This is a genomic window from Streptomyces sp. NPDC016845, from assembly GCF_044332585.1.
Taxonomy (GTDB): Bacteria; Actinomycetota; Actinomycetes; order Streptomycetales; family Streptomycetaceae; genus Streptomyces.
The window spans coordinates 1-56,302 of record NZ_JBIRPI010000034.1; the positions used below are offsets into that span (position 1 = coordinate 1).

Annotated in this window: 47 protein-coding genes and 8 pseudogenes; 29 read left to right on the forward strand and 26 right to left on the reverse strand. The window is 69.2% G+C overall.

Features of this window, described 5'->3' with window-relative positions:
- Positions 1 to 577 precede the first annotated feature (577 nt).
- On the reverse strand, positions 578 to 766 hold the full coding sequence (locus ACH4RC_RS39265; protein WP_398209362.1) for a hypothetical protein: 189 nt from the start codon (positions 764 to 766) through the stop codon (positions 578 to 580).
- Here ACH4RC_RS39265 and ACH4RC_RS39270 point away from each other — a divergent pair.
- On the forward strand, positions 750 to 1,382 hold the full coding sequence (locus ACH4RC_RS39270; RefSeq protein WP_398209363.1) for a hypothetical protein: 633 nt from the start codon (positions 750 to 752) through the stop codon (positions 1,380 to 1,382). The genes ACH4RC_RS39265 and ACH4RC_RS39270 overlap by 17 nt on opposite strands.
- Before the next feature lie 23 nt (positions 1,383 to 1,405).
- Here the strand turns inward: ACH4RC_RS39270 and ACH4RC_RS39275 are convergent, their stop codons facing one another.
- Entirely contained in the window at positions 1,406 to 1,957 is a 552-nt protein-coding gene (locus ACH4RC_RS39275; protein WP_398209364.1) for a hypothetical protein, read from the reverse strand.
- 670 nt (positions 1,958 to 2,627) lie between these two features.
- Here ACH4RC_RS39275 and ACH4RC_RS39280 point away from each other — a divergent pair.
- Complete coding sequence (locus ACH4RC_RS39280) at positions 2,628 to 3,317, forward strand: SMI1/KNR4 family protein (protein WP_398209366.1); 690 nt, start codon at positions 2,628 to 2,630, stop codon at positions 3,315 to 3,317.
- Positions 3,318 to 3,485: 168 nt separating this feature from the next.
- Positions 3,486 to 3,914 (forward strand): hypothetical protein, encoded by a 429-nt coding sequence (locus ACH4RC_RS39285; RefSeq protein WP_398209367.1) that lies wholly within the window; start codon positions 3,486 to 3,488, stop codon positions 3,912 to 3,914.
- Positions 3,915 to 3,939: 25 nt separating this feature from the next.
- On the opposite strand, the pseudogene ACH4RC_RS39290 reads toward ACH4RC_RS39285, so the two are convergent.
- Positions 3,940 to 4,244, reverse strand: a pseudogene (locus ACH4RC_RS39290) (EamA family transporter); the annotation flags it as partial.
- Between ACH4RC_RS39290 and ACH4RC_RS39295 the strand changes: the two are divergent.
- Positions 4,241 to 4,540, forward strand: a pseudogene (locus ACH4RC_RS39295) (integrase core domain-containing protein); the annotation flags it as partial. The pseudogenes ACH4RC_RS39290 and ACH4RC_RS39295 sit on opposite strands and share 4 nt — an antisense overlap.
- A gap of 40 nt (positions 4,541 to 4,580) precedes the next feature.
- On the opposite strand, the gene ACH4RC_RS39300 reads toward ACH4RC_RS39295, so the two are convergent.
- Positions 4,581 to 5,846, reverse strand: a complete 1,266-nt coding sequence (locus ACH4RC_RS39300) for an MFS transporter (RefSeq protein WP_398209369.1) — start codon at positions 5,844 to 5,846, stop codon at positions 4,581 to 4,583.
- Between the two features lie 548 nt (positions 5,847 to 6,394).
- Positions 6,395 to 6,709, reverse strand: a pseudogene (locus ACH4RC_RS39305) (GNAT family N-acetyltransferase); the annotation flags it as partial.
- On the opposite strand from ACH4RC_RS39305, the pseudogene ACH4RC_RS39310 reads away from it, so the two are divergent.
- Together ACH4RC_RS39310 and ACH4RC_RS39315 are read left to right on the forward strand one after the other, a co-directional pair.
- Positions 6,701 to 7,264, forward strand: a pseudogene (locus ACH4RC_RS39310) (IS1380 family transposase); the annotation flags it as partial. The pseudogenes ACH4RC_RS39305 and ACH4RC_RS39310 sit on opposite strands and share 9 nt — an antisense overlap.
- Before the next feature lie 447 nt (positions 7,265 to 7,711).
- A complete protein-coding gene (locus ACH4RC_RS39315) occupies positions 7,712 to 8,509 on the forward strand; it encodes a DUF1963 domain-containing protein (RefSeq protein ID WP_398209371.1) in 798 nt (265 codons plus the stop codon).
- A gap of 79 nt (positions 8,510 to 8,588) precedes the next feature.
- Here the strand turns inward: ACH4RC_RS39315 and ACH4RC_RS39320 are convergent.
- A pseudogene (locus tag ACH4RC_RS39320) lies at positions 8,589 to 8,990 on the reverse strand (transposase); the annotation flags it as partial.
- A gap of 67 nt (positions 8,991 to 9,057) precedes the next feature.
- Here ACH4RC_RS39320 and ACH4RC_RS39325 point away from each other — a divergent pair.
- Positions 9,058 to 9,258, forward strand: a pseudogene (locus tag ACH4RC_RS39325) (IS1380 family transposase); the annotation flags it as partial.
- A 150-nt stretch (positions 9,259 to 9,408) separates the two neighbouring features.
- Here the strand turns inward: ACH4RC_RS39325 and ACH4RC_RS39330 are convergent.
- Positions 9,409 to 9,999: a TetR/AcrR family transcriptional regulator gene (locus tag ACH4RC_RS39330; RefSeq protein WP_398209372.1), complete on the reverse strand. Its 591-nt coding sequence runs from the start codon at positions 9,997 to 9,999 to the stop codon at positions 9,409 to 9,411.
- Between the two features lie 134 nt (positions 10,000 to 10,133).
- Here ACH4RC_RS39330 and ACH4RC_RS39335 point away from each other — a divergent pair, with 134 nt between their 5' ends.
- The gene (locus tag ACH4RC_RS39335; protein WP_398209374.1) at positions 10,134 to 11,087 is read left to right on the forward strand and encodes an alpha/beta fold hydrolase; all 954 of its coding nucleotides are present in this window, start codon (positions 10,134 to 10,136) and stop codon (positions 11,085 to 11,087) included.
- On the opposite strand, the gene ACH4RC_RS39340 is transcribed toward ACH4RC_RS39335, so the two are convergent.
- The gene (locus ACH4RC_RS39340) at positions 11,052 to 11,303 is read right to left on the reverse strand and encodes a hypothetical protein (protein WP_398209376.1); all 252 of its coding nucleotides are present in this window, start codon (positions 11,301 to 11,303) and stop codon (positions 11,052 to 11,054) included. The two genes, ACH4RC_RS39335 and ACH4RC_RS39340, sit on opposite strands and share 36 nt — an antisense overlap.
- A 763-nt stretch (positions 11,304 to 12,066) precedes the next feature.
- On the opposite strand from ACH4RC_RS39340, the gene ACH4RC_RS39345 reads away from it, so the two are divergent.
- The 5 genes and pseudogenes from ACH4RC_RS39345 to ACH4RC_RS39365 all read left to right on the forward strand — a co-directional run bounded on the left by ACH4RC_RS39345 (position 12,067) and on the right by ACH4RC_RS39365 (position 20,341).
- A complete protein-coding gene (locus ACH4RC_RS39345) occupies positions 12,067 to 13,257 on the forward strand; it encodes a cytochrome P450 (protein WP_398209378.1) in 1,191 nt (396 codons plus the stop codon).
- A 968-nt stretch (positions 13,258 to 14,225) separates the two neighbouring features.
- A pseudogene (locus tag ACH4RC_RS39350) lies at positions 14,226 to 17,582 on the forward strand (RHS repeat-associated core domain-containing protein).
- A 570-nt stretch (positions 17,583 to 18,152) separates the two neighbouring features.
- Complete coding sequence (locus ACH4RC_RS39355; protein ID WP_398209379.1) at positions 18,153 to 18,356, forward strand: hypothetical protein; 204 nt, start codon at positions 18,153 to 18,155, stop codon at positions 18,354 to 18,356.
- A gap of 589 nt (positions 18,357 to 18,945) precedes the next feature.
- Positions 18,946 to 19,524 carry a hypothetical protein gene (locus ACH4RC_RS39360; RefSeq protein ID WP_398209381.1) on the forward strand — a complete coding sequence of 193 codons (579 nt, stop codon included), beginning with the start codon at positions 18,946 to 18,948 and terminating at the stop codon, positions 19,522 to 19,524.
- Between the two features lie 232 nt (positions 19,525 to 19,756).
- On the forward strand, positions 19,757 to 20,341 hold the full coding sequence (locus tag ACH4RC_RS39365) for a GNAT family N-acetyltransferase (RefSeq protein ID WP_398209382.1): 585 nt from the start codon (positions 19,757 to 19,759) through the stop codon (positions 20,339 to 20,341).
- A 399-nt stretch (positions 20,342 to 20,740) separates the two neighbouring features.
- On the opposite strand, the gene ACH4RC_RS39370 is transcribed toward ACH4RC_RS39365, so the two are convergent.
- From ACH4RC_RS39370 to ACH4RC_RS39385, 4 genes are all read right to left on the reverse strand, one after another.
- A complete protein-coding gene (locus ACH4RC_RS39370) occupies positions 20,741 to 21,250 on the reverse strand; it encodes a transposase (protein ID WP_398209383.1) in 510 nt (169 codons plus the stop codon).
- A gap of 486 nt (positions 21,251 to 21,736) precedes the next feature.
- The gene (locus ACH4RC_RS39375) at positions 21,737 to 22,363 is read right to left on the reverse strand and encodes a DUF305 domain-containing protein (protein ID WP_398209384.1); all 627 of its coding nucleotides are present in this window, start codon (positions 22,361 to 22,363) and stop codon (positions 21,737 to 21,739) included.
- Positions 22,339 to 23,679, reverse strand: coding sequence for a DUF1996 domain-containing protein (locus ACH4RC_RS39380; RefSeq protein ID WP_398209385.1), 1,341 nt, complete (start codon positions 23,677 to 23,679; stop codon positions 22,339 to 22,341). The genes ACH4RC_RS39375 and ACH4RC_RS39380 overlap by 25 nt, the downstream gene beginning before the upstream one ends.
- Before the next feature lie 147 nt (positions 23,680 to 23,826).
- On the reverse strand, positions 23,827 to 25,536 hold the full coding sequence (locus ACH4RC_RS39385; RefSeq protein WP_398209387.1) for a discoidin domain-containing protein: 1,710 nt from the start codon (positions 25,534 to 25,536) through the stop codon (positions 23,827 to 23,829).
- A 321-nt stretch (positions 25,537 to 25,857) separates the two neighbouring features.
- On the opposite strand from ACH4RC_RS39385, the gene ACH4RC_RS39390 reads away from it, so the two are divergent.
- Entirely contained in the window at positions 25,858 to 26,850 is a 993-nt protein-coding gene (locus ACH4RC_RS39390) for a LacI family DNA-binding transcriptional regulator (RefSeq protein WP_398209388.1), read from the forward strand.
- Between the two features lie 365 nt (positions 26,851 to 27,215).
- Here ACH4RC_RS39390 and ACH4RC_RS39395 read toward each other — a convergent pair whose 3' ends face one another.
- From ACH4RC_RS39395 to ACH4RC_RS39405, 3 genes are all read right to left on the reverse strand, one after another.
- Positions 27,216 to 27,800, reverse strand: a complete 585-nt coding sequence (locus ACH4RC_RS39395) for a hypothetical protein (protein ID WP_398209390.1) — start codon at positions 27,798 to 27,800, stop codon at positions 27,216 to 27,218.
- Between the two features lie 11 nt (positions 27,801 to 27,811).
- Positions 27,812 to 29,317, reverse strand: a complete 1,506-nt coding sequence (locus tag ACH4RC_RS39400) for an ATP-binding protein (RefSeq protein WP_398209391.1) — start codon at positions 29,315 to 29,317, stop codon at positions 27,812 to 27,814.
- A gap of 215 nt (positions 29,318 to 29,532) precedes the next feature.
- Positions 29,533 to 30,219 carry a response regulator gene (locus ACH4RC_RS39405; RefSeq protein WP_398209393.1) on the reverse strand — a complete coding sequence of 229 codons (687 nt, stop codon included), beginning with the start codon at positions 30,217 to 30,219 and terminating at the stop codon, positions 29,533 to 29,535.
- Between the two features lie 207 nt (positions 30,220 to 30,426).
- Here ACH4RC_RS39405 and ACH4RC_RS39410 point away from each other — a divergent pair, with 207 nt between their 5' ends.
- From ACH4RC_RS39410 to ACH4RC_RS39430, 5 genes are all read left to right on the forward strand, one after another.
- Entirely contained in the window at positions 30,427 to 31,323 is an 897-nt protein-coding gene (locus tag ACH4RC_RS39410; RefSeq protein ID WP_398209394.1) for a DUF3152 domain-containing protein, read from the forward strand.
- A 215-nt stretch (positions 31,324 to 31,538) separates the two neighbouring features.
- Entirely contained in the window at positions 31,539 to 32,426 is an 888-nt protein-coding gene (locus ACH4RC_RS39415) for a hypothetical protein (RefSeq protein ID WP_398209395.1), read from the forward strand.
- On the forward strand, positions 32,423 to 33,916 hold the full coding sequence (locus ACH4RC_RS39420) for a peptidoglycan-binding protein (RefSeq protein ID WP_398209396.1): 1,494 nt from the start codon (positions 32,423 to 32,425) through the stop codon (positions 33,914 to 33,916). The genes ACH4RC_RS39415 and ACH4RC_RS39420 overlap by 4 nt, the downstream gene beginning before the upstream one ends.
- The gene (locus ACH4RC_RS39425; RefSeq protein WP_398209397.1) at positions 33,913 to 34,740 is read left to right on the forward strand and encodes an ATP-binding cassette domain-containing protein; all 828 of its coding nucleotides are present in this window, start codon (positions 33,913 to 33,915) and stop codon (positions 34,738 to 34,740) included. The genes ACH4RC_RS39420 and ACH4RC_RS39425 overlap by 4 nt, the downstream gene beginning before the upstream one ends.
- A gap of 107 nt (positions 34,741 to 34,847) precedes the next feature.
- Positions 34,848 to 36,041, forward strand: coding sequence for an ABC transporter permease (locus ACH4RC_RS39430; RefSeq protein ID WP_398209399.1), 1,194 nt, complete (start codon positions 34,848 to 34,850; stop codon positions 36,039 to 36,041).
- A 301-nt stretch (positions 36,042 to 36,342) separates the two neighbouring features.
- On the opposite strand, the gene ACH4RC_RS39435 is transcribed toward ACH4RC_RS39430, so the two are convergent.
- Positions 36,343 to 37,431 carry an alcohol dehydrogenase catalytic domain-containing protein gene (locus tag ACH4RC_RS39435; protein ID WP_398209400.1) on the reverse strand — a complete coding sequence of 363 codons (1,089 nt, stop codon included), beginning with the start codon at positions 37,429 to 37,431 and terminating at the stop codon, positions 36,343 to 36,345.
- A 111-nt stretch (positions 37,432 to 37,542) separates the two neighbouring features.
- Between ACH4RC_RS39435 and ACH4RC_RS39440 the strand changes: the two genes are divergently transcribed.
- On the forward strand, positions 37,543 to 38,436 hold the full coding sequence (locus tag ACH4RC_RS39440) for a LysR family transcriptional regulator (protein ID WP_398209402.1): 894 nt from the start codon (positions 37,543 to 37,545) through the stop codon (positions 38,434 to 38,436).
- Positions 38,437 to 38,897: 461 nt separating this feature from the next.
- Here ACH4RC_RS39440 and ACH4RC_RS39445 read toward each other — a convergent pair whose 3' ends face one another.
- The 5 genes from ACH4RC_RS39445 to ACH4RC_RS39465 form a co-directional block, all read right to left on the reverse strand.
- Positions 38,898 to 39,557: a response regulator gene (locus ACH4RC_RS39445; protein WP_398209403.1), complete on the reverse strand. Its 660-nt coding sequence runs from the start codon at positions 39,555 to 39,557 to the stop codon at positions 38,898 to 38,900.
- Positions 39,554 to 40,723, reverse strand: coding sequence for a sensor histidine kinase (locus tag ACH4RC_RS39450; protein ID WP_398209405.1), 1,170 nt, complete (start codon positions 40,721 to 40,723; stop codon positions 39,554 to 39,556). Before ACH4RC_RS39450 ends, ACH4RC_RS39445 begins: the two co-directional genes overlap by 4 nt.
- On the reverse strand, positions 40,720 to 41,556 hold the full coding sequence (locus tag ACH4RC_RS39455; protein ID WP_398209407.1) for a lysostaphin resistance A-like protein: 837 nt from the start codon (positions 41,554 to 41,556) through the stop codon (positions 40,720 to 40,722). Before ACH4RC_RS39455 ends, ACH4RC_RS39450 begins: the two co-directional genes overlap by 4 nt.
- A 266-nt stretch (positions 41,557 to 41,822) precedes the next feature.
- On the reverse strand, positions 41,823 to 41,993 hold the full coding sequence (locus ACH4RC_RS39460; protein WP_398209409.1) for a hypothetical protein: 171 nt from the start codon (positions 41,991 to 41,993) through the stop codon (positions 41,823 to 41,825).
- Positions 41,994 to 42,160: 167 nt separating this feature from the next.
- Entirely contained in the window at positions 42,161 to 42,373 is a 213-nt protein-coding gene (locus ACH4RC_RS39465; RefSeq protein WP_398209410.1) for a hypothetical protein, read from the reverse strand.
- 157 nt (positions 42,374 to 42,530) lie between these two features.
- On the opposite strand from ACH4RC_RS39465, the gene ACH4RC_RS39470 reads away from it, so the two are divergent.
- Complete coding sequence (locus ACH4RC_RS39470) at positions 42,531 to 44,441, forward strand: SMI1/KNR4 family protein (protein ID WP_398209412.1); 1,911 nt, start codon at positions 42,531 to 42,533, stop codon at positions 44,439 to 44,441.
- Positions 44,442 to 45,028: 587 nt separating this feature from the next.
- Here the strand turns inward: ACH4RC_RS39470 and ACH4RC_RS39475 are convergent.
- Positions 45,029 to 45,754 carry an SDR family NAD(P)-dependent oxidoreductase gene (locus ACH4RC_RS39475; RefSeq protein ID WP_398209414.1) on the reverse strand — a complete coding sequence of 242 codons (726 nt, stop codon included), beginning with the start codon at positions 45,752 to 45,754 and terminating at the stop codon, positions 45,029 to 45,031.
- A 141-nt stretch (positions 45,755 to 45,895) separates the two neighbouring features.
- On the opposite strand from ACH4RC_RS39475, the gene ACH4RC_RS39480 reads away from it, so the two are divergent.
- From ACH4RC_RS39480 to ACH4RC_RS39490, 3 genes are all read left to right on the forward strand, one after another.
- Positions 45,896 to 46,837 carry a helix-turn-helix domain-containing protein gene (locus ACH4RC_RS39480; RefSeq protein ID WP_398209416.1) on the forward strand — a complete coding sequence of 314 codons (942 nt, stop codon included), beginning with the start codon at positions 45,896 to 45,898 and terminating at the stop codon, positions 46,835 to 46,837.
- Positions 46,838 to 47,417: 580 nt separating this feature from the next.
- Complete coding sequence (locus ACH4RC_RS39485; RefSeq protein WP_398209417.1) at positions 47,418 to 47,858, forward strand: MarR family winged helix-turn-helix transcriptional regulator; 441 nt, start codon at positions 47,418 to 47,420, stop codon at positions 47,856 to 47,858.
- An 84-nt stretch (positions 47,859 to 47,942) separates the two neighbouring features.
- Entirely contained in the window at positions 47,943 to 48,833 is an 891-nt protein-coding gene (locus ACH4RC_RS39490; protein ID WP_398209419.1) for an NmrA/HSCARG family protein, read from the forward strand.
- Between the two features lie 387 nt (positions 48,834 to 49,220).
- Here the strand turns inward: ACH4RC_RS39490 and ACH4RC_RS39495 are convergent, their stop codons facing one another.
- Positions 49,221 to 50,054, reverse strand: coding sequence for an enoyl-CoA hydratase/isomerase family protein (locus ACH4RC_RS39495; protein ID WP_398209421.1), 834 nt, complete (start codon positions 50,052 to 50,054; stop codon positions 49,221 to 49,223).
- Positions 50,055 to 50,160: 106 nt separating this feature from the next.
- Between ACH4RC_RS39495 and ACH4RC_RS39500 the strand changes: the two genes are divergently transcribed.
- Positions 50,161 to 50,562, forward strand: a complete 402-nt coding sequence (locus tag ACH4RC_RS39500) for a winged helix-turn-helix transcriptional regulator (protein ID WP_398209422.1) — start codon at positions 50,161 to 50,163, stop codon at positions 50,560 to 50,562.
- A gap of 433 nt (positions 50,563 to 50,995) precedes the next feature.
- Here ACH4RC_RS39500 and ACH4RC_RS39505 read toward each other — a convergent pair whose 3' ends face one another.
- Positions 50,996 to 51,421, reverse strand: a complete 426-nt coding sequence (locus ACH4RC_RS39505) for a MarR family winged helix-turn-helix transcriptional regulator (RefSeq protein ID WP_398209424.1) — start codon at positions 51,419 to 51,421, stop codon at positions 50,996 to 50,998.
- A gap of 75 nt (positions 51,422 to 51,496) precedes the next feature.
- Here ACH4RC_RS39505 and ACH4RC_RS39510 point away from each other — a divergent pair, with 75 nt between their 5' ends.
- Positions 51,497 to 52,171 (forward strand): MBL fold metallo-hydrolase, encoded by a 675-nt coding sequence (locus ACH4RC_RS39510; RefSeq protein WP_398209436.1) that lies wholly within the window; start codon positions 51,497 to 51,499, stop codon positions 52,169 to 52,171.
- A 135-nt stretch (positions 52,172 to 52,306) separates the two neighbouring features.
- Here ACH4RC_RS39510 and ACH4RC_RS39515 read toward each other — a convergent pair whose 3' ends face one another.
- Positions 52,307 to 52,876 carry a TetR/AcrR family transcriptional regulator gene (locus ACH4RC_RS39515; protein WP_398209425.1) on the reverse strand — a complete coding sequence of 190 codons (570 nt, stop codon included), beginning with the start codon at positions 52,874 to 52,876 and terminating at the stop codon, positions 52,307 to 52,309.
- A gap of 99 nt (positions 52,877 to 52,975) precedes the next feature.
- Here ACH4RC_RS39515 and ACH4RC_RS39520 point away from each other — a divergent pair, with 99 nt between their 5' ends.
- From ACH4RC_RS39520 to ACH4RC_RS39530, 3 genes and pseudogenes are all read left to right on the forward strand, one after another.
- Positions 52,976 to 53,842, forward strand: a complete 867-nt coding sequence (locus ACH4RC_RS39520) for a hypothetical protein (protein ID WP_398209427.1) — start codon at positions 52,976 to 52,978, stop codon at positions 53,840 to 53,842.
- Positions 53,843 to 54,272: 430 nt separating this feature from the next.
- A pseudogene (locus tag ACH4RC_RS39525) lies at positions 54,273 to 54,545 on the forward strand (PHP domain-containing protein); the annotation flags it as partial.
- A gap of 277 nt (positions 54,546 to 54,822) precedes the next feature.
- Positions 54,823 to 55,593, forward strand: a complete 771-nt coding sequence (locus ACH4RC_RS39530; protein WP_398209429.1) for a glycosyltransferase — start codon at positions 54,823 to 54,825, stop codon at positions 55,591 to 55,593.
- Positions 55,594 to 55,603: 10 nt separating this feature from the next.
- On the opposite strand, the gene ACH4RC_RS39535 is transcribed toward ACH4RC_RS39530, so the two are convergent.
- Positions 55,604 to 55,792: a hypothetical protein gene (locus tag ACH4RC_RS39535; protein ID WP_398209430.1), complete on the reverse strand. Its 189-nt coding sequence runs from the start codon at positions 55,790 to 55,792 to the stop codon at positions 55,604 to 55,606.
- Positions 55,793 to 56,302: the final 510 nt, after the last annotated feature.

A 56,302-nucleotide genomic window follows, 5' to 3' on the forward strand; every position in this document is an offset into this window, starting at 1 on the left:
CACGCCTGCGCGCCCACGGCGTCCCCGTCGAGCTGCACCTCTACCCCGGCGCCTACCATGCCTTCGACCTGTTCGCCCCACAGTCCCAACTCGCGACGAGCTTCCACCACGCCCTGAACGACTACCTCGTCCGACACTTCACGAAGTCCCAGACAACAGCGACTGCCAGGTAACACGCGTGACGGCAAAGCCATCAAGACGGGCAGCCGTGACGCGGCGATCTGGCTGACGTCGGTCGAGTACGTCCGCCAGCACGAGGACGAGACCGAGCGACGAGTTCGTCCGTCACGACCGAGGGGACGGCGACGGCGACGACGTCGGCGCTGGCGCCGACGTGCGGATGGTCTTGAGCAGATCGCTGCTCGTGCTGTGCAGGGCGAACTTCTCGACGATGCACGTGTCCAAGATGATCAACGCGAATGCTCCCCGTGCCTCACGCTTCTGGTGATCGAGGATGGCAGCCCATCGTGGAGGCGCGCACCGCGATTGCAGGAGAACGAGCTGTCCGTCCCCGCGCTCCTTGGCGTGTAGCGGGCCGCGGCCTCGATCCCGCGCCGCCAGTACGCGCCTTCCGGCTTCACACCCGCGGCCCCGGGAAGCGGGCGAGCTGAGCGGGATCCCGGGGACTGGAGAACTGCAGCAGCTCCCGCGCCCGCGCGCTCAACGCCTCGGCCGCTTCCGAGGCGTCGACGTCGTCCGGGAACCTCCCCTTCAGGCCCGTCAGCCAAATCGGCTTCCTGACTGCTTCGATGTCTGCGAAGATCATGAGTGTGACCGAAGCAGACCCGCATGCCTTCTCCGCGGTGGAAGAACCTGCCGTGGCTGTGCGAGACGAGCGGCGTGGGCTGCTGGCCGTGGCGGGTAGCCGCGGATATGGCGTCCCGGCCCCGGTAGCGGTCTATGAGACGTCCGATCTGAGCTGCCGCCTTCTCGTTCACTCGCGTTTCCCTGTGCACGCGATGGCCTTCCATCCTGCGCTCCCGCTGCTCGCATTAGGCACTGGCCGTTACGACGGCGGCTACTTCTTCGAGGGGGAACTACTGCTCCTGAACCTGCAGTCCAGCGAAAACCGATCACTCATCGAGCACGAGATCGGCCGGCAGGTCCTGGAGCTGGAGTGGGTCGACGAACACGCCCTGCGGATCCTGATGGCCCCGCCCGACGACTGGCAGGACAAACGGGCCCGTCTGGAGGGGCACGTCGTGGTGGTGCACCGGGACGACTGGGCTAGCGTCCCGGCCCGGTCGCTCACCGGCCGCGATCTGGCTGGCCCGAGGTTGCCGGCACCACGTCCCAACGGTCACGAGGCAGCCCGGCAGATGCTCGCTGAAGTCAGCGCCGCCTGGAGAGTGCAGAGCGCGGGTCACTCAACGGATCTGTGATCGCATCACACAGCGTCAACGATCTAGTTCAGGCGTTCCACACCGGAACCGGAACCGGAATCCGTCGCGGTTTCCGAACACGCGGGGCAGTTCGGCATGGGTGGTGGCTGAGGAAATGCCTCATCCTGTCCGTCGAGCCAGCCCGTCAGGCGCTCGGCAAGAGTCAGGTCTTCCGGGAAGAGCGCATGCTGGAGACACCGCTGGTTGGGGTCCCAGGCCCACATCCGCCCTTCGGAGGTGCTGAAGTCGACGAAGGACCATATGGCACCGCCCCACTCCAGAAGCGGCACCACCGCAGCCGGGTGGCCGGGCCGGGGCAACCACTCCGTGAGGTAGGCCTCTACCAGCCGCGGGGCGTCACTGAACTGGTATTCCGTGTCGGTCAGCGACAGCGCCTGGCTCCACCGGCCGAACCCCCCGTCGGCTACCTCGAGATAGGTCCGCTTCAGAAGGGCCGGCATGGGATAACCCACGGCTGCCTCCACTTCGGCGACTGCTTCGGCAGGGGCCGGTTCGGGCAGCTCGCCAGGCTCCGCCTCGCCACGTATCCGCTGCAGGATCTCCTCATCGTTCATGGCGGAATTCGTATCAGAAGGCTCTGACAAGCCATGGTGTCGGTTACACGGCTGCGGGCAGCTGCTCGACGGCCTGAGCCGTCGGACCCGACGTTTCGTCGGGGTGGACGGCATCCGTCTGCCTCGACGAACATCCGGCACCACCGTGACGCGTGGATCGGGCACCAGATCCCCGCCGCGGAGATCGAACGGGCCGCCGACTTCCAGGACCGTTGGGGCGGCCTCGCCCCCACCGGCCCCGGTCTACGAGGGCGGCCGCGCATCATGGGCGCCGACTGCCCCGAAGGGCCGGCCGCCAAGAGCTGGTCCTTCCCAGCGGGAGACTATCGGGTTCCATGGCCTACGCATTCATGATCGGCCCCGATGGGGCGTTCGGGATTCACGCCTGCCACTGGATGCCCCTGCATGCGAGCACCGACGGACGGGTGGAGTCCCTGGCACTTGCCGGGCAGCCCGCTGCTGGGCCAAGACGGTCACGCGGCTCAGGGGCAAGGCCGCCGCGGCATTGGACCTCGGTGAGTGACTACGAGCTGGTGCCCGAAGTGCAGGGCGTGACCGACAGCTGGTGGCGTGGCAAGGACTCGCTCGTCGCCCTGTACCGAGGCGAGGCCGTAGCGCGTGCGTGGCCCTGGCTGGTTTCGCTGTCAGTGGCTCCGCGTACGGTCTGCGCATGGTTGATCAGCAGTGGGGCGGGGTCCGTCAGCGTGTGGTCGCGTTGGGCTCTCAGCCGTCGAGCAGCATGGTGTTCGGCTCGATCAGGCACGGGTGGGTTCTGGAAGAACCCCTGACGGATGACGGGCTTGCCGAACTCGAAGCGCAGGTAGGCGTGCGGTTGCCTGATGATTACCGCAACTTCCTCACCGTCGTGGGCGCCGGTGGCGCGGGTCCTGCGTACGGCCTCTTCCCCGTTCACCGCGTGCAAGGTCGCTGGCGTTGGGAGGGAGACGGTGCAGACCTGGCCGATCTGTCCATGCTCGTTCGGCCCTTTCCTGACCACGGCCCGGATCCCGAAGACCTCGACGCACTTCTCGCTGTTCGTCCCGAAGAAGAGAACTTCGACGAGATAGAGGACTTCGACGACGCCATCGAAGCGTGGGACGAACGCTGGGAAGCCTTGATGTTCGCCCCTGAGCGCACCGCCGGCGCCATCGTGATCTCCCACCTCGGATGCGCACAGAGGGAGTGGCTGATCATCAGCGGCACCTACCGCGGCAGCGTCTGGTCCGACTGTCGGGCAGACGACGCCGACCTCGTCCCGCTCCTCGACCAGGCTGGGAAGCCGGTCACATTCACGCACTGGTACATCGACTGGCTGCAGAAGGCGGAGCTCACCGCACACCAACCGTCGACAAACGCCTGACGCCGGGCATCGGTGTGCACGGATAAGCGCCGCCGAGACGATGAGCGTTGTAGTCGGCCACAGTGGCCCACTACAACGCTCAGTCCTCCGGTTCACAACGGGGAGCCGCCGCCCGCTTCGGCGAGCGGCGGCTCCCTGCCTTTCATGGCGGCCTGTAGAAAGATTCTGATGACAGGTTTCGCGCAGTACGACGGTTACAAGAGGGACTTCGACTTCTGTGTCGGGCCCGCGCGGCCGGACGGATTCCGGAGCAGAGCGTTCGGCGACCGCCTGTGGGCGGACGTCTCACGCCTGCTGGGAATACCGTTCGACGGCGCGACGATCACACCCGTCGCCAACGACGGATACAACTACTGGTTCGAGAACGAGGACCTGAGCGCCTCTGTCTACTCGGGTCCACTGGAAGGCTCCGGAGTGCTGGACCAGGTGCCCGCGATGCTCACCGTGATCTCGCGGTCCGTGGACGTCGCGAATTCGGAGCTGGCGGAACGGCTCTACGCCGGGCTGACCACGTCCGACGACGCCTACCTCGTGGTGGTGTTCGAGGCCAATGGGATGCCGATCGCCGCCAACTTCGACATCGGCGACGGCTGGTGAACCCGGCCGCCCGCCACGCCGCCCGTCACCGTGGCCGGACCCGGGTCAGCGCCACGCCCGCCAGGACGATCGCCGCGCCGACCGGGGTCGACCAGGCCAGGGCCTCGTCGAGGAGGGCGACGCCGGCGGCGGTGGCGATGACCGGGATGAAATAGGTGACCAGGTGAACATCTGGGAGGCCGTCGGGCCGACCTCGGCGACCAGGCCGTACTGGATGAGGACGGCGACACCCGTGCCGAGCGCGCCCAGGGCCGCGACCGCCAGCAGCGGCACGACCGGGAAGGCGCTCGGAAGGCCGGTGAACAGCGTGATGACGGCGGCCAGTTGTGCTGACCGACAACGGCCCCTGCTACCGCTCACGCGGCTGGCGCGACCTGCTCACCGCGGCCGGGATCACCCACAAACGGACCCGGCCCTACCGGACGCAGACCAACGGCAAGGTCGAACGCTTCAACCGCACCCTGCTGGCCGAATGGGCCTACGCCCGCCCCTACCGGTCGGAGACTGAACGACGCGAGGCCTTCTTCGGATGGCTGCATACCTACAATCACCACGGCGGACACACCGCGGTGAAAGGCCAGCCACCCGCCAGCCGCGTCCCCAACCTCGCAGGGCAATACATCTAGGGCTCCTGGAGACTCGGTTCAAAATTTGTACCCAGCTGATTTAGCGAGCCTCTGTCCCTTCCGCACCCTGGTCCTCGGTACGCGCTGCTTCTGCTGGCGCGGGGACTGTCGTACGGATGCGGGCGCGTTTGCCAGGAAGGCTGGTGACCGCCGCGATGGCAGCGGCGATTGCGGCGATGATGAGCAGAACGCGGTGGTCCACGAGTGCGAGCAGGCCCGCTCCCGCAGCGAGTGCGATCGCGTTCGGGGCGTAGAGGAGGGTGTTGGCGGTGGCGGCCACTCGGCCCAGCAGATGGTCGGGGGACTCGCGCTGGACGGCGGTCAAGGCCGCGATCAGCACACAGGGCAAGCCAGCGCCGATCATCGCGCTGGCCAGCAGAACGACTGGCATTGAAGGGGTCACGCGCAGGGCGACGCCCAGCGCGAACAGCATGATTCCGGCTGCGGCGAAGACGCTTTCGGGCATCCGCCGCAGCAGAGCACCGGCGAACAGCCCGATGAGTACGGAGCCGGCGCCCTGCACGGCGTAGAGCACCCCGGCGAACGCCGGCGGACGCTGCAGGCCGGAGTCGACGACGGCGTACACCGACGCCGCGTTCAACCCGGCCACGCCCATGGTTGCGGCCCCGGCCAGCACCAGGCGCCGCAGGGCCGGGTGACGGCGCAGATAGCGCGTGCCCTCGGCGACCTGGACGCTGAACCTCTGGTCTTTGGTCGGGTGGGGCGCGGGCTCGGACACGCGGATGAAGGCGAACGCTGCGGCGGCCAGGACGAAGGTGGCCGCGTCCAGCAGCGCCACTGCTCTGCCGCCCAAGTGCACGAACAGCAGTGCCCCCAAAAGCGGGGCGACCAGTTTCATGCTCTCGTTCACCGTCATCCGCAGGCCGTTGAAGTCACCGCGTAACGACGTCGGTACCGCGGCGGCTACCAGTGCGGACTCCGCCGCGTCCATCAGCACGGAGCTGATGCCGTACACCGTCAGCACCGCGAACAGAATCCAGATTTGCTCGCTGGAGTGGACGGTGAGGAGAGGCAGCAGCACTACGGCCATGCCGACATTGCTCCAGATCAGCAATGGCCGCCGGTGCACACGATCGGCCAGAGTGCCGATCAGCGGGCCGAACAGAATGGGCGCCCAGACACAGAAGGTCGTCAGGGCGGCCAGACTGTCCGATTCGGTCAGCGACTTGGTCCAGACACCGGCTGCCAGGCTCATGGCAGAAGTGCCGAAGACCGAGATGATCACCCCGCTGAGGTAGATCACCACATTGCGGTCACGTAAGACCCGCCCTCCGCCCCAGCCCATCCGTCCGTCCCTTCGCCACCATGCGGATCCAGGCGTCCCCGCCCGGCGTACGCACGGCATTCTGCACGCAGCGCTGGCGGCGGGGGCAGACCCCGCCTGTAACAAGGGAATCTTTCGCAACAGCCCCGATGTCTGCTCCCAGGGTCGGGCTCACCGTGTGCCGACCATCAAGCGCTGCTGCCCTCTGGGCGGACAGCGGCCGGGCGGATCCATGGACAGCTCAACAGCGCATAACCGAAGCTGACGGCTACAGGGGCGTGATCTGGCGGCGCGAGCCCGTGCGTATCCAGCCCCGCTCAGGCCGGGACGCCACTCAGCAGTGGCTCGACATCGCCACGGCCGCCATGGAGCCCCGCCCGATACCGTCCCTGGTGGAGAGCTGGTCATCTGGCGCGACGGAAAACCGACTTCGGCGCGTCCGCTCCCGCGTTGCGGCTCGCGGTCGGCGCTTGGCCGGCCTGGTGCGCCGTTACGCCGCCTCGTACGCCTCGTACGCCTCGTACGCCGCGTACGGCTGCCTGGCAGATGCGTGTGCGCCGATCATGCCCTCAATTGGCTTGCGGTGCGCCCTGGGAGAATCTGTATCCGGCGAAGTCGGCGAGGTGGACGTACCCGATGCGCTGGTATAGGGCATTGCTGGTGGGGTTGTCCGGGTCGGTGAACAGGACGACGTCCGTCGCACCCGCGGCCAGCGCCGCCCGGCTCGCCTCGACCGTCACGGCGCCCGCGTAGCCGCGGCCCCGCACATGGGCCGGGGTGTAGACGGGGTCGATCCGGACCATGCCACCGATGACCGAGGTCGAAGCTGCCATCGATACGGGGGCGCCGTCCGGAGTCTCCCAGAAGGAGAAGTGCCGGTGGCCGCGCTGCTACCTCCCAGGAACGCGGGCAGCAGCACCGCTGCCGACCACATCACCGCCACCCAGTTCGCCCTGGCCCAACTTCCGAAACGTCACCGACGGGGCCGGTCCACACTGATTCGTACGGACTCCGCGGGCGGCACCCACGAGCTCGTCGCCTGGCTCTTCAAGCGGGGCCGGTGGCTGTCGTACTCGGTCGGGATAACCATCACCGACGCCATTCACCAGGCCGTCCTGCGGGTCCCCGCCTTCGCCTGGACGCCCGCCATCGAGCCTGGCGGCGAGATCCGCGACGGCGCCTGGACCGCCGAGCTCGATGGCGACGTCCTGGAGAGCTGGCCAAGAGACGGCGCCGTGCGAGTTCGAAACCGAAGACTGGGCTTCCTACCGCATCCTCGCCGCCGCCGCGCCACCGATCCAGAGCTACGAGGACAAACTCGAACTCGTTGCGAGCGGCCGGGCGATCGCGGTGCTGCCGGTCGGCGATCGGCGCAGCACACTGCGACCGACCTCGTCACAATGCCACTCGAGGGCGCTCCGCCCAGCCGCGTCGTCCTGGTCAGCCGCGCGAGCGACCCGAACCCGAATGATCGGGAGTCTACGGCTGGCCGCCCAAGCCATCCTGACCGGCCACGCGGCAGCCGGAGTCATTCGAACTGCAGAGATTCCGGGCTCGAACGAATGCGGACCGGCCGGGGATCATCGTGATATGGCCCAGCCTGACCCGAGAGCGGCCTGCCCGGCCTCTCAAGCAGAAGGTTCGACGCGCGCCCCTCGTGATGCCCACCGGGCTTCTCGCGTCTGCCTCCTCCTTGTCCGTGCGCTGCCAGTTCCGGGGGCGTCCGGGAACTGCCGGACCCTGACTCGGGCTGTCGGACACGATCCCCCCCGTCTTCAGCACCGGTTGTCCGGGGCGGTGCAAGAAGTGGACGCCGTGCGCGACGTAATCGCACCTTCGTCGCCCGCTACTGATTACGTGTCAGTGCCCGCCTTTAGGCTGTGCGCATGACTGATCAACTCGTGGCGGAAACGCTGAGCCGGTTTCGGGCCAAGGCGGCGGAAGCGGGCGTGTCATCGCGCAATGTGGAGCTGTTGATCAGCTCCTTCCTGCCGGCGGTCTATCCGCAGATAGGGGGCGACGGACCGGTCGTCGTCCACCTCGGTGGCGACAACCCCATGCTGCCGGTCGGCGCGGGCAAGCCGAGCGAGCCATTCCTCTGCAGCATCGACTGCGCGCAGATACCGCCGAACTCGACCGGCCTCCCCCTTCCGGCCGACGGGCACCTGCTGCTCTTCGGCGACGCCGAGAAGCTCGGTCAGGGCCCGGGGCCCGGCTACGTGGTGTACGTACCCGCCGGGACGCCCACGACGGAGGTCCCCGCCCCGGAGCCCGTTCGCGGCTCGTACGAGGAGCGGGACTACCGCTCGGTCCGCGTGGGGCCGTCATGGCCCTCGTCCGGTCCCGACGGGTTCGCAGACCCTTCCGACGACGAGTCCGAGATGACCGTCGAAGACTACGAACTCATGGACCAGCTAAGCGACATCTGGGGGGAGGCCGGCGGCAACTATTTCGGATCCGACCTGTACCTCGGCGGCCATGCAGACTTCTGGAACGACGATCCAGTCGAACTGGCGAACGAGTACGAGTACGGGGGCGGTAACGACTGGTGTCTGCTCGCCAACTGGTACTGCGACGACGTCGTCGCGCTTCCCCTTCCCCGCATGCACTGGTTGATCCGCCGCCAGGACCTCGCCGACCTGCGCTTCGACCGGGTGATGATCTCCGTCGACATGCATGGTTAGCTCTCTCCCGGTCCGCGCTCGCAACGGAACGACGACGGCCCGCCACCCCGACTGCGGACAACGCCGGTCAGTTCGCGGTCTCGGGTCTGCCCGCCCCAGCCTTCCGTGCCTTCCGCAGCGCGGCGTGCGGCAAGTGCATACCGGCAGCGTCATGGTGGGCCCGGGCAGTAGTCGAGTCCACACTGACCAGGGACAGGTCCGCCTCACCCCGCTTCGCGGTCTCTGCGAGCAGGCCCTCCAGCAGGCCCTCCAGCAGGGCCTCGAACACGCCTGCGTCACGCCACTGCCGGAACCGGTTGGAGACGGTCGACCAGGCGCCGAACTCCGCCGGCATCTCCCACCACTGCCCACCCGTCTTGAACCGCCAGATCACGCCCTCGAACTGCTGCCGCAGCCGCTCAGGGTACGGGCCGTACTCGCCGATCGGCAGATACGGCCCAATGAACTCCCACCCCACGTCGGTCAGTTGCACTCGCGTCACGCAAGACGATCTACCGGACCACGCCTCGACGCGAGGGCAACACCCGAAGATTGATCGCGACTCGATACGCCCCCTAGTCCGCAAGGAACGTCCGCACTCCGGCGCCTAGTTGCGGTTCACCGACGCCGACGGACTGCGGCTCACCGCGTTTGCCACCAACGCCACCAACGCCACCAACGTCACCGACGTCCCGATCGCCGCCCTGGAACTGCGGCACCGCCAGCGCGCGCGGGCCGAGGACCGTATCCGCAATGCGCGCGCCACCGGTTCAGATCCCATTTTCAGGGCCGCCGGTTCGGACTTCATCAACTCCGTATACGCACCCCGACCGCCCTCAGCAGCAGTTGGAAGAAGAGAAGGAAGCAGCCGTCCGGGCAGCGACTCGCGACCGTGTGCAGTCCTCGCTGCCGGTCAGGCCTCAGTCGCTCGCTCCGAGAGTCCGCGCGAGCGCGTCCAGCGTCACCTCGACGATGGCGCGCAGCTGATCCTCGCCGATTCCGGCTCTGCTCATGACGGCGAGGGACTGATTCACGGCCGCGAGGTGGGTCGCGAAGGAGTCGGCCGTCTCGTCGTGCAGCCGGCCGGCTTCCAGTGCGGCGCGCAGCCGGGTGTGCTGGAAGCCGATCGCCTCCCGGGCACGCGCCGCGACGCTCGCGCTCAGCACCGGGGTCGCCATGACGGTCTGGGCCACCAGACATCCGTCCGGCAGGGCCGGGTCCGCGATACGTTCCAGGGTGACGTCGAAGAACGCGCGCGCTGCCGCGAGAGGCCCGTCGGCGGCGTCTGACAATGCTGCGTCGTACTTGGCTCCGTACCGCGTGGTGTAGCGCTCCAGGCAGCGCGAGAAGAGCGCGTCCTTGTCGCCGAAGGAGGAGTAGAGGGAGCTGCGGTTGAGTCCGGTCGCCCGCGACAGGTCGTCCACCGATGTGTCCCCGTAGCCGGCCCTCCAGAACTGGATCATCGCGGCATCGAGCGCCGTGGCGACATCGAACTGCTTCTTGCCCGCCATGCCGCGCCCTTCTCCTGCTTCGCCTTCTTGCCGGAACCATTCTCCCATGACACCTCCCATCTTGAAACGTTCGGTTCGTGATGGGTTAGGGTCCGACAGACCGCGAACACATCGCGCGCCTCTGGAGGAGAACCATGAACGACCCCACGGACGCCCCGCGCGTCTCCGGCAACCCGGTCCCCGGCGTGCCGCTCGCTGACCTGGCCGGATTCACCCACCGTTGGGTCGACGGGGGCGGTGTCCGGCTGCACGCCGTCGAGGGCGGCCGGCCGGACGGTCCGGCCGTCGTGCTGCTCGCCGGGTTCCCGCAGACCTGGTGGGCCTGGCGCAAGGTGATGCCGAACCTGGCCGACCGTTTTCACGTCATCGCGCTCGACCTGCCGGGCCAGGGCCACTCCGAACGCCCGCACATCAGTTACGACACCCATACGGTCGCCGCGCACGTCCATGCCGCGGTGGAGGCGCTCGGCGTCCCGGCCTACTGGCTCGCCGCGCACGACGTCGGTGCGTGGGTCGCCTTCTCCCTCGCGCTGAAGTACCAGAACCAGCTGCACGGCCTGGCGCTCCTCGACGCCGGTATCCCCGGCATCACCCTCCCCGACGCCGTCCCCACCGACCCCGAACAGGCGTGGAAGACCTGGCACTTCGCCTTCCACCTCGTACCCGACCTGCCCGAGACGCTCCTCACCGGCCGCGAACGCGAGTACGTCGGCTGGTTCCTGAAGGCCAAGACGCACTCCCCGGGCACCTTCGACGACGCCGAGACCGAGCGGTACGCCGCGTCCGTGGCCGCCGACGGCGGTCTGCGCGCCTCCCTGGCCTACTACCGGGACGCCGCCGAGTCGGCGCGGAGGAACCATGAGGCGCTGGACCAGCAGCGCCTGACAGTCCCCGTGTTCGGGATCTCTGGCAGTCACGGTTCCGTCCCCGACATGGCGGCCTCCGTCAGGCCGTGGGCCGACCACGTCACCGGGATCGTCGTGCCGGACGCGGGACACTTCATCCCCGACGAACAGCCCGAAGCCGTCGCCGCCGCACTGACCGCCTTCTGTTCACCCGTCCGCCACTCGCCCGCGAGCCGGCCGTAGAGCCGCCCCTCGTCGCACAGGGGCCCGGCCGGGGAGAAGGGGGGCGAGGTCCCGCTGGCCGGGCAGGGGCGGACCGGTGCTGATCAGGTTGAGCGCGCCCAGCTTGAGGTCGGAGGTGTGCAGCGGCACGGCCGCCACCGCCGTGACGGAGGCGGCCAGCGCACGCGGGACGAACCGGGGCCAGCGCGCGGCGGCCTCCGCGCCGTCCAGCGGCATCAGCGGCAGCGGATCGTGGGTGCGGGCGCTGTCCGGACACGGGCCCCCGTCCAGGTCCAGCTGGTTCTGTTCGAGGCGGCGGCACAGCTCGTCGGAGGGGGGCAGGTAGGCGACTGAGGCTGCCCCTCTGGAGTTGGCCCGGTTGCGGGCCGAGTACCAGCGGCTGCTGAAGGCGGAGAAGGGGTCGCAACCGAAACGGGAGATCCCGCGCCGTGCAGCCGCCTATCTCGCTCGGGAGGTGAAGTGAGCCCCGCCGCTAAGACTGCATCTCCGATAGTCGCGCCGTCTTCGGCGTGCGGCGGATCTGCCGGGTCCCGGGCCCTCCCCGTTCCGGCTGCTACCGATACCAGGCCACCGCGCAGGCACGCGCCGTGCGTCACCAGCCCGACACCGTCTTCATCCTGTGCCTGTGGGACGCGGCGCCGGGCGGCACACGGCAGCTCATCACCACCGCCACCTCAAGGCGTCGCACCGCGAACTCGACGAGCCCCGTCACTCGCAAGACCTACCGGGACGGCGTACCCCTGTCCCGTCTCGTCCTGCCGTTCACCACGGTCGCAAGGGCGGACACATGGCGGATAGCGGCTTCCGACCTCACGTCCGCCGCAACTCGGCCGCGTATCCCGGTCGTTGAGGATGGCCGGCCCTGGGTTTTGGGCGGCCGGGGGACTGGCGGTGGGCGCGTACATGCTGAACGCTGGCGGCACACACCTGACAGCGGCCTCTTTCGGGGCGGCGTATCAAGGACGGGGGGCCGCGTCCGATGGACGACCGGAGCGACGATGTGCGGAAGATCCGCAGGGATCCGTCCGGTCCCGGCTGCCCGGTCGGCCGCTGCGAGGAAGGCACCTGGCAGGTGCGCGGTTACGCGGCGGCGCGCGCCGTGCTGCGCAGCACCGACACCGTCCAGGCGGGCCTGGGGATCGAGACCGTCGAGAAGATGCCGGCCCGGATCCGGCGGCCCGTGCTCTACCGCGACGGGCCCGGACACCGGGAGCACCGCCGCCAGACCGCCCGCTACTTCACCCCCCGCCGCGTCGAGGAGCACTATCGCGAACTCACCGAACGCGTCACGCGCAAGCATCTGGACATCCTGCGGACCGACGGCGAGGCCCGGCTGGAGGACCTCACCTTCGGCGTCGCCATCGATGTGGCGTGCGCGGTGATCGGACTGACCCGCAGCAGACCCGGTATCCAGCGTCGCCTGGAACGCTTCTTCCCCGAGAAGTTCGGCCGGCCCGGGCTGACCAGCCCGCAGGGGATCTACTGGCTGGTCCGCCAGAACACCAACTGGCTGCGGGTCTACCTTGCCGACGTCCGCCCTGCCGTCCGCGCCCACCGCGCACAGCCTGCCGACAACCTGATCTCCCACCTCATTGCCGAGGGCTGCTCGGACGCCGAGATCCTCGGCGAGTGCCTCACCTACGCCGCTGCCGGCATGGTCACCACCCGCGAGTTCCTCTGCGTCGCCGCATGGCACCTGTTCACGGACGCGGCCCTGCGCGAGCGCTACATGGCCGGGAACGAGACCGAACGCCTCGCGGTGATCCACGAGATACTGCGCCTGGAACCCGTGGTCGCCCGGCTGGCCCGGCGCACCACCGGCGCCCTCGACGTGCCCGGCGCCGACGGCCCGGTCACCGTGCCCGCGGGCACACGCCTCGACCTCTTCGTCGACGAGGCCAACACCGACCCGGACGCCGTGGGAGCCGCCCCGGCAACGGTCCGCCCCGGGCGGCCGACCACGGGCCGCTACGCGGCGGCCCTGTCGTTCGGCGACGGACCGCACCGCTGCCCCGGCGCCGACATCGCGATGATGGAGACCAACGTCTTCCTCGGCCGCCTCTTCGCCCTCAAGGGTATCCGGATGCTCACCCCGCCCCGCGTCACGTTCCAGGACGAGATAGGGGGCTACGCGATCCGCGGTCTCCACGTCGCCGTCGACCCGCAGTGACACCGCACCGCCAGCACGGGCGAGAGAAGGAAAGAAAGAAGACAGTGCCACCGGAGAGATCCCAGGTGTCCGGCACATAGGTCAGTGGGTAGCGGCTGGTGGTGATGTGCCACCGGCTGCGGACTTCCAGCCGTGACTCCTGGGCTGGTGGTCATGAACGTGCCGGTGCCGAGGTTGCGGAAGGTCCCCTTGCCGATCCGGGCGAGAACGGTCTCCTTGGCCGTCTGGGCCGTGGCCGGTGCGGCAGCGGGCAGTCCTGCCACCGCGAGCAGGGGCAGCACGGCAAGGGCGGAACGAATCCTCATGGGTCATCCCCAAGCGCAGGTCGGTCGGCCTGAGGCATGCCCCGCGCCCCGTGCCCCGTGCCCCGCGCCCCGCGCCTTGCGTGAGAGACCTTCTCGCGGTGGGGGTTGAAGTCGTATCCCTTGTCCCGGAGCAGCGAACCGGGGCGGCGTCATGGTCGGCCGGGAGGCCCGGCCACCGGCGGGACGCCGTCGACCAGGGCGAGGGTCGGAGTGACGTCGTTGACGTTCGCCGCGGTGGTGCGGTGAAACTCGGAGTGATGCCTGTGTATTACAGCCGTTCGCGCGAAACCATCGTCTTCTGGGGCGACGTGAACAAGAGCATCGCGGTCCGGTACCTGCCCGCTGGTGGACCTCCTCGTCGGATTTCCGTCATCCTCCTGCCCGCCGTGTGCGCGTGACGCACGGAAAAGCACCGAACGAAGTCCGGAAAGCGCTCTGTTCGTCCATTTATGTCCGGGTGCGGCGGAGGGGCTAGTTCCGGCCCGTATGAAGAAGGACTTCGGGGGCAGCACGCGCTGTTCTGTGAGGTTTTTGTGTGAACGTGTGTGCTCCTCGTGGCCACTGGGGTCAACGAGAGGTGTCTTCCTGTGGGGGGAAGTCTTGATGCAACGCACCAAAGGTGCGCGGTTTTCGCGCGCCCGGAACAGATCCCGGACGGCCGCCCTGGCGGTGCTCGCGTCCGGCGCGCTGACCGTGTCGCTGCTGCCCGCGGCCACCGGCGCGGCCGCCGCGGACAAGCCGACCTCGGCATGGGGCAAGGACGCCCCGTCGTTCGCCATGCCGGACGTGCAGGTCGGCTCGAACCGGCCGGCCCCGTCGCAGGCCGAGCGTGCTCCGTCGGCGGAGGTCGCGGCCTGGCGCGCGGCGCAGAAGCGGCGGGCACAGACCGGTAGTCCGGCCGCGGCCCGCACCGCAGCGCCAGAGCTGTTGACGTATGTGCCCGAGGGGCAGGGCGCGGTGCCGTGGCACCGGATCAGCGACTTCGCGATCACGGACGCGCTGACCGCCCGGATCGACTTCTCGACCGGCAACCTGATGCTCGCGGCCACCGACTTCTCCATCGCGGGCGTCGGCCAGGACCTGACCCTGGCCCGCACCTACAACAGCCTCGACGCGCCGTGGGGCAAGGTCTCCCAGCGCTGGTGGCAGCAGTACGAGCGCTACCTGCAGTTCTTCGACAACGAGGTCGAACTGTACGACGCTTCCGGCGACACGGTGCGCTTCACCAAGAACAGCGACGGCACGTTCAAGACCCCGGCCGGGTAATCCAAAGACCTGAAGAAGAACGCGGACGGCACCTACACCGTCACCAACTGGAAGTCGGGTTCCAAGGACACCTACGACGCGAACGGCACCCTGACCAGGGTCACCGACCGCAACAAGGGCACCATCACCGTCACCCAGCACGACGAGGGCAGCGAGCACGAGGGCTTCAAGCTCACCGAGACCCGCTCGGGGCGCTGGATCGACCTGGTAAAGACAGACGACTCGCAGTGGCAGGCCAAGGACAACTCCGGCCGCACCGCCGTCTTCGACCTCGACGCGGACGGCAACCTGGCCAGCACCACCGACGCCGAGGGCAAGACCACCACCTTCGGCCACGACACCTCCGGCCGCATCACCAAAATCACCACAGCCGAGGGCCGCGTCACCGTCTTCACCTACGACGACGCCAACCGCGTCACCTCCATGCTGCGCGCCACCGACTTCAACGGTTCCGGCCACACCGGCCCGACCTGGACCTACAGCTACACCGCCTCCAGCCCGACGGCCGCCGGGACGACGAAGGTCACCGACCCCGAGCAGCACGCGACGACCTACAAGCACGACGGGGACGGCCAGGTCACCGACGTCACCGACGCGCTCGGCCGCAACCGGTCCTCGAAGTTCGACGCTAACCACAACATCGAGACCGCCACCGACGCCATGGGCTCCGGCTCCACCGCCGGGAACGTCACCACGTACCACTTCAACACCCGCAACAATCCGGAGACCGCGACCAAGCCGACCGGCGGAATAGCCCGCAACAGCTGGCAGACCATCGCCGGCGGCGACGTGCCCAAGGACTCCACCAACGCCGACGGCGAGAAGACCCAGTTCACCTACGACACCGCCGGCAACACCAAGTCGGTCGCGCAGACCGGCACCGGCGGCGGCAACGTCTCCTACACCTACAACCCCGCCACCCCCACCTGCGGCGGCTTCGAAGGCCAGCGCTGCGCTCAGGAAACGAGTATGACGTCGTCGAAGACGGTGAAGACGTCCTTCACCTACGACGGCGAGGGCAACCTCATCAAGGCGACGCCGCCGTCCCCGCTGGGGGCGACGACGTACACCTACGACAGCCTGGGCCGCACGGAGACCGTCACCGACGGCCGCGGCATCAAGAAAGTGTTCGTCTACGACAACCTGGACCGCATCAAGACCGTCTCCACCACCAACGACACAATCCGCTACTGGTACGACGGCGACGGCAACCTGCGCCAGCGCGACGACTCCACCGGCACCGTGCAGTACGCCTTCGACCCGCTGCAGCGTGAGACGGTCCGCACGCTCCAGGACGGCTCGCAGACCCTCCTGGCCTACACCCCGGCCGGGAACGTGGACTTCTACCAGGACCCGGCCGGCAAGACCGACTACACCTGGAACGAGGTCAACACCCTCTCCGAACTCAAGGACCCGCAGGGGCGGGTGACGACGTTCGAGTACAACCGCAATGACAAGCGGACGGTGACCAAGTACCCGGGCGGCACCACGCAGACGTTCACGCTGGACAACTCGATGCGCCCGAAGACGGTGAAGACCACCAGCTCCAAGGGCACCCTGGTCGACCTCGCCTACACCTACGGCTACGGTACGGACGCCAAGACGGACGGCGAGAAGATCCGTACGAAGACCGACAACACCGCAGGTACGAAGACGACCTACACCTACGACGGAGCCGGCCGTTTCTCCTACGCGGCGGAGAACAAGGGCTCGACGCTGAACGAGGCCTGGCAGTACTGCTACGACCTTGCCGGCAACCTCACCAGCCAGGGCGTCACCTCCGGCTGCCCGCGCGGCACCACCTACACCGTCAACGACGCACAGCAGATCACCTCCAAGGACGGCTCGTCGACGAACTGGTCCTACGACAAGGTGGGCAACGAGGCCGCCGGCGCCTCAACTCCCGAGGGCACCCGCACCAACGAGTCCTGGACGGACCACAGCCAGCTCACGGCGGTGACGGTCGGCGGCAAGAGCTACACCGGCCAGTACGGTTCCACCGACCAGAGCGAACGCATACGCCTCGGTGACACCTACTTCCACAATGGGCCCATCGGTCTGGCCGGAGCCTCAACCGGGGGCGTGGACACGGGATTCGTTCGCGAGCCCGGGGGCACGTTGAACTCCATGACCCGCAGCGGCAAGGCGTACTACTACCTCACCGACGCCATCGGCTCCGTCATCGGCGTGACCGACGAGTCCGGCGAGAAGGTCAACGCATACGCCTACAGCCCCCGCGGTGTCACCCGCACCACCCTGACCAGCGAGAAAGTCGCCCAGCCCTACCAGTTCGCGGGCGGCTATCACGACACCACCGGCCTCTACCACTACGAAGCCCGCTACTACGACCCCAACATCGGCCGCTTCACCCAGCCCGACCCCTCCGGCCAGGAACAGAATCCCTACCTCTACGCCGCAGGCGACCCCGTCAACCGCATCGACCCTTCGGGCCTCGCCTCGCAGAGCCTCACGGGTGAAGTGTGCATGTTCGGTGGCTGCGTGGAACTGGGGATCAGCCAGAACGACGACGGCGCGCTGCATCCGAGCGTGGCCATCGGGGCCGGTACCCCGGGGGTGAGCGGCGGCTACGAGGCAAGCGCGTCAGATGCTTCCTCGGGCACGACAGGAGAGATCGGGTGCGAGGCCGGCAACTACCGGGCGTCGGTGAGCACGCAGGGTGAGACCGCTGCCGGAGCCAGTACGAGCTACAGCTCCAAGCCCGGCTGCTCAGCCAAGATCCGGCACACTTTCTGAAGGAGCGACAGATGAGCGCAACGCAGTGGGCGGCACCGGGCGGGGGACCGGACGGCCCTCCGTGGTTCGGTATCGCATTCGCAGTCGTGGCTGGAGTTCTCGCTGTCATCATGATCGTCGGCTTGGTCCGAAGAAAGCGCTGACTGGACCCGCTCCTCTGATCGGACACACTCCCTGATTGCCAGGGCGCGCAACGCGGCGTTGCGCGCCCTGCGTCAGGAAGGACACCCGTCGTGCTCATTGCTCAGGACACACGTCCGTAGGCGAGGACCTGAGCGAGGACTGCACGGAACCGGTCCCTTGCCCGGCCGCGACCAGGTCAGTGCGACAGCGACGTAGACCTTGGGGTCCCCCTGGGGAAGGTTTTCGCCGGCTTCCTCCGTCAGGACCTCGACGCCGTCACCCTCCGGCGTGACGCTCACCGACAGCTCAAGAGGAGCATGTGGGGTCTCGCGTCCTTCGCGCTCTTGCGAGTTCGCATCCTGGCACGGCCCTGATGTCCCAGGGCCCTGAACCTTGACCGTTGCCAGCCGAAGGTGCATCGTCCAGCTCCGGTAGGCTCACGGCTTCATGGAACAGCTGCCCGAGAGCGTGGACCGCGACATCTTCGAGCACCGGATCATCTTCGCGCTCATGACGATCCGCGAAGCGTTGGGCTGCACGCTTCACCAGGCGCTCGATGTCTTCGCGCAGCGGTACGAGGAACTTCGCCGCGACCGCCCGGACGACTTCCACCTGGACCGGGAACAGTACGGCCGAGGTTTCTACTCCTGATCACATCACCGGCACCGGGGCGGACCGCTGACCAGCGCTTTCACGCTTTCGTGACGCCAACCGTCGTCGGTCAAGGTTCACTGGCAAGCGATCGGCATCGGGTGTTCCGGTGAGCCGACAACGTCCCCGTGCTGTGCGGCTTGAGGTCGATCATCCGCATGCGCCAAGACCTGTCGTCGAACAGATACGCACACCACATCCCGCGCGGCCATCTTTCGACGAGGGCCAGCGGTCGCTCCCGCGCGGACAGCAGAACCGCGTAGTCCATCCCGGCGGCATGTCTGCGAGCCGCGACCGCGCGCGACATCGGATCCGGATGGGTCATTCCTTTATAGGACCCCCACATGTCGCCGTACGGCCGAGGCACCGACCCAGTAAAGCCTCTACCAACCTGCGCGGTGCTGGATCACACTGCGATTTGCCTGCTCTTACCTGCTCGATTTGAGGTTGGGAAACGCTCAGCCTCGCGGGTTGTCCATGCCGTGGGCCATTCTTGGGTTCTCCAGTCCGTGAGTCGGGGCAGGGCGGGCAGCCCTGGGCGGCTTCGGCGAGAGGGCGGTTGCCACGCCGGGGGAGATCAGGGGGAAACATGAGTAGTGCGATGATTGCTTTAGTTGTTGCGGTGTGCGGTGTGATGGGCACGCTGTTGGCTCCGGTTCTCTCCCAGCGTTCTCAAGCGCGATCCCTGGAGGCGGACTTCGAGAGGCAGCAGCAAGCGGACCGAACGCAATGGCGGCGCGAGCAGGAGCGTGTGGGGCTGGAGCAACGGCGCACTTGCTACGTGGACACGAACGCCGCGTTTCGCAGGTACCGAGTTCAGTTGATGAACTTCCTGTACTTCGTTCACCGTGGCCAGGTGGACGAGGCGGCCAGCCAGGAACTTGAAGCAGCGCGGCAAGCGCATCACGCGGCTTTCGCCGAGGCCCAGATGATCGCTTCCGCATCGGTCCTGAGCTATCTGGATGAGCTGGCTATCGCTCTCGGACAGAGCTACCGCAGGACGAAGAATCTTGAAGAGGGCCACCCGGAACCGGACGGATCCTTCGAAGAGATCGAGGCCTACCTGAGCTGGCTCTGGGAGCGTTGGAATGCGATGCGGGGGGCTATGCGTGCCGATCTGGGAATCAGCGACACACTTCGCACGTCGTCACCGGGTGACTCCCCCTGAGTGCAGGACGCCTGTACGGTTTCTCAGCCGTGGAAGTGGTTGAGCGCGCCCTGGCTGGCGTTCTGTGACCTCCCAGGGGTGTCTCATCAAGGCCGTGTCCCATTCGGGTGTGCCGGTCGCCCGGGACTCCCCGGGGGTGCGGGCGTTAAGCCCGTTTCCAGTTGCTTGGGAGCTGGGCCCGGGTCGGATATTCGGTGTTCTGCCCGCCCCATGAGGACACAAGATGGGGCGCATGACTTTGCCCACCCCCGTACTGCACACCGCGCGCCTGCGACTGCGGCCCTTCGCCGACACTGACGCGGACCTTCTCTTCGCGCTGCATAGCAGCACCTACGTGATGCGCTACTGGGACACCCCGCCCTGGACCGAACATGCCCATGCCGAGCGTTTCATCGCAGTGTGCCGGAAGATGGCGGACGAGGGCACCGGGGCGCGGGTGGCCATCGACCGTGCTTCTGACGGGGCCTTCGTCGGCTGGTGCGGTCTGACCGGATGGGACCCGGACTACCGCAGTGCGTCTTTGGGCTACGTCCTCGATGACGCGATGTGGGGCCAGGGCTTTGCGACGGAGGCCGCGCACGCCGTGCTGGAGTGGGCGTTCGACGCACTGGACCTGAATCGAGTTCAGGCCGAGGCCGACACGCGCAACGTGGCATCTGCCCGGGTCCTGGAGAAGATCGGTTTCGTGCGGGAAGGGACGTTGCGGGAAGACTGCGTGGTGAACGGCGAGGTATCCGACTCGTGGGTGTTCGGATTGCTCAGGCGGGAGTGGCGGCCGTCGGCTGTGCCGATTGCAGCCCGTGAAGTGCGACGTTAAGTCCGTTCTGGTAGCGGCCTCGTCCGGGTTGGGTGAGGAAGCCTTGCCGGAGAAGGCGTGCGAGGCGGCTTCGAGTGATGTCGACGAATGCCTCGTCGGTGGGCATGTCGAGGAGTTCGTGCAGATCACGGGCCCGGAATGCCTGGCCCGGGTGCTGGTTGAAGGCGTTCACGATGGCCTGGTAGGCGGTGCTTGTCTCGGTCTGGGGCGGGTCGGGTTCGGTTGCTGCCGGGGCGGTTTCCGCGATGACTTTCCGGGCGATGTCCAGCTCCGTGAGTCGGGGGTCTCGGCCTCGGCCAAGGCGGTGGTGAGATGGTCGCTCTGCTCCTGGATCTCCCTGGGCCCGGATGGTGGCCGCCGTGTGTTGGGCCCGGAGGCCGACGAGGAGTTCGGTGACGTTCACGCGGCCGGCCCGAGGTCGTCGCGCCAGGCCGCGCCCGGCGCGGTCAGACGGCGGGCCATGTTCGTGGTGGAGGCCTGGTAGACGCGCGAGACGGAGGTGTCGGGCCGGTGGTCGCACTGGCGGGCCAGTCGCCGGTGCGGCAGCAGAGCCCCGTTGACCTGCTGGGTATCGGTGATCACGAGGGACGGGTCCTCTAATCGGCGGGCGTTCTCCCGCACCTGGCAGCGCAGGAGTTCCTGGATCCGCGGGTCGAGCCCGTCCTCGCGCCACAGGCCGAAGTAGTAGAACACCGCCGACCAGGACTGCAGATCATGCGGCAGTTTGCGCCACTGACAGCTCGTCCGGTTCTGATAGAAGATCGCGCTCACGACCTCCCGAAGGTCACAGGATCCGGGATCTCCGGTCGCCGACCGTGCCACCCGGTCCTGCTTCCAGGCCGTGATCATCGGCTCGATCAACGCCCACCGCTCGTCCGATAAGTCGCTGGGGTACGGCTCTCTGCCCATGACCCGAACCACAGCATGTCCATGCCGAACGTGGAGCCCGCGCAGCGATCAGTCACACGATCGAGGAGCGATCACGAACAGAGGAAAATCGGACTTGACGTCCACTCAGTGCGTGCGCATCAGCATGTCGCCGGCGCGAGGAAGGCGGCGCCCGCCGCGGTTGCTCAAAGGGGGCCCCGCGCCGGGACGAACCATCTCGATCCGGTCCTGCGGAAACTGGCCGCCCGGGTGGAGGAGGTGGCGGCATCGGCGAGAGCCTGGGGTGCTCTCGCGGCGGCCTCACCACCCAGAACCACCTCACCGTCGACGGGCGATGCCGGCCCCCCGCCCTCTTGTTGACCCCCGGCCACTACGGTGACGGCCCCCAGCGCGAGCAGGCACTGCGGCAGATGGCCGTCCCCAGCAGTGAGGCGTCCGCCGCCCAGTCCGCCGCCGGCCTGAAGACGATGTTCGGCGACAAGGGGCTGGCGCGGATGACCGGGTTCTTCATATTCGTGCGGGACGGCGCGGGACGGGACCGCTTCCTCCCAGCCGGTGGTGGCCGGCACCGGCGGCCGTCATCGGCAGGGCGTCGAGCCGGGTGATCTGCTGAGCCACGCTCCTTTCGATGACGGTGGCGAGGTCCTTCGCCCGCTGGGCGCTTCCTGACGTGCGTTCACTCGCGCACAGCATGCGGACCTGGACCAGGTGGGCCCGCAGACTCTCCGTGAAGAGGCGGTCGAAGCTTTCCCCCGTCACCGTTTTCGCCCTGCGCACCGTGTCGAGCGTGACCATGTCCGGCATGTTGTGCCCCTCGTGGGGGCGGCTGTCGGGAACACCCGAGGCCTCCAACAGCTCACGCAGATCGACGAGTTCGTTCTTCAATCTCCTTCCCGCCTCCTCGGCCCAGCCGGCCAGGGCCGGGCGACCGGCGCGGGTGGGCGTCAGGTCGATGAGCAGCGAGGCCCGTTCGTCCATGGGGATCATCAACTGGATCCATGCCGTGTCGGTGGCGTTGAAGGCGGCGGGCGCGGGCCTGTCGGCCGCCGGCTGCGAGGCGCAGCCGGCGACCGTCAGGCCCAGGAGCAGGGCGGCCGCCGTCCGCCGGGTCAGAACGTTCCGGCGGAGTTGCACTTGGCGCTCTGCACGATGCAGTCCTTCACGCGTTGCCCGAGGGCCGCGTTGTCCCAGGCGTTGAAGAAGTCGCCGTGGATGGACGAGGCCATGCCGGACGCGAGGCTGAACCCGTCGGCGCTGCCGCTGGTCGGGTAGCCGATGACGAACGACACCGAGGGGATGGCGACCGGGTAGGCGCCGCTGCACTTGCCGTCATAGGTGAAGGCGACGTGCGACTTGTGGTCCGGGCTGTCGAGGTGCTTGCCGTCCCAGCAGTCCGGGAAGACCAGCTGGTACACCAGCTTGGCGGTGGGTGCGCACAGCGGCCAGTTGCCGTCGGCGCTGCGGCCGGTCTCGCCGCCGGCTCCGGCGCACCAGAACTGGTTGGGTGAGCCGGCCGGGGTGGCCGCCTGCAACTTGGCGTTGCCCGCGATCATGCGGAAGCCTTGCGGGAAGGGCACGGTCGCTGTGGGGTCGGGCAGCCGCGACCCGTAATAGACGATCATCCCGTCGGGTTCGACCGCCTTGCCGCGCTCGTAGAGCGTGGGGATCCAGTACGCCGAGAGGTCCTTGGCGGGTGTGCAGGTCGTGCCCGTGTTGCCCAGCAGGCTCTGGGTGGTGGTGAACGCGTCGGTGCTCTTGTTGCCGAAGAAGCTGTGCATGTGGGAGGCGCCGGGCAGGCCCGGGGCGACGATCGGGTCGTCCGGCTTGGAGTGGCTGTAGGTGCAGGTGGCGTTGAACTCGGGGACGCGCACGGAGTTGGCGGGCACCGGCGCCGGAGTCATCGCCCGGAACTGGGTCAGCTGGGCCTGCCACTTGGTCTGGTCGACGTCGACCCAGCCCGGCGCGGGCTCGTCGCCGCCGCTGACGAACGAGAACCAGTTGATGTTGACGAAGTCGCCGGGTGTGGTGCTGCGCAGCACCGCGAACACGCTCTGGGCGCCGGTCGGGTGGGTGGTGACGTCGGCGCTGCGCGTCGCCCAGGTCTGCCAGCCCCCGGTGGGGCCGGTCTGGACCACGGCGAGCAGGGGGCCGGTCAGGGATCCGGTGCGCAGTTCGACGGACCCGCTGCCCGTGGCGGCGGCGATGCGCGCCGACACCGTCAGACGGCCGGCGGGCCCGAGGTCGACCTGGTCGAAGCGCATCCAGTCGCCGTCGGCGAGGTAGGCGGCGTTCTGCCCGCCGCCCATGTCGGCGGTCGTCTCCAGGGTGACGCCGGACTGCGCCGCGTAGGACTCGGCCTGGACGGTGACGGCGGCGGCCCGCGCTGCGGGGGCGCCGAGGGTGATGCCGAGGGCGGCGGCCAGGGCGATCGCCAGGGCACCGATCAACAAGGGATGGAGGCGTAAGGGTCGGAGGCGTAAGGGGTGTCTGTGCATGTCACTTCCTCATCGGAGGGATGGGACGTGGTGCGGCTGCGGTCCGGCCCGGAACCGAGGTGTCCGGGCCGGATCCGGCAAGGGGGCCGGTGCTGGTCGGCCCTACTGGTAGACGCGCACGTAGTCGACGAGCAGCCGGGACGGGAACGGCGTCGACGCGTCGGTCGGGCCGGGCCAGTCGCCGCCGACCGCGAGGTTGAGGATCATGTAGTGCGGGTGGTCGAAGATCCAGGGGCCGCGCGTGCGCTCGACCTCGTCCTTGTCCAGGGTGAACACCGTGCGCCCGTCGAGGCTGAAGACGATGCCCTTGCTGTTCCAGTCGGCGGCCCAGGTGTGGAAGTCGTCTGAGTAGTCGGCGCCCGAGGGCAGCCGGTACGGCGAGCCGATCCCGCCGCCACCGTTGTAGGCGGGGGCGTGCACGGTCGAGTAGGCGGTCTTCACGTCCTTGCCGAGGATCTCCATGATGTCGACCTCGCCGTTGTACGGCCACGGACGGCCGGTGAGGAAGTCGCCGCCCATCATCCAGAAGGCGGGCCACAGCCCGTTGCCCTTGGGCACCTTGATGCGGGCCTCGACGCGTCCGTAGGTGAACTGGAAGGTGGCGCCGGTGTTCATGCGGGCCGAGGTGTACTGGCAGGTGGTGCTGCCGGTCAGCGGGTCGGGCGGGCAGGCGCGGCCGGGGCTGGCTTCCTTGCGTGCCTCCATGACGAGGTGGCCGCCGCCGTCGAGCGCCGCGTTCTGGTGGTCGGTGTAGTACTGCAGCTCGCCGTTCTGGCCGGTGCCGGGGTCGGCGCGCCACTTCGCCGGGTCGGGCTTGTTGCCGGCGGCTCCGTCGAAGTCGTCGCTCCACACCAGCCGCGGCGGCTGCGCCGGGTCCGGCGGAAGTGGCGGCGCCGGGACAGGGGCGCCTCCGGTGCCGTACACCTGGAACTCCCAGAGGGAGTAGCCGTACGGGGTGGCGCGTTCGGTGCCGTACATGCGGACGTAGCGCCCCGTGCCGGAGACGGCCAGGGTCTGTTTGAAGCCGGTGCCGGACGTGGTCGAGTAGACCGGCGTCCATTCGGTGCCGTTGGGCGAGACCTGGATCTGGAAGGACTTGGCGTAGGCGGGGTCCCACTGCAGGACGACCCTGTTGATCTGCGCGGTCGCGCCCAGGTCGACGGAGATCCAGCCGGGGTCGGTCCAGCCGGTGGTGGGGCTGGTCGCCCATCGGGAGGCCGGGTCGCGGTCGAAGGCCCGGGCCGGTGTGCACTCCCAGCAGTTGCCGTCGGTCTGCGACGAGGAGGCCGCGCCGGTCTTCCCGTACGACAGCAGGGTGTCCCCGCCGGTGCCGGCTGTGCCGTACACCTGGAACTCCCAGAGGGAGAAGCCGTATTGGGTGCCGCGCTGGGTGCCGTACATGCGGACGTAGCGGCCGGTGGCCGTGAGGGTCAGGTTCTGGGTGCCGCCGGTGCCGGCGGCCGTCTCGTGGACGGTGGACCAGGTCGCGGCGTCGTCCGACACCTGGATGCGGAAGGCTTTGCCGTACGCGGCCTCCCACTGGAGGGTGACACGGCTGATCTGGGCCGGGGCCCCGAGGTCGACCCTGATCCACTGCGGGTCGGAGAAGGCGCTGGACCAGCGTGTCGCCGGGTTGCCGTCGACGGCTCCCGGCGCGGTGAACGGGTCCTCGGTGCTCGACGCGACGACGGGCCGGCCCTGCGACAGCAGGGTCTCGGCGGCGTGGGCGCGGGGCGCGGGCAGGCTGACGAGGGTGAGCAGGACGGCCGCGACCAGGGCGGGTAGGCAGAACCGGCGGAGCAGGGGATGCACGGGCGACTCCTCAATGGGGGAAGGGTGAGGGAGCGCTCCCTGGGGGGTGAGAATGGGCCGCTGTCAGTGACCTGTCAAGGCTTTCGGCAACAGGCCCGTAATACCCCCGACGTAGGTGCCGCGTCCCAGGGAACGGTTCCTGAGATCCACTGCGGTGGCGCGCTCGGCACCGCCGACCGCCGCCGGGGATGGGCCGGTTGAGGCGCGGAACCAACAACCAGATGCAGGGGAGGAGTCGTTGACAGGCGGTTCGGGCCAAGGTCATCCTGGGAGGAGAACGCTCCCTGGACTCGACGACCGGGCACCGGTGATCGGAAGGCGATGAAACGACCCACGCTCGCGGTGGTCGCCGCCCGGGCCGGCGTGTCCAAGTCGAGCGTCTCCCGGGTCGTCAACGGAGAGACCACCGTCGCGCCGGAGATCCGGGACGTTGTCATGCAGGCGGTGCGGGAGCTCGGCTACGTGCCGAACGCCGCCGCCCGCAACCTGGTCACCCGCCGCACGGACGCCGTGGCCGTGGTCGTCTCCGACCCGCCCAAGGGCGTGGTCTCCGACGACCCGCTGTTCTCCACCGTGGTGCGCACCGTCAGCCGGGAGTTGGAGGCCGTCGGCAGACGCGTGGTGCTGATCCTCGCCGAGTCCGACGAGAGCCGGACCCGGGTGGAGCGCTACGTGGCAGGGGGCCACGTGGACGGCGTGATGCTCGTCGCCCTGCACGGCGCCGATCCCCTGCCGGCCGCGCTCGCCCGCATGGGCCTGCCCGTCGCGTCCTTCAACCGCACCGCCGCGACGGACGTCCCGTACGTGGCGCTGGACAACGCGGGCGGTGCGGAACTGGCCGTACGGCACCTCCTTGAGCGGGGCAGACGCCGGATCGCCACGATCACCGGGCCGCTGGACCTGTACGAGTCCCGCGAACGGCTCGAGGGGTACCGCGCGACCCTGCGGGGCACCGGCCGCCGCTCGATCGTCGGGCTGGGCGACTTCACGCGGGTGTCGGGCGCGGAGGCCATGCGGCAACTCCTGGAGGACGACCCGGACGTCGACGCGGTGTTCGCGGCCAACGACCTCATGGCCATCGGGGCGCTGCGCACCCTGCATCAGGCGGGCCGCCGGGTCCCTGACGACGTGGCCGTGGTCGGGTTCGACGACATCGAGGCCGCCGCATACACCACTCCCGCGCTCACCTCGGTGCGCAGTTCCATGGCAGACCAGGCCACCGCGACGGTGCGCCTGCTGCTTGCGCTCATCGAGGGCGGCCCCAGGAAGCCGGTGATCATGCCGAACGAACTCGTGGTCCGCGAGTCCAGCTGATCGAAGGGGCGTTCATCACGCGGCACCCCGATACGCCAGGGCTTTGGGGCGTTGTCGTGCGGGTCGAGACTGCCGGTGAGGTGATCGTGGGCGACGTGCGCATGCGGACGCACGCAGGTGACCAGAACACTGCCGCCGGCATAGGTGTGCAGGTTGTGAGTCGGACACATGGCTGTGTCAGTGAGAGGCAGCACAAAATACCGATGGTCCTGAGCACCACTTGACGGCTGATGGACAGCGCTCAACCAGGGCCGCATCGACGCGGCCAGACTGCGCAAGGCGCTGTGCTGCCGCAACCCGAGGCGGCCGACGGGCGCCTGGTCCTGCCGGTCGAATGTCTCCGGACGGCTGCGGCCCGATGCTGCTCAGTAGTGTTCCGGCTGCTCCCGCGCCGGGGATGCGACGGGACACGCGTAGTCCGACTGCGTCATCGTCCATCCGTCCCCGAGCACATGGATGTCGGGGTGCGCGGAGGAACTGGGCATGGCCTCCCTGTCGGCTTCCCCGGTCGCGCGGGGGACAGCGACGGCGAGCGCCGGAGCCACACGCGCCACCGTGCACGCGAGCTGGAGCATGGCCTGGCGCTTCAGCGGAGCCGCGACACCGGGGAGCTGCACGGAGAGAGCGCCTGCGCCGCCGGTAGCCACCTGCGGCGCACCTGTCAGGCGGGGCAGCTCCGTGGTGGCCGTCGCGGTCTCGCTCGCGGTCGGTCCCTCGAACAGCAGACGTACGACAGCCTCGACGTCCCCGGCGTCGCCGATCCGGCGAGGGTAGGCGGTCAGCTCCCCGTCACGCAGGAAGAAGAGGGAGACGGTGGCGGGTGCCGAGGGTTCCGAGGTGGGGGAGAACAGGCCGCTCGCCGGTTCGCCGGCCTCGATGACTCCGGACGGGGGCACTCCGCATGCGGTGAGCGTGACCGCGGCCGTGAGTCCCGACAACAGAGCTGCCACCCGCGAGCCCCTCACAGAGCACCCCCGTCGGCATCGGCATCGGCATCGGCATCGGCGTGGGTGTCGGTGTCGTCGTGACGCAGGGGGAGTTCGACCGTGAAAACCGCGCCTCCCCGGGGCAGGTTCGCCGCCCGGATGCGCCCCTCGTGCAGGCGCACGTTCTCCGCCGTGATGGCCAGGCCGAGCCCGCTGCTCTCGCTCCTCGTCCGTGAGGTACTCGCCTTGTAGAACCGCTCGAAGATGTGCGGCAGGGCCTCCTCGGCGATTCCTGGTCCGTTGTCGATCACCTTGATGACGGCCCACGCCACGTCCGCCGCCTCCTCTCGCACTTCCATGGTCAGCCGCACGGGCGGCGCCCCGTGCCGCAGCGCGTTGCCGACCAGATTGGCCGTCACCACGTCAAGTCTGCGCGGATCGACGCGCGTGCGGAGCACACCCGGCCCGGGCAGCCGGGTCTCCACCTGCCCCTGCCACCCCCGCGAGGCGAGGGTGCGCTGTACGGACTCCGCCAGGTCGATCTCGTCCTGGTTGAGTTCGGCCGCCCCCGCGTCGAAGCGGGAGATCTCCATCAAGGCGTTCACCAGTTCACTCAGCCGGGCCGTTCCTTCGCTGACGAGGCGCAGCGCGTCACCGGTTTCCCCCTCCTGACGCAGCGCGCTTTCGTCCAGCACGTCGGTGACCGCTGACATCGCCGCCACCGGCGTGCGCAGTTCATGGGAGACGTCCGCCACGAAGCGTCGTGCCTGGGCCTCCAGACGGCGCAACTCCCCGACGGTCCGCTCCAGTTCGGCAGCCGTGTCGTTGAAGGTCCGGGAGAGGTCGGCCAGTTCGTCGGAACCTCTCACGGTCAGCCGGACGTCCAGGTACCCCGCGGCCATTCGGCGCGTCGCCCGGCGCAGCGCCCGTACGGGGCGCAGTACGCCGCTCGCGGCGAGCAGCGCCAGGATGACGGCGAGGCCCAGGGCCACCAGGGTGCCCCGCTCGATGCCGCTCACCATGGCCTCGATGTACGCCTCTTCGCTGTTCTGTGGAACCTCCAGGTACATCACGATCCCGGAGAGCCTGGGTTCCGTGCCCTCGCCCGAGGTGTCCGTGATGGGCATGCCGACGATGAGCTGGGGGTGCCCGTCGACGTTCACCCGCTGGAACACCGTGGCACGTCGGTCTCGTACGGACCGGCGCAGTTCGGTGCTCAGTACGTCGAAGTCGGCGTGCGGCGTAGCGGCGCTCACGCCGCGGTACGTGGCCATGACCCGCCATCCCGACGACCGGTTGGCGTACAGCACCTGGTTCACCGCGGACTGGAGTTCCGATCGGTCCGGGTCGAAGGGGAGGTAGGGAGCGATGGCGTCGACGCTCGTACGGAACTGGCGGATGACGGAGTCCTGGCTCTGCTGGAGCACCCCCGTGCGCGCCTCGCGGAAGGCGAGGGCCCCGGTGCCCAGTGCGCTGGCCATGGCCACCAGGACGAAGGCCGCCAGCAGGCGGGGGCGCAGGCCGCGCAGGGGGAGCGCCATGCGCGTCAGGGCCGCCCGGAGCGATCGCGGGGAGCCGGCTCCCCGTATGGCGGCGGGGGCTTCTTCGGCCGTGCCGGACTCGTGCAGGCGTTCCGCCTTCCGTGCCCGCTCGGTTCTTCGCGCACGCGCGGAGGTCTGTGCGGGCCCGGAGGTCCGCGTTCGCGCGGATGCTTGCGTTCGCGCGGATGTCTGCGTCCGCGCGGAAGGCCGGCCGCTCATGAGGTGCCGAAGCGGTAACCGAATCCGCGTACGGTCTGCACATAGCGAGGTTTCCTGCCCTCGCCGAGCTTGTTGCGCAGTCGCTTCACGCAGGCGTCCACGAGCCGTATGTCGCCGTGGTAGCTGTGTTCCCAGACCACTTCCAGCAGTTGCTGGCGGCTGAACACCTGGCCGGGAGAGGCCGACAGGGTCAGCAGCAGCCGTAGTTCGGAGGGGGCGAGGGCGACGGGTTCGCCGCGGTGCGTCACCACGAGCCCGGCCCGGTCGAGGACCAGTTCGCCGTGTGTCTCCGCCCGCGGCCGGGTGCCGTCCGGTACCGACGCGTCCTGTCTGCGCAGTACGGCCCGTATCCGTGCGTCGAGCACCCGGGCCCGCACGGGCTTGACCACGTAGTCGTCCGCACCGGCTTCCAGCCCCACGACGACATCGATGTCGTCACCCCGGGCGGTCACCATGATGATCGGTACCTGGTCGCTGTCCCTGATGCGGCGGCACACGTCCAGGCCGGAGATCCGGGGCAGCATGAGGTCGAGTATGACGACCTCCGGCCGGAAGGGGTGTAGCTGTTCCAGTCCCTCTTCGCCTGTTCCCACGGCGCGGACCTCGTGTCCCTGATGCTGCAGTCCCAGTTGGACGGCCGTGCGGACATCTTGGTCATCTTCGACAATCAGGACCCGTGACATTTCGAAAGTGTAAGCAGATCCGATGACGTGACTGTCGTGAGAGGGGCCCCTCTCCGCAGGCCGTTACGTAACGATCACAACGGGCCGGGGAGGTCCGGGCGGTCCGGTCCGATCGGCGCGGCGGATGCCGGAGAGGCCGTGCACCGTTACCTTTTCGAGATGATCCGGGCTCATGGCGATCATCTGAATCGACCAGTTTGAGCTGCCATGCACTCGGCACGACAGCGACAATCCGCACCCCCTGTGGGCAGAACCGCGGACGTTCACCATGGAGGCCGTCGGCGCCGGTCCTCCCATCGCCGGGGACGTTCGCGCCGACGAGGGCGGAGCCTGCTGGTCGGCACACTGGTGACCGTCGGCCTACTGGGTTCAGCGACGTATTTCCTGTCCGGAGGGCGGAGCGATGCGTCGAGCGCACCGCGTCCGCGAAGCACGCACGTCACCCGCACTCCCGGCCCGGCTCCTACACCCACACCCACACCTACACCTACACCCACACCCACACCCACCCCGAGCCGGACCGAGATCGACGTCCCCGCGACGGGCAGCGGGACGTTCGTCACCGCGAAGGCCAGTGGCGCGACGGTGGGCAGCGGTTCCCGCCCGTTGCGCTACGTCGTGGAGGTCGAGACCGGCCTCGATGTCTCGGCGTCCCAGGCGGCGAAGGAGATCGCCGGGATCCTTGCCGCTCCGCGGGGATGGACCCGCGACCCGGACCACGCGTTCCAGCTGGTGAGCGCGGGAGCGCCGCACGACCTCACGGTGCGGATAGCGACACCGGGAACGGCGGACGCCCTGTGCTGGGCGGGCATCCAGCAGGACACCGGAGGCGAGTACAACTGCGAGGTTCCCGGAGGGGTGGTGGTGAACCTCAAGCGCTGGGTCAAGGGTTCGCCCACCTTCGACGGGCCGATCCATGACTACCGGGCGCTGATCATCAACCATGAGATGGGGCACTTCCTCGGCTACTCGCACGTGACCTGCGCGGGCGCCGGACAACTGGCACCCGTGATGATGCAGCAGATCAAGGGCCTTCAGGGATGCGTCGCCAACGCCTGGCCCTACGACAAGAACGGTGACTTCGTCACCGGACCACCCGTATGACCGGTGCCGGTGTTCATGCCGGAGCCGGTACCGGAGCCAGTGCCGGTCTCCACGGCGAGAACCGTTACAGCTCGGTCATGTGCTGAACCCATGGCCATGAACTGCCGACGCCACTGTGAACTCCGCGTTCTCCCGCGCCCTCGGGCGACAACCCTCTCTCGATCGGATGGAAGTACATGACTCGATCCCGCACTGTCCTGAGACTGGCCATTGCGGTGAGCCTCCTGCCGCTGCTGGCGGCTTGCGGCACCGGCTCGAAGCCCCCCTCGGCGGACGCAGAGAAGACCACGGCCGGGAAGTCGGGACAACTCGACATCCCCGCCGACGCGAACGCCGATCTCAAAAAGCAGTACCTCTTGGAGAACGCGATCGCGGCTTGCATGAAGAAGCAGGGATTCACCTACACCCCCGTGGCCCCCGAGAGTCTCACCGCCTCCTGGGCCACCGACGGCGCGGACTACACGCTGACGAAGAAGTACCGGCAGAAGTACGGATTCGGCCTCTATGCGGGCATCGTCTACCCCAACGACGCCAGTACGGCCGCCCGGCAGGACGCGGACGACACGCCCAACGCGGACTACGTGAACACACTCACTCCGGCGCAGAAGACCGCGTACAACAAGGCGTTGGGCTCTCCTCCCGACCCGAAGTCCGGAGAGAAGAAATCGACCGGCTGTCAGGGAGAGGCCGACAAGTCCGTCTACGGCTCCGAGCCGGTCCAGGAGCGGAGCACTACGACCGAGAGCCAGAATCAGGCCAACGCGCAGGCGCTCAACGGGGATACGAAGCTGGTCGCGCTGGCGCAGTCGTACGCCTCGTGTCTGAAGAAGGAAGGCATCTCCGTCACGACCACGCAGCCCACCGGCATCGGGGAGATGGTCAAACTCCAGGCGCTCAAGTCCGCTCCGGCCGGCGCCGGTGGCGTCGCCGCGGTCCAGGAGGACGGGAGCACCCAGAAGTCCCTGAGCAAGGAGGAGGCGCTCCCGCTGCTCACCAAGGACATCGAGCTGGCGATGCGGGACCTGGAATGCGGCAAGGAGTTCCGGGCCGCCTATTTCCCGAAGTTCCTGAAGGCCCCGGCCAGCGGTGGCGGTGCCGGGTGAGGCAGCGACCCAAGCCGGTCGGCACCCATGCCGCTCAGCACTCCACGCCGGTCGGCAGCCGACCCGAACAACTCCGCAAGCTGATCGGCACCCGTCCCGGACAACTGACAGTCGTCATCGTGGTGGTGGCGCTGGTCGGAGCGGGCGGTTGGTTCGCCGGATCGCAGATGCAGTCGCCCGCCGATGCCGCCGCCGCGCACCAGCCACCGAAGGCCGGACCGGTCACCGTCACGGTCGAGCGGCGCTCGCTGACTGCGAGCGTGGTGGCCCAGGGCTCGGTGGAGTTCTCATCGCCGCAGAGCGTCACCCTGGCCGGGCTCGTCGGCTCTCCGGACTCCGGGTCCGGTTCCGGCGATTCGGGAGCCGGCGACGGCGTCGCCCAGCGGGTCACCAAGGCACCGGTCGCCGGGGCCGAGGTGCGGGAGGGTTCCGTGCTGATGCAGGTGAGCGGGCGGCCGGTGCTGGTGCTGCGGGGCACCGTGCCGATGTACCGCACACTGGGCCCCGGCGCCTCCGGGGACGATGTCAGGCAGCTTCAGCAGGCGCTGGTCCGGTTGGGTTTCGCCCCCGGTTCGGCCAACGGGACGTACGGGCAGACGGACGCCGCTGCGGTGAGCCGCTGGTACAAGAGCAGGGGATACGGCGCCATGGAACCCACCGTCGCCGACAAGCAGCAGCTGGGGACGCTCGAAGCGGCGGTGACCACCGCGCAGCAGGCTCTCCTCGCGGCACAGAACCCGGGCGGCGACTCCGAGGAAACCGGCAGCGGCTCCAAAGACGCCTCGGGCACCGAGGTGGGCTCCACGAAGCTGCAACTCAAGTCGGCGCAGCAGCAGTTGGACGCGGCCAATGCCGCGCTCTCCGTCTTCCAGGCCGGTTACGGAACCAAGGTCCCCGCCGGCGAGGTGGTCTTCCTGCCAGAACTCCCGGCCCGGCTGGACAAGGTGTCCGTGAAGACCGGAGACACCCCCACCGGGCCGGTCGCCACGGTGACCAGCTCCACAGTCGTGGTCAAGGCCGTGGTCCCGGCCGAGGACGCCAAGCTGCTCCACAACAGCATGCGGGCGCGGGTGGAGACCAGCGACGGCACGAAGGTGGACGGAAAAGTGCTGGCGCTCGGCGACGACGTGCCGAAGGACGTTCCGGCCGACGCCGGCACACAGGAGAAGAGCTCGGACGGCGGGAGCGACGACGCCTCGGCCCCCGTGCCGGTGCTGGTCTCCGTGCCTGCGGGGAAGCTGACCAAGAACGCCACCGAGTCCGCGAAGGTCACCATAGAGGTGGGCTCGTCAAACGGCAGGGTGCTGACCGTGCCTGTCGCCGCGCTGCGCACCTCCGCCGACGACAAAGCCCGGGTGCAGGTCGTGCGCGGCGGCAAGGTGGTGAACGTATCCGTCGAGGCCGGGCTCTCCGCGGACGGTCAGGTGGAGGTCACCCCCTCCTCCGGTGCCGCCTTGAAGGCCGGCGACCATGTGGTGGTCGGGCGATGACCGGTGCGCCGTTCTCCGATCCGTCCTTCTCCGATCCGTCCTTCTCCGACCCGTCCTTCTCCGACCCGTCCTTCTCCGGTCCGTCTTTCTCCGGTCCGCCGTTCTCTGGTCCGTCTTTCTCCGGTCCGCCCGATGCCGACATCGTCATCCAACTGAACTCCGTATGCCGGACTTTCGACTCCGAACCGCCGGTGCACGCCCTGCGCGACGTGCATCTGACCGTGCGGCGCGGCGAGCACCTGTCGATCGTCGGCCCGTCCGGTTCCGGTAAGTCGACGCTGCTCAACACCCTGGGGCTGCTCGACCGGCCCACCTCGGGCGCCTACTGGCTCGACGGGGTGGAGACCAACGCGCTCGGCGACCTGGAGCGCACCTCGTTGCGCGGCAGCCGGATCGGCTTCGTCTTCCAGTCCTTCCACCTGCTGCCGTACCGGACCGTGGACGAGAACGTCATGCTGGCTGAGACCTACCGTCGGCCGCGCCCCGGGCGCGGCCGTGCGAACCGCCGTGCCAGGGCGGAGCAGGCGCTGGAACGGGTGGGTCTGGAACACCGGTCCGGCTTCCGGCCGGACCGGCTCTCCGGCGGTGAGAGACAGCGTGTGGCGATCGCCCGGGCGCTGATGAGCGAGCCGGCCCTGCTGCTCTGCGACGAGCCCACCGGCAACCTCGACAGCGAGAACACCGAGTCGGTGCTGGACCTCTTCGGTCAACTCGGCTCTCAGGGAATGACTCTGGTGGTGATCACGCACGAGGAGGCGGTCAGCAGACGGGCCGACAAGCGAGTGCGGATCAGCGACGGACAGCTTGCCGAGGAGCACCGATGAGGACCCGGACGCACGTTCCGCAAGCTCACGTCCCACAAGTTCACGACCCACAAGCTGCGGCACCTGTGGACGCGGCACGGGCCGAAGCGATCGTCGAGCGCCCTTGGATGGACTTCAGGGACCTGTGGTCCGAGGCGCTGGCGGGGGTGCTCGCGCGCCCGATGCGCTCCGCGTTGACCACGCTGGGCACCGTTCTGGGCATCACCACCCTGGTCATCACCATCGGGATATCGTCCACGGCGGGCAACCAGATCGTGGGCCGGTTCGACGCCCTCACCGCCACCTCGGTCACGGTGGGGGTGCCCTCCGCGGCGTCGGCCGACTCCGGCCCGCTCGTGGACTGGCCGGGTGTCGACGCCGTACGCCGGCTGGCCGGGGTCGAGTCGGTGGCGGCGCTCGCCGACTCGAAGGAGACCGCGAGTGTCGAGGTGCGCTCCAACGATGTGGTCGCCCCCGGCGAGGTCAGTGGCCAGACCATGGCGGTCGTCGCCGCTTCCCCCGCGCTGCCGGCCGCGGTACGCGGCGAACTGACCGCCGGGCGCTTCTTCGACGACGGGGACATCGCCCGGCACGACCGGGTGGCGGTCCTCGGCGACCAGGCGGCACGACTGCTGGGTATCAGCTCGGTCGAGGACTCTCCCGCGGTCTTCCTGAAGGGGCAGGCGTACACGGTGATCGGGATACTCGGCGGAGTGGAGCGGGAACAGCAGCTCGCCACCGCGATGATCCTGCCGCCCACCACGGCCGCGGACCGGATGGGCCTTGGAACCGTGACCCGGGTACTGATCAACACCTCGCTCGGCGCGGCCAACCAGGTCGCCCGCCAGGCACCGATCGCGCTGGCCCCCGGAGCCGAGGCCTCTCTGACCGTGACGGCACCGACCGACCCGACCAGGGCCCGCAAGGGTGTGCAGGGTGACGTCAACGGCCTGTTCCTGGTTCTCGGCCTGGTCTCGCTGGTGGTCGGAGCCATCGGTATCGCCAATGTGACGCTGGTGACGGTCATGGAGCGGGTCGGGGAGATCGGACTGCGCCGCGCCCTCGGCGCCTCGCGGCGCCAGGTCGCCGGCCAGTTCCTGGTGGAATCGACGACGATCGGACTTCTCGGCGGCGTCGTGGGCGCCGCCCTGGGCATGGTCGTGGTGGTGACCGTCTCCGCTGTCAAGGACTGGACCCCGGTCCTGGACGTCCGCCTGGCGCTCGGAGCGCCGGTCGCAGGAGCCCTGGTAGGACTCTTGGCCGGCCTCTACCCGTCACTGCGGGCCTCCCGCATGGAACCGGTCGACGCCTTGCGCTCGTAGTCGGCCACAATGACCGACCTGCCCCACAGCGGCCGGCCTGATGGACGAGTTCCGCGGAACCGTCCTGGAGCGCCGCCGAGCGACCCGGCTCTTCGACCGGGTTCTTCGACCGGGTTCTTCGACCGGGTTCTTCGACCGGGCTCTTCGACCGGGACGGCACCGTCCTGTTCGACAAGACCGACGACGGCACGGGCAGAGGTCGGGGAGAGGTGCGGCGACGGACGGCCGATCACTGAAAGCCACAAGCGGCAGAGCGTCTTGCCACACACCCGGCACCCCTGGGGATATCGGCGGGCCCTTGTCAGCTGGCCGATGGGGTGAGGCTGCTGCGGTCGAACGGGCCACCGTGCGCGGCGGCGTACGCGATGGCGTCGTTGACGGCATCGAGGCCGAACGAGCGGACTCGTTCGGGGACGAGATCCAGAGTGCCCGAGGCGAGGAGCCGGATGATGCCGACATTGGCTGTACGCGGGTACATCCACTGCCCGCGCACGGTGACCGAGTTGCGCATGATCCATGGGTACGGGAGTGCGAGGTCGTCGCCGCCGAGCATGCCGACGCCGCCCATGAGGACGACGCGGCCGTACTCGCGCACGGTCATGGCCGCCGCGCGCGACGCCGAACTGGGTGCGCTCGGCGGCAGCATGTCGATCACCATGTCGATCGGGCCGTCGGCCGCCGCGGACATCGCCGCTCGGTCGGCGGCCTCGTCCCCGGTCAGCCGCACCGGGCGCAGCCGCGGACCGAACCGGTCGGCGAGGAGGTCGAGCGCGGCCTGGTTGCGGCCCGGGGCGATGACGCGGCCCGCTCCCATCGCGAGCGCGACCGCGACCGCGCTGCTGCCCAGGTTGCCCGTGGCCCCGCTGACGAGCAGGGTCTCGCCGGCCGCGAGCCCGCCTGCCAGCAGCCCGCCGTAGGAGATGGTGTGCACGGTGAGTGCGGCCCAGCGGGCCGGATCGTCCCCTGCCTCGGTGGGCAGCGGGAAGACGTTCTCCGTCGGAACCCGCATGAGCTCGGCGAACGCACCGTCGTGCAGGTACTCGGCGAGCCGTGCGCCGCCCTCGCCGCGCGAGCTCCAGCCCTGGAGCGTGATGTCGGGCGTCAGGGCATCGTCCCGCGAGCGCACCGTCGAGTCGCACCACACCAGGTCGCCGACGCGCAGCCGGGTGGCGTCCGGGCCGACGTGGACGATCCGCCCCACCGCGCCGACACCGGGCACGACAGGAGGGACGAGGGGGTACTTCCGCTTGCCGCTGAAGACCTCGGCCGCATAGGGCGCCACGCTGGCGGCGAGGACCTCGACCACCACCTCACCGCCCCCGGCCTCGGGGTCGGGTACCTCCCGCACCGTGAGCGGGGCGCCGAACTGCGTCAGAACTGCTGCTCGCATGTGATGACCTCCATGTTTGTCCGTGGCTGTGGGAGCCTGCGGAATCGACACTAGGAGCTGGGCAAGCATGCGGGAAGCGAAGATCTGGCATCCGTGGTATGCGTAGGCCGCATGGACATCTCCAGTGCGGGACTGCGGGTCCTGCGGCAGATCGCCGAGTCCGGCAGCTTCACCGCGGCAGCTGCCCGACTCGGCTACACGCAGTCGGCCGTCTCACGCCAGGCCGCCGCCCTCGAACGCAGCGTGGGCACCACCCTGTTCGAACGCCGCCCGGACGGGGTACGGCTCACCCCTTCCGGCCTGACCCTGCTGCGGCACGCCCACACGGTCCTGGCCTCGCTCGCAGCGGCCGAGCGTGAGCTCACCGGCAGCGTCCCGCGGACCGAACTGGTACGGCTCGGGGCAGTCGCGAGCGCGGGCGCGGCGATCCTGCCCGCCGCACTCGCCCACCTCGCGGCGGCCGGCCCGCAGATCACGGTCACCACCCGCGAGGGCACCACGCCCGCCCTGATCCGGGCGCTGCGCGCGGGCTCGCTCGACCTCGCCGTGCTCACGTCCCGCCCACCTCACCGGCCCTTCGACGGCGAATCACCGCGCCTGCACGTCGAGACCGTCGCGGACACCGAACTGGTCGTGGCGGTGCCGTCGACCGGCGAGTTCGCAGGACGCACCACGGTGCACGTCGACGAGCTGGTCGACGCCGCGTGGATCGCGACCCCGTCATCGAACTCCGAGCCGCTGCTCGGCGTCTGGCCCGGTCTGCCCGGACGGCCTCGCGTCAGCCACTCCGCGCGCGACTGGCTGACCAAGCTCCAGCTGGTCGCCGGCGGCTTCGGTGTGACGACGGTGCCGTCCCCGCTCTCACCGGTGCTGCCGCCCGGGGTGAGCCTGCTGCGCGTCGACGGTGCACCCCCCGAGATCCGCCGGGTGCTCGTGGCACGCCTCCCCGGCGACCCCTCCCCGGCGATCACGGCCGTCACCCGAGCGATCACTTCGACCGCCTGAACCGCCGCCGACGCCGCGCACGATCGCTCCCCCTCACAGCCTGCCGAGGTCGAAGCGGTACGCGGGAGAGCGAGCGTGAGCACGCCGTCGTCCTGGAGCGCTACAACATCATCCTCAATGAACTGTTCTCCGCTACGGATGTGTACGTGATCACCTCCCGCTGGACGGCCGAAGCCGAAGCTCCTTACAAACCGGTGATCGACGAGATCCTGCGGGCGGATCCGGACGCTCCGCGCAAGCTGAGAACGGGGCCGGCAGATCACGGGTAGTACTGTCCGGCCAGGTCGGCGCTATATCCGGCTTGAGTCTGTCCGTAGACGTTGTGGTGAGTTCGGCCGGTTCCCGGATTGCTGCTGGGCTGACCGGCACGGCGGCCGTGTAGAGCATCGGAGTTGGCCCCCGGCCGCAGACGGCCCCGGAAGCGCTGGACGGGTGGTCGCACCGGGCATCTGGGCTGCGGCTCAGGTCACCAGGCCGTGCCGGTAGGCATAGACGACGGCTTGCACGCGGTCGCGCAGGTTCAGCTTGGTGAGGATGCGGGACACGAAGGTCTTGACGGTCTCGTGGCTGATGACGAGCGTCGCGGCGATTTCGCTGTTGGACAGCCCGTCCGCGATGAGGCGCAATACCTGGAGCTCACGGGGGGTGAGCGGGAGGTCTGCTGTGCTGTCCTGGGTGGGGCGGATACGGGCGGCGTAGCGGCCCACGAGTCGCCGCGTCACCTCGGGGTCCAACAGCGCCGAGCCGGCGGCCACGGTCCTGATCCCGTTCAGCAGCCGGTCCGGCGGTGCGTCCTTGAGCAGGAAGCCGCTGGCTCCGGCCCGCAACGCCTCGTAGACGTACTCGTCCAGGTTGAAGGTGGTGACCACGAGCACTTTCACGGGATGCTCGACGCCGGCGCCGGCCAGCAGACGGGTGGCCTCGATGCCGTCGAGGACCGGCATGCGCACGTCCATCACCACGACGTCCGGGCGCAGTTGGCCGGCCAGTTCCACCGCGGCGTGGCCGTCTCCGCACTCGCCCGCCACGGCCAGATCCGGCTGCGCGTCGATGATGGTCGCCAATCCGGTACGGATCAGTATCTGGTCGTCGCAGACCAGGACCCGGACGGGCGTGCTCATGCCGCATTTCCCGCCGGTATCCGCGCCCTGACGAGGAAGCCCCCGTCGGCTCCGGGGCCCGCGCTGAAGTCGCCTCCCAGGACGTCGACCCGTTCGCGCAGGCCCTCGAGCCCGCGCCCGCCGCCGGCGGATCCGGCTTGCGATCCGGAGCCGTCGGTAGCGACCTCCACGGTGATCTCCGTTTCGTGATGGCGCACCAGGACCGTGGTCCGGCTGCCGTGGTCGTGCTTCAGCGCGTTCGTCAGGGTCTCCTGCACCACCCGGTAGGCCACCAGGTCGGCGCTGCCGGTCGAGGCCGCCGGCGTGCCCTCCTCGGTGAACTCCACCGGCTGTCCGGCCAGTCGCGTCCGTTCGACGAGCGTGAGCACCCGGCCGACCGGAGGCGTCCTGTCCTCACCGCCATTGCGGGTGCCGTGATCGGGGTTGAGCAGGTCGAGCAGGTGCCGTAGATCAGTGATGGCCCGCCGGCCGGTGTCGCTGACGGCGATGAGGGTCTCATCAAGACGGTCGGGCGCGTCGGTCAGATACCGGGCCGCCTCACACTGCACGACCATCGCCGTCACATGATGGGTCACCACATCGTGCAACTCGGCCGCGATCCGGGTGCGTTCGGCGGTCCGTGCGTCCTCGGCGACGCGGCTGCGACGTTCGACCTCCGCCGCACGGACGGAGCGCAACCACGCGCCGACGCCCCATGCGAGAGCCAGCACCAGATAGAACGTCACGAACTCGGACGCCGGTTCGCCGGGCCCGCGCTGGTGCAGCACGACCGCCAGAACCGCGAACGCCACGGACAAGGAGACCGCCGTGGGGCGGCGGTAGCGCTTCAGATACGCCCCGGCGCTCAGCAGCGCGAGGGGCAGCGCGGTCCCCGCGACGAGGTGGTAACCGCGCACCTGGTCGAGGGCGAAGCCGCACGACACCAGAGTGAGACAGACGAGCGGCCACCGGCGGCGCACGGCGAGCGGAAGGCACTGCAGGACAACCGCCACACCGGCCAGGGCATCGGCGGGACGGGTCGGCAGATCACCGATCTGTGTGCCGTTGCCGCTGCCGTGCAGCGCCGGCACGGACGACACCACCAGGAGCAGTATCCCGAGCGGGAGATCCCGCATGGTGACATCGAGTCGGTGCCACAGCCGCGTCACACCTCGACGATCAATCACCTGGGCAGTGTAGCGGCGGCGGCCCGCGTGGCTCGCCGGCCACCCAGGGGCACGATGGTGCGGCGCCGGTGGGCCAGCCACAGGAACACAAGAGTCAGCAACGCCCCGAAGCCCACCGCGTACACACTGCCTTCCGGCCCGAAGCTACCGCCGGTGAGCAGCTCGGGGCCCGACGTCGAGGTATCCAGGAGCCCCTGGCTGGTGCCGTTACCGGAAACCTCGGTACTGAAGATGCCGGCGGCGGCGAAGTTCCAGCCGAAGTGCACGCCGATCGTCAGCCACAGGCTGCGCGTGGCAGCGTACGCGGCGGCGAGCATGAAACCAGCCTCGATCGCGATGGCGATGGCACCCCACAGCGTCGCGTGCTCATTGAGCAGGTGCGAGAGGCCGAACACCAGCCCCGTCAACGCCAGGGCCAGATAGGTGCCGGCGCGCTCCTCGATGATCCGGAAGAGCACGCCGCGGTACACCACTTCCTCGGTCGCCGCGGCGCCGGCCATGAAACCGAGCAGTCCCAGCGCGCCGGTCACCGAGTTCAGGCCGTCGACGTCGTAGTGCCCGGAGGTGTAGAGGTTCACGATGACGGCCGCGAACATCGCGGTGCCGATCAGGATGCCCCGGCCCGCCTTGGCCGCGGCGCCTTCCCGGGCCACGTCCAGGGCGGGCCGGTGCTCGGTTCGCCGTACCACCCACCCGTAGACGAGGACGGTCAGTGCCGCGAGCGTGACGCCGAGAACGAGCGTCAACCAGTCGTCGTCCTTGACCGCGTTGATCACGCTGCCGCTCAGGGCGTACATCACCATGACGGTCAGGAACTGCCAGAAAAACCTCACGGGAACCTCTCAGCCGGGGCCGCGACCGTCGTGTCGCGGGCTGCACCGAACGCTAGAGATCCGGCGGCCGAAGATCGTCACCCGACGGTGGACACCTGGCTGTAGCTCGCACGGGGGACAAAGTCTGTCCCGGTGGTGGAAGAGGAACGGGCTGCACCCGCACGGCACCGAAACCGACGAGGACGTGTAAGCCCCCTCCCGTGATGTTCCCGCCGCCGCAGGCAAGCCCCGTGAGATCTGCCGGAACCGCCTTCTCACGTACGCCGTCAGCGAGAAGGCGAGACTCGCACCCGCAACGCCCCCGCAGACTCTCCTGTGTCGTTGAGATGCCCGATGACTTCCACAAGGGTGATCACCATGGCCGTCAGCGTGCGGCGCAGCATCACGCCGATCGCCGCGCCGCCGAAGACGGAGAAGAGGGTGAGGGCCACGGGCACGGGGCCCGTGTTGTCGAAGGTGCCTCAAGGTGCCTTCGGGGATCCACTCCGTGGCCGTGACCTCGGACTTGTAGAGGTTCCACCACCAGCCGAACGCGGCCGACAGCGCGACCGTGCTCACCGTGACCACCAGCGCGGTCAGGGCCGGTTTCGTGGCCAGCCAGCGACTACGGCTCACGGACTGGGTGGCCACCAGCTTGGCGGTGCCGTTTTCCAGGTCGCGGGCGAACAGCGAAATCCTGGGCAGTCAGCAGTTCCGCGTCGATCAGATTGTCCGTGTCCCAGGTCGCGTGCTGCAGCGCCTGCACGGCCTTGCGTACGTCGCGGTCGTCCACGCGCCACTGGCCGCCGCTCTTGTGATCAGGCTCGATTGCTGTCATGAGTCTCTCACTCCAGCAAGCGCCCGGCCCGGCGCACCTTCGTCCTGCGTCGGCGACACCTCTTCCCGGGTGGCGTCGGCGCCGTGGAAAGAGAGGCTTTCCGGGGCCAGGCGGTGGCCTTGTTCTGTTGTCAGTGGCGGCTGACATGATCACGGTTATGAGCGATGGGGTTTTCGATTGGCACCTGTTTCTCGGCCGTTGGCAGGAGGAGTGGGTTCCGTCCGCCGATGACGAGTATGAGGACCAGGATGGCGAGGAGGGCGGCGGCCCGCGCGTCGTTTCGCTGGGCAGCCCGGGGGCGGACGAGGCGGCGATCACCGCGCTGGAGCAGCGCCTCGGTCAGCGGTTGCCGCCCTCGTACCGGGAGTTCCTCGCCGTGAGCGACGGATGGCGCGTGGAGCAGACCGCCGGTGTGTATCAGCTCGGCGGCGTCGCGGACATCGACTGGTCCGGGGACCCGTTCGGGCTGAGCGAGGTGTACGAGGAGAGTCTGGGCGACGACCCGACCGAGCGGGAGGTTCTGCTCGCCGGCATGTGGCGGCGGTCCCTGCGCCTGGAGACGGATTCCGACATGACGCTCGCCCTGCTGGACCCGGGCGACCGCGACGAGAACGGCGAGTGGGCGTTCTACGTCTACAAGGGCTGGAGCGGTGAGTACCCCGACCGCTACCCGTCGTTCCGGGCATACATGGAAGCCATGTACCGCGGCTTCCACGCCGACCGTACGGAGCGCGCCGACTTCGAGAACGCGACCACGCGCACCCAGGACGCCCAGGTCGAGAAAGCCCGTCTTCTCGCCCTGAGCGGACGGCACGAGGAGGCCGCACCCCTGCTCGAAGAGGCACGGTCCTTCGGGCGGCCGCACGCCGCACTGCTGCTGAACCAGTTGGAGCAGCTCGCGGCCCCTCACACCTACCGGGACTACGGCCTTCTGGTGGCCGACCCGCTCTATCTGCCCGAACTCTTGCCGGTCATGGCGAGCGAACCGGCCTCTGGCGCATGGCGCCTGGGCGGGGACGACCACTGGCTGGGGATGATGGCCGCCCGTGGGGTCGACCGGGAAGTCGCCGAGAACCTGCTGCGCACCATGCGTGACGGCACGTACCACTACGCGCCGCCCGGTACGTGGGGCCAAGCCGTGGCCGAGGCCCGGGAGGCGGCTCACTGGGGAGCGACCGACGCCGCATGGCGGCTGCTGAGGGAGAGCCTTGCGCTGTGGGAGCCGTCCGGACCCCTGCTGCTCGCCCCGCTCGGGCTGCTCGCCGATCCGGTCCTCGGACCGCTGATCACCCCGGAGCGCGGGCGGGAGATCCTCGCGACGCCCCGCGCCGGTGAGCCCGGTCCCGCTCCCGAGCCGGTACCAGACCTGGATCCGCCGGGCCTGACATGGCTGACGACGACCGGGGTCTACGGACGGCCGTTCGATGCCTACCGTTGTATCTGGGTCGAGGGCACCGACCCTGCCACGTTGCCTGACCTGATCGGCGAGGAGGGCGCCGCCTTGAGCGCGCCCGTCCACGCGACGAGGGCGCACCGGCAACTGCCGCAGGATCACGAGCGCGAGGGCGGCGAATTGTGGGAGGACCGGGCCTCGGTCATGGTCGGCCGCTGTACCCAGGGGTGGGCCTTCGCCTTCGACGGCCACTCCTCCAGGGAGATCAGCACCCTGTTCCGGTCGCCCGCCGCGGCCGCTTCCGCATCGGGCCGCGCCGTGGTGGTGTGGCGCGAGCGGCAGTGGCACCACGGCGACCGGCCGGCCGCGTTTCATGTCTCGGTGGCCGAACGGGGCGCGGAACTCTATGCGTTCACGGTGCGAGGCGGTGAGATCGAGAGGTCCGGCGCGATACCCGCGGCTTTGGACCCGGCGCAGATTCTCGACCCGCTGGATTCACCACTCGACAAAGAGACTCGTATGCTGCGGGCCCTCCACAGCGAACTGGGCCTTTCGCTGCCCTGTTTCGCCCTGTCCCAGGGCAGCCTTCCCATGCTCGTGACCCGGTCCTGGACCCGGGCACCCCGCGCGGGCGAAAGTTTCGCTTACGTGAGCATCGGTCGCCTCCGGAACTGAGGCAGTGAGGGCCAGGAACCGCGCGAGCGTCTTTGGCTCTGGCCGCACGCCGGCGGCAGGGGCCGACAGCCGGGCAGCAGGGCGCAGCGGCACCCCTTCCCGCAGGGCAGGGCCCCGGCGTGGCGCCACGGGCACCACGCGGCGTCTTGGAGCCGTCTGCTTGCCCAGCATGCGAACGCGCAGACGCAGACCAGCGCCAGGACACAGGCAGAGAAAGGGCCGACCCCCGCTTCCGCCTCGCGGCGGGTGGCAACGGGGCCGGCCGGACCGGACCGGACCGGACCGGAGAACGGCCCCGCGTTCAGCTGAGACGAGCGGCGCCTCAGTGGCAGCCGAGCATGCCGGGGGAGTTGACGTCGACGGTGACCACGCCCGGCGGGTAGCGGTCCTCGTCTTCGGTGAGCAGGACCGACATGCCGGTGAGCTCGGCACGCGGCAGCGCACTACAGGGCGTGGCAGGTGTCGGGGCCGCCGTAGCCGTCACGGATCATGGCGCCGACGGTGGCTGGCGCCATCGTGTCGAGCGGGTCGACGGCCACAGGGGAGAACGCCAGGACACGGCGGTGCGAACGCTCCCCGCCGACGGCTCAGAGCTCGACGAACTTGTCCGCCAAACCCCGTTCCAGGTAGTCGTCCGGCAGGTCCTGGATGACCAGCTCGGCTTCGGTGCGTTCGGTGTGCAGCCGCCAGTAGGCGTCGGCGATCGTCTGCGGCTGGGAGTCGTGGCCTCCTTGGCCGATGAAGGCGGCGATGGCCACGTGCGCGGCGTAGACGCCGGTGCCGGCAAGCGCCGCGTGCAGGTTGAGGATCCAGTTGCGCATCCCGCCGGTGGCGATCTGGACGTTCGCCACGTGCGGGGCGATCACCGGCCCCGACCCCGCCCCGCTGCTGACCAGGATCGTCCCCGTGCCGCGCTCCAGCATGCCGGGCAGGACGTGCTGCACCGCTGCCACGCCCCCGAGCAGATAGAGGTCCAGCTGGGCCAGAACCGAGTCGACGGTGACCTTCGTGGCCTCGACCAGTGGAGCCCGGCGCAGGTCTGCCGGGGAGGGCGCGGGTGAGTACTCGAGTATGTCGATCGGTCCCAGCCGCTCCTCTGCGGCGGTGAGCGCCGCGTGCAGAGCGGGACGGTCGGTCACGTCGGCGGGGAACGCCTCGGCCCGCACGCCCGTGGCGGACAGTTCGGCGGCCACCGCCTGCAGCGTCGTACGGTTGCGGGCGATCAGCGCCACGTCGACCCCCTCGGCGGCGAACCGCCGGCCGATCTCGCGCCCCAGTTGCGGGCCTGCGCCCACGATCGCGAGCGTGCTCAATTCGCCACCTCGTTACCCTTGTATCGACATTCCGGACTGCAGATGTCGGGTCTTCGATCCATTCCGGAACAACGGTAGGACGCGTGTGGTTTCGGCGTCTCGGACCGGCGCGTCAGCCCGAACAGGAGATTCGCGACAACGATGAGCGGCACTTTCTCGGCAGACGTGAGCGGCGCGAACGCCTTCAGCGACTTCGCGCACGAGTGGCGGAGCCGGATGGGCGAGACCTTCGCGCTGGCGCCCTTCCGCCGGACGACCGTGTCCGGCTTCTCGGCGCGGTCCCGCGGGTTCCGGGTGCGGGACATGATGTTCAACCGCTTCGAGACCGCGACCGCCCTGCGGACGGCGGGCCGACGGGTCGGGGCCGACGATCACGTACGCCTGTGGATCGTCCACCGGGGGAGTTGGCGGTTCGAGGAACCGGGAGGAGCCGAGCACACGGCACCGGCCGGTCGCCTGCTGGTACAGACGGGAAGGCTGTCCCACTTCTCCGCGGCGCCCCACACCGTCGTGCAGGTACTCGTCCTGCCCGCCGCCGAGGTGCGGCCCGGACGGGGCGGGCCGGCCTCCGGTCCGGCCGACACCGCCGAGGTGCGGCTGCTGACGGCGCACGCCGCCATGGTGGGCCGGATGCTGGACCGTCTCGGGCCGGCAGGGGTCGACGCCGCCCGCGGCACCCTGGCCGAGCTGGCCCGGGCCGCCGCCGGGGGTGGCCTGGACGACGTGGAGCCCCTGTTGTCGCCGGCCCTGGCCCAAGCCGCGCGGGACCTGGCCGACCGCCGGCTCACCGACCCCGCTCTGTCCCCCTCGGCTCTCGCCCGGGAGCTGAACGTGTCCCCGCGTACCCTCCAACGGGCCTTCGCCAGGGAGGGCCGGCCGCTGAGCACTTACATCCGGCGCCGCCGCCTTGAGGAGGCATGCCGCGAGCTCGTCGCACCGCACCGGCGCATGACCGTCACGGAGATAGCCGCCCGCTGGCAGTTCGCCGACAGCGGCCACTTCGCCCGCGCCTTCCGCAAGCACTACGGCCGGACCCCGACCGACTACGCCGCGACGGCTGCTCGTGAAACGGATGCCACATAGCTGTGCGGGGCCGTTGCCGCCACCGCTCACGGCAGGGACGCCCGGGTCAGCCGAGGCACACCACCAGGCACACCACCAGGCACACCACCAGCAGACAGAGCTGCGGCGACGACGGTTCCGCCGCGGGTGGTCTCCGGGGCGCGTCCTCGTCGCTGCCGTCGCGGGGCGCGGAGGTGACCGGCGGCTTCGAGGGTGCGGTGGGGGGCGGTGTCGGGGGTGCGGTGAGGGTCGTCGGTGTCGGGGGTGCGGGCGAGGGCCTGAGGTCGGCGGGCTGACACCGTGAGGTGTCGTGGCCAACCTCCGTGTGTGGGTTCTTGGCTGAGCTGGTCTCTTCTCACCGGATCTGATCCGTACGTGATCCGTCTCATTGGTTCCGGTCCGTCCGCTGCGGGGGCCAGTGGAGGATGTCGATGACCTTTGCCGGATACTGAGGGTGAAGGGACAAGGTCAGTCGATCAACGTGGTTGGGACAGGAGTGCCAGGCCGGTCTCGCAGAAGTGTGCATCTCCTGGTGAGTGGCGTGGTCTGCCGGCCCGCGACGAGTAGGCTGATCGTTCGTGATCGGACCGGGGAGGTCGGCGTGGACTATGGCGACAAGCTGTTTTGGCTGTCGGTTGTGATTCAACGCAAGTACGCGCAGATTGCCGCCGGGTTCGACCTGACCCCCTCGCAGGCCACGCTGCTCTGCGCAGTCAGGAACGAGCCGCGGCGGATGGCTGACCTCGCCGCGTCGTTGGGTATGACCAAGAACGCACTGAGCCAGCTGGTCGATCGCACCGCGCGGCGCGAGTTGGTCGGCCGGGCAAGCTCGGCGCAGGACCGACGGGTCGTCATGCTCAGTGCGACGCCCACGGGGAAGGTGCTCGCCGAGGCCATTTACGCCGAGGTCGCCAAGCGCCTGCCCGAGATCGCGAGGAACCTCGACGTCGACGACCAGCGCGACTTCGAGCGCGTGGCCACCGCCATCGTGGACACCTCGGACCTCTCTTCGCCCACTTCGAACCAACCCGTCACACCGTGAGGTGCCACTACAGCCGCCCCTTGACGAAGTTCATGCCGTGAACTAATTTCGTTCACGCCATGAACTAACGAAGGGGTGGCAGAGATGCGCACACAGACGACCGGCACGATCGCAGTCTTCGGCGCGACGGGGCAACAGGGCGGGGCGGTGGTCGACGCACTGCTGGACCACAAGGCGCGGGTGCGGGCTCTGGTCCGCGACCCGCAGTCCGGCCGGGCTCAGGCGCTGGCCGCCCGCGGCGTCGAGCTGGTGGCCATCCGGGCCGACGACCCGGCGTCGCTGGCCGCCGCGCTGGCGACGGTCGAGGGGTTCTACTTCATGACCCCGGAGGCGAACAGCCTCGAAGAGGTCGAGGCGGAGATCCACATCGGTACCGCGCTCGTCGACGCGGCGGTCGAGGCGGGCGTCCCGCACGTCGTGTTCAACTCGGTCTTCGGAGCGGACCGGGAGTCGGGTGTGCCGCACCACGATTCGAAGCACTCGATCGAGGAGTACCTGAGGAAGTCGGGCCTCAGGGCCACGATGGTTCGCGCGACCGCCTTCATGGAGAACTTCGCGAGTGTGATGGCACCGAGCCTGGAGCATGGAGAGATCGTGCTGAGGCTGCCGCTCCCGCAGGATGTCGCCCTGAAGATGATCTCGGTCAAGGACATCGGCCGGGTCGCGGCCGCGCTCCTGCTCGACACCGCGGAGGCGCCCGGCGGAGCCGTCGAGCTCGTCGGCGACGAGCTGACGGGTCCCCAGATCGCCGCGGCGTTCGGCGCGCGCGCCGGGCTGCCGGCCCGGTACGAGGTCCTCCCGTTGAGCGTGCTTCCCACCGACCTCGACAAAGCGATGTTCCGCGAGTTCGCGAAGGCGGTGGCAACCCCTTCGGACCTCGCGGTGGTGCGCTCGATCGAGCCGGCCACCCTGGACCTGGTCGAGTGGATCCGAACTACCGGCTGGACCGCGCCCACAGACGTGGCTGGTTCCTGAGCCTCCGGCCGTGATGAAAGCCCCGCGATCGGGCCCACGGTCCCGGCGCTCCGGGCACGGCAACGCATCCGCCCACGGTTGAAGTAGTCACGAAGCTCCCGGGGCGTGCCGGAGGCCGACGCCGTCACACTGGTTGTCGAGAGACCGCTGGTCGACGGCGAGGCAAAGATCCACGTCCAGCATGCCCCGGGCCGCCAACCAAAAGGCCTACATCGGCGCGGAGCGCAACGGCGGGGTGGCGATCCACGCGGCCTCGACCAGTGAGGTGTCGGTGAGGGGCTCGACATACACACATGGCGCTTCGCCGTCCCCTGTCACGATCGCCTCGTTCTCTGTTCTCCAGTCGCGTCGAGCCGTTCAACGGGATGTCATGTGAGCGTCCGGCATTCAGCGCGCGACGCTGCGCATCAGTCCCTCGAGGTCGCGTTCGCCGGCCGGTGTCTGGGCCCCCTCTTGCAGGCCTTCGCGCATCAGGCGCTGGGCGGCCGGCAGACTGAGGGTAGAAGCCCAGGCGTCGTTCTCACGCTGAAGCCCTTCCGTGAAGTCGTCGGCGGGCAGTGAGTGCTTGGCTGCTTCGATGATACCGTCGGGCAGCGCGGCGATGTTACGGGCGACACGGTCGACGTATTCGTCGAGCTCGTCGGCCGGCAGGGCTCGGTTGATCCAGCCATAGGACGCAGCGGTCTCGGCGTCGAACAAGTCGGCGGTCAGGATCACCTCCAGTGCGCGGTTGCGACCCACACGGTCTCGGAGGTACTGGGTTCCGCCTCCGCCGGGGACGATGCCCATGAGCGCTTCGATCTGACCTAGTCCAGCGGTCTCTACGGCGGCGAACGCCATGTCCGCCGCGGCCACGAATTCCGCCCCGCCCCCGCGCGCCTTGCCGGCGAGCTTCACGATGGTCACCTGTGGCTGATGGCGGATCAGTTCACCGATCGCCTGGAACACGTTGACGTCCGCCGGCGCGGATACGGCGAGTTCCTGGAGGGTGTCCCTCTCCTCGCCGACGCGCATGTCCACGTGAGCGATGAAGAATTCCGGATCGGCGCTCGAGAAGACGACCACGCGGGCGGAAGAGTCCTCCTTGAGGTTCGTCAGCACAGAACGCAGCTCACGCATCATCGTCGTTCCGAGCGCGTTCACCGGGGGATTGTCGAGGACGATCCGGGTGACGCCGTTCTCGCCGCTCACACGCAGGGTCGAATAGACATCGTTCGTCATGAGGCGCTCCGTTGGTTACCGGTGGGCATGTAGGTTTGCTATGCATACCTACCGTCGGGCGCGTAACTCCGATGGTCAAGAAGGCACTTGGGGAGCACCTAGGATCATGAAGGACACCGATGTGCGCGGCGTTGGCGCCGAAACACGGACGGGTTTCCGGGCGGACTGCCCCAGCCGACCGATCCTTGACCAGATAGCGGACAAGTGGTCGATGATGGTGATGGCGCTGCTGGAGCGGCCCACCCGGTTCAATGAACTGAAGCGAAATCTGGAGGGCATCACACAACGTGTCCTCACCCAGACACTGCGCCGTCTTGAGCGCAACGGCATGATTAAGCGCACGGTTCTGCCGACCTCACCGGTCGGTGTCGAGTACTCGCTCACACCCCTGGGCGAGTCCCTGCGCGAGCCGTTCGGCCGGCTCTACGACTGGACTGTCGAGCACAGCGGAGAGATCCAGAAGTGCCAGCGGGCGTACGACACCAGGGCTGACGCTCAGCTCGGCTGAGCCGGGGTCCCGGATGGGGGAGGTCAACTGCGCTGAGAGGCGCCCGGGGTTTCGACCGGCAGTTACGTGTGTCCGGGGCGGGCGAACGCGCCCTGCGGACCGGTCGGCGCACATGGGATGCCGTAGGCGAGCCGGTGAACGATACGGTGGCCGGGGCCCGAAGTCTGTCCGTGCCCCGACCGCCGTATGCGTCATGCCGTGGAGCATCCGCGAACGAGGCGGTCGCGACCGGTGAGTACGCCCGTACGTACAGCCTCACGGTCGAAGGCCGGCATACGGCCGCGGTGATCGCCGCGAAGAGGGCGGGGACGGCCGTGGACGCTGCGGGCCCCGCCCGCTGAGCCGCCATGGAGTCGGATGATCACGGTACGGGCGCCGCGGGGCCGTTCATGAGCCGCTGCGCCACTGGCTGACGCTGTCTGCCGCCGTCCTGTCACTGTCCGGTGATGCGGGTGGTCAGGCGGGCCAGCAGCGGGACGCACTGCCGAAGTTGCCGCTGCTCGTCGGAGGTGAGCGCGTCGCGCATGGCGGTGTTGAGCCAGTCGGCGCGCCGTGCGCGTTCCCGCCGGAGGCGGACGCGGCCGGCGTCGGTGATGTGCAACAGGAGCTTGCGGCCGTCGGTCGGATGAGGTTCGGTGCGGACCAGGCCTTTGCCGAGGACTTCTTTCACGGTTTTGGCGGCCGCCTGGTGGCTCACGCTGCGCAGGTGGGCGAGGTCGGCGGTGGTGTGCGGGCCGTCCCGGTCGAGGTGGCCGAGGAGAGCGGCCTCCCCGGCGGGCATCGCGTCCGCGGCCCGCACGGCACGGACCAGTTCACCGATCACCTGTCGAAGATCTTCAGCCAGCGCGTCGTCGTCCATGTCTCCATCCTACGTGAGGTGTGTAACCTAGTTGCACAACCAAGTTGTAGAGTTTTGGAAAGGCGAGAGATGTCCATACACCTCACGAAGTTCGGCCATGCCTGCGTTCGTATCGAGAAGGAAGGCCGCCGCCTGGTCATCGACCCCGGCGGACTGACCGAGCCGCACGCACTGGACGACGTCGATGACGTCCTGATCACCCACGAACACTTCGACCACTTCTCCGAGGAGACGCTCCGCGAAGCCGCTCGAAGCAACCCGGCGCTCAGGATCTGGACCAACACCTCCGTCGCCAGGCTCCTTGACGGTCTCGGCACTCGGGTCACCGCCCTCGGTGACGGGGAGGCCTTCAACGCAGCCGGCTTCGACGTCAAGGTCCACGGGACTTGGCACGCTCCCCTTCACCCCGACATCCCGCGCGTCGCGAACATCGGCTTCCTCGTCGACGACGCCCTGTTCCACCCAGGAGACGCCCTGACCGTCCCGGACGCCGCCGTCGACACCCTTCTGCTCCCTGTGCACGGGCCCTGGTCCACGACCGGACAGCTCATCGACTACGTGCGGGAGGTGTCGCCGCGACAGACTTACGCCATCCACGACGGCGCCCTCAACGACATCGGCACTGCCATGGCCGGCGGCTTCCTGGGCGACAACGGCCCCGGCATCGGGGCCCCTTACCGCCGCCTGTCCACGGGCGCCTCCATCGCGATCGGCGGTCACCGTCGTGAGTGCGCCAGGCGCCACCCGTGATGCCTTCGCCGTCACCTGACGGGCGAACGCCTTCGGCAGTGTCGGCCCCTGGTAGGCGCTGTCGATTCACGCCAGTTGCAGTAGCCGTCCCGGCTGCTGCATGAACGTCTCCATGAACCGCCCCGCGGTCACGGGTCAGTCTGCTGCGGTGTTCTCGGCAGGCTGGAACATCTCGTCCGCCAGCGCCCGGAAGGTCTCTTCGGGGTCCCGCCCGTCCAGCGGGCCGTCCATGTTGTGGGAGAGCAGCAGTGTCGCGAAGCCGTGGGCCATCGACCAGGCCGCCATGAACCCGATGGCCGGGTCGTCGCCGTAGCCCTCCACCGCCGTGCGGAGCTGACTCCTCGTCCGCTCGCGCGCCGTGAGGAGCTCCGGGGCGTCCGGCCGCAGAAGTTCCGGGCGGAACATGATCTGAAAGTGCGCCGGGTGCGCGGTGGCGAAGCGTACATACCGGACGCCCAGGTCACGCAGGCCGTCCGCTTCGCCGAGGGTGGCGGACAGCAGGCCGTAGCCCTCGGCCGCGATGGCGGTGAGAAGGCCCGCGCGGTCCTTGAAGTGGTGTGCGGGCGCGGCGTGAGAGACGCCCGCGCGGCGGGCCAGGTCGCGCAGGGACAGGGCCGCCGGTCCTTCGGTGGCGATGACGTCGAGGGCTGCGGTGAGCACGGCCCGGCGCAGGTCTCCGTGGTGGTAGGCGCGTTCGGAGGTCATGGTCAGCAGGTTACGCAGAATCTAGGCGTTGACAAGTTTGGCGGTCGACTGCAATCTAGTCGATGCCAAGATGGCCGGGTCGTGGGAAGAGGGATCGTCATGGGGAACGACAACGGACGCGTACGGCAGATGTGGCATCTCCTGGAGCCCCTGCACGCCGTCCTCTACTACGCTCCCGAGGTCTTCGAGGAGGTCAAGGCGCTCGGTTACGACACCAGCGAGCGCTGGCCGAGCTATTTCGCCTTGCGAGCGGCGCCGCTCGGGGCGCCCGGGGCCCGTCAGGTGGCCTCGGCGTTCTACAGCTTCAGCCCGCGCATGGTCGCCGAGCACATCCCCGCCGCCTGGGACGTCGCCGCACCGGACAAGGTGGTTGCGGCCAGGACGCGCGGCGTCGACCGGGCGTACCGCGCACTCATCGGCGAACGGACGGACAGTCCCGATCTCGCCGAGGCTGCCGCGCTCGCCCGCCGGGCGGCGGAGGCCGCGCACAGCGAGGGCCGCCCGCTCGCCGCCGCCAATGCCGCGCTGCCCTGGCCCCGGGAGCCGCACCTCGTGCTGTGGCAGGCCGCGACGATCCTGCGCGAGCACCGCGGTGACGGCCATCTCGCCACCCTCCTGACCGTGGGGCTCGACTCCGTGGAAGCGCTGGTGTCGTTCGCCGCGGTCGGCGCGGCACCGGCCGAGGTCTTCGCCAGCCGCGGCTGGAGCGAGCCCGAGTGGACGGCCGCCCGCGAACGGCTCGCCGCACGGGGCCTGCTGGACGCCGACGGCGCGGCGACCGACGCGGGCCACGCCCTGCGCGCCGAGGTCGAGCGCCGCACCGATGAGCTGGCCGCTTCCCCCTGGCAGGCGCTCGGCGCCGAAGGCACCACACGGCTCGCCGACCTCCTTGGCCCGCTCTGGTTGGAGGTCCTCGGCTCAGGCATGCTGCCCCGCGAGACCACGCTCGGCATCGGGAAGGTTTGACGTCTCCTGCCCTAAACGGCCCTAAAACGCCCTAAACGGGTGTCTCGCTCGCCACGCATCTTGCCGCAACCACCACCGTGCTCACGGCGGGGGCCTGCTGCTGGGACGACTCCTGGCGGAGGCCAGTACGCGGGACGGCGCCGCCACGTCCTCGCCCGCGCAGTGCCGCCCGGACCGCCGCCGACGAGGAGGCTGGAGCCGCCAGGTCGTGGCACTCGGCCTGACTGGCACGGCCCTGATGGCCTGTAAAGGTGCAGCCCCGGTCAGGCTTGGCATGATCGGCCTGCTGCCGCCCGCCGTGGTCGTCCCCGCTCTGCGGGCTGCCGCCCCGGACGGCCGCCCGCGTCACGTCCTGGTCATCGCCATTGCCATTGCCATCGCGAGCCTGCCGTGGGCCGGGGCCCCGGCGGAACGTGCCGGAGGGCCCGGCATGAACGCTCCCCAGCCCCAGGCTCCTCACGCACATGCTCCTCACGCACATGCTCCTCAAGCACATTCTCCTCAGGCACACGTTCCTCTCGCACACCCGGTGCTCCGCACCGACCTGCACACCCACACCGACTTCTCCGACGGCCGCGACCCGCTCGAAAGCGTCGTCGCCGCCGCGCAATCCGCCGGCCTGCGCACCCTGGTCCTCACCGACCACGTACGCGCCGACAGCACCTACCTGCCGCACTACGTGGCCGCCGTGCGCGCCGCCCGAGCCACCACCCCCGTCCGGCTGGTCTGCGGGGTCGAAGCGAAGATCATGAACACGCGGGGCCACCTCGACCTGCCCGACGACCTCGACGGCAGCACTCACATCGCGGTGGCCGACCACCGCTTTCCGCTGCCGGACGGCCCCGCGCACCCCGAAGCGGTGCGCGAACGGCTCGACGCGGGCACCATGACCCGCGCCGTCGCGCTGGAGACGCTCATCCTCGCGACGACGCGCGCCATCGCCTGCCGACGTCGTCTTCGACCGCGACGCGCTGTGGCGCATGACCCGCCACCTCGCCACCCCGGACGTGGGCGCCGTGACCGCCTACATCAAGGAAGGCAGCGGCAAGGAGGGCAACTACCTCACCCGCTACATCGCCTACGAGTACATCACCGCCCAGGCCGCCGCCCGACGCGCCCAGAACGTGCTCGGCGTCCTCGCCTGCCTGGCCGGCGGCGCCCAACTGCACAGCCGCGCCAATCTGGAGGCCCTCGGCGGGCAGATCGACACGACCACCCTCGCCGAGGACACCGTCACCACCTTCGAGACCCAACTGGCAGGGCGCCGGGTGGTCTTCGACGGCTGTGCCACGGTGCTCGCCGAGGAACCCGGGAGCCCGGCCGGACTGTGGAAGCAGCGGCTGCGCTGGGCGCGCGGCAACCTCCAGGTCACCCATCGCCTGGTTCGCAAAGCTGCTGACCGGTACCCGGCTGCGATGGCTGACCCCACCACTCCTGCACCTTGCCGGCTACGGCTCGCTGCTCGCCGCGTGCCTGGTCGCCTCGTTCATCCAGGAGATGCGGAACGCGGAGCTGAAGTGGCACAAGACCGAGAAGACGGGAAGGGTGGCGGCCGGACAGTGACGCGCGACGACGACGATACGAAGACCGCTTCCGCACCGGACGCCCCGGAGCCACAGGCGCTGGCCCGCCACGCCCAGGACCTCACCCGCCAGGACCGGCGCAGCGACCGGCACCTGTTGTGGCGGGAACTCGTGGTCCTGCTGCTGATCGCGGCGGTGCTGGTGGCCCGCTGGCAGTGGTTGCTGTGACCGCGGTTTCCTAGCCCGGGGTGAAGGGGTTGTCACCCCGCGCCGCCATCGCGAACCAGGCCGTCGGCATCCGGTCCGCGCCGATCACCGAGATGTGCACGAGGTGCCGTGGCCCCACGTCCCGGGGCGTCGCGGCCAGATGTGCGGCCACCACGTCGTCGCCCTTGGCGCCGCCGACCAGGTGCAGCACCGTGTCCACCCTCGCTGCTCATCAGGTCCCCGGTGACGTAGGTGATCCCCTCGGTGTCCTGGTGTGCGCTCCGGCTGAGCACCCGCAGAGGGCGGGTCGGCGCTGCCTCGCGCAGCAGGGGCAGCACGTGGCGGCGAGCGTTCCGGTACCGCCGGTGACCACGATGCATGGCGTCAACAGTCGTCATGTACCCCTACGTTGATCGTTCGTGTGGCGTGCGGTCTGCGGTCCTGCTGCTCTGACACGCTGCCGTGGATCCGCGGGGCGAAAACGCGGCCCTCCTCGCTCGCGGCTGTAGTGGCCGTCTGGGCCGCACGGCGAACTTCGCTGATCACGCAGGGCAACGAGGTGTGGAAGCTTGGGGGAAGCAGCGCGGCGTCGTGGCCGGCGTCGTCGGCGGTCGCCAACACCACGGACTCGCCGGAGCCCAGGTCGAGGGCTCGCAGTTGGCGCTCGTAGACGCATAGATGAGCCCACCCGTTGCGGGCACGATTATTACCGCCCGATGAGAGAGGGCCC

Excerpts from the sequence above, each read along its gene's own strand:
- ACH4RC_RS39270 (WP_398209363.1), top strand. The coding sequence starts at position 750 with ATGTCTGCGAAGATCATGAGTGTGACCGAAGCAGACCCGCATGCCTTC.
- ACH4RC_RS39265 (WP_398209362.1), bottom strand. The coding sequence starts at position 766 with ATGATCTTCGCAGACATCGAAGCAGTCAGGAAGCCGATTTGGCTGACG.
- ACH4RC_RS39275 (WP_398209364.1), bottom strand. The coding sequence starts at position 1,957 with ATGAACGATGAGGAGATCCTGCAGCGGATACGTGGCGAGGCGGAGCCT.
- ACH4RC_RS39280 (WP_398209366.1), top strand. The coding sequence starts at position 2,628 with ATGGTTGATCAGCAGTGGGGCGGGGTCCGTCAGCGTGTGGTCGCGTTG.
- ACH4RC_RS39285 (WP_398209367.1), top strand. The coding sequence starts at position 3,486 with ATGACAGGTTTCGCGCAGTACGACGGTTACAAGAGGGACTTCGACTTC.
- ACH4RC_RS39300 (WP_398209369.1), bottom strand. The coding sequence starts at position 5,846 with ATGGGCTGGGGCGGAGGGCGGGTCTTACGTGACCGCAATGTGGTGATC.
- ACH4RC_RS39315 (WP_398209371.1), top strand. The coding sequence starts at position 7,712 with ATGACTGATCAACTCGTGGCGGAAACGCTGAGCCGGTTTCGGGCCAAG.
- ACH4RC_RS39330 (WP_398209372.1), bottom strand. The coding sequence starts at position 9,999 with ATGGCGGGCAAGAAGCAGTTCGATGTCGCCACGGCGCTCGATGCCGCG.
- ACH4RC_RS39335 (WP_398209374.1), top strand. The coding sequence starts at position 10,134 with ATGAACGACCCCACGGACGCCCCGCGCGTCTCCGGCAACCCGGTCCCC.
- ACH4RC_RS39340 (WP_398209376.1), bottom strand. The coding sequence starts at position 11,303 with ATGCCGCTGGACGGCGCGGAGGCCGCCGCGCGCTGGCCCCGGTTCGTC.
- ACH4RC_RS39345 (WP_398209378.1), top strand. The coding sequence starts at position 12,067 with ATGGACGACCGGAGCGACGATGTGCGGAAGATCCGCAGGGATCCGTCC.
- ACH4RC_RS39355 (WP_398209379.1), top strand. The coding sequence starts at position 18,153 with ATGGAACAGCTGCCCGAGAGCGTGGACCGCGACATCTTCGAGCACCGG.
- ACH4RC_RS39360 (WP_398209381.1), top strand. The coding sequence starts at position 18,946 with ATGAGTAGTGCGATGATTGCTTTAGTTGTTGCGGTGTGCGGTGTGATG.
- ACH4RC_RS39365 (WP_398209382.1), top strand. The coding sequence starts at position 19,757 with ATGACTTTGCCCACCCCCGTACTGCACACCGCGCGCCTGCGACTGCGG.
- ACH4RC_RS39370 (WP_398209383.1), bottom strand. The coding sequence starts at position 21,250 with ATGGGCAGAGAGCCGTACCCCAGCGACTTATCGGACGAGCGGTGGGCG.
- ACH4RC_RS39390 (WP_398209388.1), top strand. The coding sequence starts at position 25,858 with ATGAAACGACCCACGCTCGCGGTGGTCGCCGCCCGGGCCGGCGTGTCC.
- ACH4RC_RS39400 (WP_398209391.1), bottom strand. The coding sequence starts at position 29,317 with ATGGCGCTCCCCCTGCGCGGCCTGCGCCCCCGCCTGCTGGCGGCCTTC.
- ACH4RC_RS39405 (WP_398209393.1), bottom strand. The coding sequence starts at position 30,219 with ATGTCACGGGTCCTGATTGTCGAAGATGACCAAGATGTCCGCACGGCC.
- ACH4RC_RS39410 (WP_398209394.1), top strand. The coding sequence starts at position 30,427 with ATGCACTCGGCACGACAGCGACAATCCGCACCCCCTGTGGGCAGAACC.
- ACH4RC_RS39425 (WP_398209397.1), top strand. The coding sequence starts at position 33,913 with ATGACCGGTGCGCCGTTCTCCGATCCGTCCTTCTCCGATCCGTCCTTC.
- ACH4RC_RS39430 (WP_398209399.1), top strand. The coding sequence starts at position 34,848 with ATGGACTTCAGGGACCTGTGGTCCGAGGCGCTGGCGGGGGTGCTCGCG.
- ACH4RC_RS39435 (WP_398209400.1), bottom strand. The coding sequence starts at position 37,431 with ATGCGAGCAGCAGTTCTGACGCAGTTCGGCGCCCCGCTCACGGTGCGG.
- ACH4RC_RS39440 (WP_398209402.1), top strand. The coding sequence starts at position 37,543 with ATGGACATCTCCAGTGCGGGACTGCGGGTCCTGCGGCAGATCGCCGAG.
- ACH4RC_RS39445 (WP_398209403.1), bottom strand. The coding sequence starts at position 39,557 with ATGAGCACGCCCGTCCGGGTCCTGGTCTGCGACGACCAGATACTGATC.
- ACH4RC_RS39465 (WP_398209410.1), bottom strand. The coding sequence starts at position 42,373 with ATGACAGCAATCGAGCCTGATCACAAGAGCGGCGGCCAGTGGCGCGTG.
- ACH4RC_RS39470 (WP_398209412.1), top strand. The coding sequence starts at position 42,531 with ATGAGCGATGGGGTTTTCGATTGGCACCTGTTTCTCGGCCGTTGGCAG.
- ACH4RC_RS39480 (WP_398209416.1), top strand. The coding sequence starts at position 45,896 with ATGAGCGGCACTTTCTCGGCAGACGTGAGCGGCGCGAACGCCTTCAGC.
- ACH4RC_RS39490 (WP_398209419.1), top strand. The coding sequence starts at position 47,943 with ATGCGCACACAGACGACCGGCACGATCGCAGTCTTCGGCGCGACGGGG.
- ACH4RC_RS39495 (WP_398209421.1), bottom strand. The coding sequence starts at position 50,054 with ATGACGAACGATGTCTATTCGACCCTGCGTGTGAGCGGCGAGAACGGC.
- ACH4RC_RS39500 (WP_398209422.1), top strand. The coding sequence starts at position 50,161 with ATGAAGGACACCGATGTGCGCGGCGTTGGCGCCGAAACACGGACGGGT.
- ACH4RC_RS39505 (WP_398209424.1), bottom strand. The coding sequence starts at position 51,421 with ATGGACGACGACGCGCTGGCTGAAGATCTTCGACAGGTGATCGGTGAA.
- ACH4RC_RS39515 (WP_398209425.1), bottom strand. The coding sequence starts at position 52,876 with ATGACCTCCGAACGCGCCTACCACCACGGAGACCTGCGCCGGGCCGTG.
- ACH4RC_RS39520 (WP_398209427.1), top strand. The coding sequence starts at position 52,976 with ATGGGGAACGACAACGGACGCGTACGGCAGATGTGGCATCTCCTGGAG.
- ACH4RC_RS39530 (WP_398209429.1), top strand. The coding sequence starts at position 54,823 with ATGACCCGCCACCTCGCCACCCCGGACGTGGGCGCCGTGACCGCCTAC.